Source organism: Mycobacterium helveticum, from assembly GCF_007714205.1.
Lineage (GTDB): Bacteria > Actinomycetota > Actinomycetes > Mycobacteriales > Mycobacteriaceae > Mycobacterium > Mycobacterium helveticum.
Map to the genome: position 1 here is coordinate 1 of NZ_VMQU01000042.1, position 41,226 is coordinate 41,226.

The window sequence follows — 41,226 nt, forward strand, 5'->3', positions numbered from 1 at the left end:
CCCCGAGACGCTGAACCCGCCCAGCCCCAGCCAGCGCGCCATCGACTCCAGTTCCGCGGCCAGCGCCGCGGCCACCCGCGGCTTGGACACATCCGGTTCGCCGAACGCGCCGACGACGCGCAGGGTGCCGGCCGCCCGGTCGGCCTTCAGGTCGACCCGTGCGACCAGTCGTCCGTCCAGCAGAAAAGGCCACACGTAGTAGCCGTACTTGCGCTTTTCGGGCGGCGTGTAGATCTCGACCCGGTAATGGAAATCGAACAGCCGCTCGACGCGGGGGCGGAAGAAGATCAACGGGTCGAACGGGCACAGCAACGCGGTGCCCCGGTCCGAGCGCGGCACGGTCTGCCCGGACCGCAGGTACGCCGGCGCGGACCAGCCCTGCACCTCCACCCGTTCGATCTCCCCGGCGGCCAGCAGGCCCGCGAGGGCCGGCTTGACCTGGGCGACCGACAGGCGGAAGTAGTCGCGGATGTCGGCCTCGGCGCCCACGCCCAGCGCGGTGGCGGCCCGCAGGGTGAGTTCCCGGATCGCCTCCTCGTCGTCGACCTCGCGGGAGAGCACCTCGGCCGGCAGCACCCGTTCGACCAGGTCGTAGTGGCGGGCGAAACCGACCCGGGTGGCGGTGGTGAACACGCCGGACGCGAACAGCGCCTCGGCGACCCACTTGGTGTCGCTGCGGTTCCACCAGGCACCCTTCGTGCGCCGGGGTTCGGCGGCCAGGTGCTCCTCGATCCGCCCGGCGGTGCTGGGGCCCAGTTCGGCGACGGCCGCGACGACGGCGTCGGCCAGTTGCGGGTCGTCCCTGACGATGTGGGTGCGCCAGCGGCCATGGGAGTACTGGCGCATCCGCCAGCGCAGCAGCGGCCAGTCCTCGACCGCCATGAGCGCGGCTTCGTGCGCCCAGTACTCGGCCAGCAGCCGCGACGACCGCGGGCCCCACGCCACGCGGTCCAGCAGGTCGCGGTCGTAGGACCCGAGCCGGCTGAACACCGGCGCGTAGTGGGCGCGCACCGCCACCGAGACCGAATCCAGCTGCAGCACCTGGATTCGCGACATCAGCCGCCCCAGCTGCGCGCGGGTGATCGCGCCCGCCGGCCGCCGCCCGTTAAATCCTTGAGCCGCAACGGCTGTCCGCCGGGCTTGCGCTGCTGTCAGCGTTCGGATCCGGATCGGCACGGCGCCGAGGATACCGCTCTTGCGGCGATCTCCCGCCGTTTGCGGCCGGGGCGGGCCCACCCGGCGGTGACTTTTTGATCCGACGGCACCGCCCCATTGGCTTCCGGTGCCGGCCCCGCCGGCTTCCTGCGTTCCCGGTACGCCGACTCGAGAGCGTCCGGAACCGGCTCCAGGTCGCGGTAGACCGCCATCAGCTGCCAGGACCTCGGCGCGCCGCCGACTGGCCGCGTCCACCGCGCGGCGGGCCTGTTCACGGTGGTGATCGGCCTTCTGCTTCGCGCCGGCGAGTTGACCGTGCGGACGGCGACCTCGTTGCGCCTCGATGTCGGCGTCGGCGGCCGCCGCTCACTCCCGACGGTAGCTGTGAAACCGGTACCGCAGCCCGGACCGGCTCACCCGCCACTCCCCCGTCTCGGCGCGCCAGGTGGCGTCGAGCACCGGGGCCACCGCGTCGTCGTCGGCGCGCGGCAGGTCGATGTCGACCTCGGTGACCTCGCACCGGGTGGCGCGTGGCAGCGCCAGCGGGTAGACCTGCCCGCCGCCGATGACCCAGGTCTCGGGATCGCTCGCGCAATCGGCGAAAGCCTCGTCGGGCGACGCCACCACCTCGGCCCCGTCGGCCGTGAAGCCGGCCCGGCGGGACAGGATGACGTTTCTGCGGCCCGGCAGCGGACGGACGCCGGCCGGCAGCGACTCCCAGGTGCGCCGCCCCATCACCACGGTGTGTCCCATGGTCAGCTGTTTGAACCGGGTCAGGTCTTCGGGCACCCGCCACGGGATGTCGCCGCCGCGCCCGATCACACCGGAGGTCGACTGCGCCCAGACCAGACCCACCGTCATACCGCGACGGGAGCCTTGATCGCCGGGTGCGGATCGTAGTTGCGCACGACGACGTCCTCGTAGGCGTAGTCGAAGATCGAATCACGTTGGGCTAAAACAAGTTCCGGGTAAGGACGCGGTTCGCGGGTCAGCTGGAGCCGCACCTGCTCGACGTGGTTGTCATAGATGTGGCAGTCGCCGCCCGTCCACACGAACTCACCGACCGACAGACCGGCCTGGGCCGCCATCATGTGGGTGAGCAACGCGTAGCTGGCGATGTTGAAGGGCACCCCGAGGAACAGGTCGGCGCTGCGCTGGTAGAGCTGGCAGCTCAGCCGTCCGTCGGCCACGTAGAACTGGAAGAAGGCGTGACACGGCGGTAGTGCCATCCGCGGGATGTCGCCGACGTTCCAGGCCGAAACGATGATCCGCCGGGAGTCCGGGTCGGTGCGCAGCAGGTTCAGCGCGGCGCTGATCTGATCGACGTGCTCGCCGGAAGGGGTCGGCCAGGATCGCCATTGCACGCCGTAGATCGGTCCGAGATCGCCCGTGCCGTCGGCCCATTCGTCCCAGATGGTCACCCCGCGGTCCTGCAGCCAGCCGACGTTGGAGTCGCCGCGCAGGAACCACAGCAGCTCGTAGACCACCGATTTGAAGTGCACCTTCTTGGTGGTCAGCAGCGGGAAACCGGCCGCCAGGTCGTAGCGCAGCTGCTGGCCGAACAGGCTGCGGGTGCCGGTGCCGGTGCGATCGGATTTGGCCGCGCCCCGCTCGAGCACCAGGCGCAGCAGGTCCTCGTAGGGCGTCGGTATCGGCACGCGGTCAGCTTAGCCGGTGGACGCCGAAAACCCCCGCGGCGACCGCGGGGAGTACAACAAAGACCATGCCGAAAATCACCGACACCATCACCACCGGCGACGGCGCCTGCACCGTCAGGCTGTTCACCCCCGAGGGGGGCGGCCCGTGGCCGGGCGTGATCATGTACACCGACGCCGGCGGGGTGCGTGACACCTTCGACCGGATGGCCGCCAAGCTGGCCGGATACGGCTATGCCGTGCTGCTCCCCGACGTGTACTACCGCAGCGGCGGCTGGGCCCCGTTCGACATGGCCACCGTGTTCGGCGACGCGGGGGAACGCCAACGGCTGTTTTCGATGATCGGCAGCGTCACCCCGGACAGGACGGCCGACGACGCCGACGCCTTCTTCGCGTACCTGGCGGGCCGCCCCGAGGTGTCCGGCGACCGATTCGGCGTGTGCGGCTACTGCATGGGTGGGCGTACGTCGATGATCGTGGCCGGCCGCCTTCCGCAGCGCGTCGCGGCCGCGGCGTCGTTCCACGGCGGGGGGCTGGTCACCGACGCGGCGGACAGCCCGCACCTGTTGGCCGACCGGATGACCGCCGCGGTGTATGTCGGCGGCGCCGAGAACGACGCGTCGTTCACCCCCGCTCACGCCGACCAGCTCGACAGGGCGCTGACGGCGGCGGGCGTCTCGCACACCATCGAGTTCTACCCGGCGGCCCATGGGTTCGCGGTCCCGGACAACCCCCCGTACGACGCCGCCGCCGACGAGCGGCACTGGGCTGCGATGACGAGCCTGTTCGACTCGGCATTACGGCGAAAATGACGACACCGCACGGCGGACCCCACACCCGCAACGCGCCAAATTTCGTCCGGTTCCCGACGATCAAGGCAGCGCCCCGTGGGTACCACTGCGCCGTGGCCGGGGGTGACGATGCCGGGTTGAGCGAGCGGGTCTGGTCGATGATCGCGGATTCAAAATTTGCTGTAAAGCATGACCTTTTTCGCGAACCATCGACTGGCTCAACGCTTGGCACCTGATCGCTTTCGTCACGCCCTTGCGCTCTGCCATCGTCAATCCCATCCTCCGGCGGTAGCGCAACCCCCGCTCTGACGTTCGGATGACACTCCGCACGCGGGCATTCTCAGACGAGTCAACGAACGGGGCTACGCGCGCATTTTTGTGAGTCAACGCGACGGATTGACAAGGCCCGGATCAGCCGTGTTACATAAAGAGCGCTGAGCACACAGCCGGTCTGGGACTGATGCCACCGCCTTATCGGCCGTGGCATCACCAAGGCGAAGCCAACCGCCCGTATCTTGATCTGAATTCGTGTGACCCTGGAAATCCGCGGGCAACGCGCTCATTTGCTCACTCATCCTGAGTCTGCAAATCGTGCTATATCCGTCGCGGACGTCGACGTCGACGTCGAGCGATCGATCCCGCGCGGACTGCTCAATGCGGTCGCGACTGACATCCGCACCGGCTCAAGGGTTGTCGACCGCTTCGACGCTGCGCCGCCATCGCCACCGGGACGCCAGTAACTGGTGGCGCTGAACCGGAGCTCCGAGTCGAAAACGGACTACAGTCCGTCGTGGCATGACCGAAACGAGCGCACCAAACACCATGAAAATTCATCAAACCCGCATCCGCAGTGCCCAGACCCTTTGCGCCGGTCGCGACGACTCGATCGGCAACGGCGACCGAGTAAGAATGCGGGAACACGGCCGCCACCAGACGACGGTGGTGACGATCAGCGGCGAAGTCGACGCCGCAAACAGCGACCGCGTCCACGAATTCGCAACTCGCCTAATGCTGGTCGGCAATCCGTTGATCCTCGACCTGAGCGGCGTCAAATTCTTTGCTGCGCGGGCTATCTTGACGTTGATCGCCGTCGATGACGCCTGCCGAGTTACCGCGGTGCCCTGGGCGATAGTTCCCAGCCGCGCCGTGAACCGGGTGCTTCGGCTCACCGACTGCCACACCTCCCTGCCCACAGCGAGTTCGGTGCCCGAGGCGCTGCACCAGCTGACCGCCGGTACCTTGAGCCAGTCCGCAGCTGCCCACAGTCACGATGTCGAGCGCAGACGCCCGACGCCACCTGACCAACTGCCCATAGAGGCGCTGCACGAAATACCCGCGCTCCTCGCCCTGGAGCGACTGCCGATCCCGGCCCTGGCGGTCGACGGCGCGGGAGCCATCTTGTTCGTCAACAGCCCGTTCTGCGACATGGTCGGCTACGCGTACGAAGAACTGTCGTCGATGACATTCGACGACATCTTCTGCGGGCTGCCACCCGACGACGGCCGGGTGCCACGCAAGCGGGCCGCGACCGATCGGCTGATCGCGTTGCGGCACAAGGAAGGCCACTACGTGTGGGCGGACATGAGCGAGTCGGCCATGCGACGCTGCGACGACAGCGTCACGCTGAACATCTTCCACGACCGCACCGAGGAACTCTGGGTCAACAGCGGCGCCATGGAGCAACCGGTCAGCCGGAAGGCAGATCAACCAGTGCGGCCAGGCGCGCTCGGTGGCGGTAGGGGGTACCCAGCGCCAGTTGATCGCTCTTGGCCCGCTTGAGGTACAGGTGGGCGGGATACTCCCACGTCATCCCGATGCCGCCGTGCAACTGCACGCACTCCTCGGCGGCGTGTACGGCGATTCCGCTGCAGTAGGCCTGCGCGATCGCCGCCGCGACGTCGGCGTCGTCGTCGCCGCGGGCGCAGGTGTCGGCCGCGTAGCGGGCCGCGGCCGTGGCGGACCCGACCTCGAACCACAGGTCGGCCAGCCGGTGCTTGATGGCCTGGTAGGAGCCGATCGCGCGGCCGAACTGCTTGCGCTGCTTGACATAGGCCAGCGTGGTGTCGAAACACCACTGCGCCACCCCGAGCTGTTCGGAGGCCAACAGCGCCGCGGCTGTCCGGAGCGCCTCGGCCACGGCGGCCTCGGCCGGCCCGATCGGTGCCGAGGCCACCCCCGAAAAATGAACGTCCGCAAGGGGTCTGGTCATGTCCAGGGTGACCAGCGGCGACACCTCGACGCCGGACGCGGCGCGCGCGACGGTGTGCAGCTCGAGTCCGTCCCGGCCCGCGACCGGCACCACCAGCACGTCGGCCTGGCCGGCACCGGCGACGCTGGTGACCGATCCGTTCAGCCCCTCGGGGCCTGCGCTCACCCCCGTGACGGCAGCACCGGGCGCGGTGGACAGCGGCACCGCCAGCGCCGCGGTGAGCTCCCCCCCGGCCAGTGCCGGCACGGTCTCGGTGTCGCCGGCACGCAACAGCGCGACCGTGGCCAGGACCGCGCTGGACAGGTACGGCACCGGCGCGACGGCCCGGCCGATCTCCTCCATGACGACCGCGGCCTCGCGGGCGCTCGCGCCGGCGCCGCCGAGGGACTCGGGCACCAGCAGGCCGGCCACGCCCAGGTCGGCGGCAAGCGCCCGCCAGAGCGCCGAGAAGTCCTGCGGGTCGGGATCGTAGGCGCGGGCCACCGACTCCGGGGGGCAGCGGTCGGCGAACAGCTGGCGGACGCTGTCGCGCAAGGCTTCCTCGGTGTCGGAGTACAGCAAATCACCGATACTCATCTGGGTACGTCCTTCCAGGCGACGTCCTTGTCGACGCGGTGTTCGCCGGGCAGGCCAAGGATCCGCTCGGAGACGGTGTTGCGCAGGATCTCCGAGGTGCCGCCCTCGATGGAGTTGCCGCGCGCCCGCAGGTAGCGGTAGCCGGGCTCGCGCCCGACAAGGTCGACGACTTCGGTTCTGCGCATGGTCCAGTCGTCGTAGCGCAACCCGGACTCGGCGTGCAGCTCGATGTCGAAACCCGAGATGGCCTGGGCGAGGCGGGCGAACGCGATCTTCATGCCGGCGCCTTCGGGCCCGGGCTGACCCGCCTGGGCCTGTTGCCCCAGCCGCTCACCGGCCAGCCGGAGCACTTCGGCGTCGACCCACAACCGCATCAGTTCGTCGTGCATGGCCGGATCGCGCAGCCCCGGCTCGTCGCGCCAGGCCGCGGTGACCTTGCCGATGATCCCGCCCTCCCGCGGAACGCCGGGGCGCGAACCGATCGCGACCCGTTCGTTGTTGAGCGTCGTCGTCGCGACCTTCCAGCCCCCGCCCTCCGGGCCGAGCCGATTGGCGTCGGGCACCCGGACGTCGGTGAGGAAGACCTCGTTGAACTCCGCCTCCCCGGTGATCTGGCGCAGCGGCCGGACTTCGACACCGGGCTGGGTCATGTCGCACAAGAAGTACGTCAGGCCCGCGTGTTTGGGCACCGTCGGGTCGGTGCGGGCGACCAGGATGGCCATCTGCGCGTGCTGGGCCATCGACGTCCACACCTTCTGCCCGTTGACGATCCACTCCTCACCGTCACGGACCGCCCGGGTGGCCACCCCGGCCAGGTCCGACCCCGCGCCGGGCTCGCTGAACAGCTGGCAGTAGACCTGCTCTCCGGTGAACAACGGCCGCAGGAACTTTCGCTTCTGCTGATCGGTCCCGAACGCCGCGATGGTCGGTGCAGCCATGCCCATCCCGATGAAGTTCTTCGCGGTCCCCCCGACCGGCGCGCCGGCGGCGGCCAGCCGGGCGTCGACCAGTTGCTGGGCGCTGCGCGGCAGGCCCAGCCCGCCGAATCCCTCCGGCAGGTACACCCACGCCAGCCCCGCGTCGTACTGCGCGCCCAGGAATTCCCGCGGGGCGGTGGTCGCCGGGTCGTGGCCGTCGAGCAGGGCCTGCACGCGCGCGTCCAGGTCGGCGGTGTTCACCGCCCGCCGCCCGGGTGAGCCCGGAAGCCCGCGGCGTTGCCGAGCACCTGACCGCCGTCGATGACCATCACCTCGCCGGTGATCCAGCTCGCGGCGTCGGAGACCAGGAAGGCGACCGCGTTGGCCACGTCGACCGGTTCGCCGATGCGCCCCAGGGCCGTCGACGAGGCCAGCGGGTCCTCGTTGTCCTTCCACAGCGCCTCGGCCAACCGGGTGCGCACCACCCCGGGGCAGATCGCGTTGACCCGGACGCGCGGCGAAAGTTCCAGTGCCAGTTGCTTGGTGACGTGGATCAGCGCCGCCTTGGTGGCGTTGTACATGCCCATGCCCGGCGACTGGTGCAGCCCGCCGATCGAGGCGGTGTTGACGATCGCGCCGCCGTGCTCGCCCATCCAGGACTTCACGGCGAGCGACGTCCACAGCAGCGGGGCCCACAGGTTGACGTCGAAGATCTTGGCGAAGCGGGCATGATCCTGATCGATCATCGGGCCGAACGCCGGGTTGGTCCCCGCGTTGTTGACCAGGATGTCGACGCCGCCGAAGCGCTCCATGGTGAGGTCCACGCAGCGCCGCGCGGCGTCCTCGTCGACCGCGTGGGCGCCGACGCCCAGGGCCCGCTCCCCCACCTGCGCCGCGGCCTCCTCGGCCGCCTCCTGCTTGCGCGCGGTCAGCACGACGTTGGCGCCGGCTTCGGCCAGTTGTTGGGCGATGGCCAGCCCGATCCCCCGGGACGCCCCGGTGATGATCGCGGTGCGGCCGGTCAGATCCGGCGAGCTCATTTCGCTATGTCCTCTGTTGCGAGAGCCGCCGGGCGCTGCGGCGAGGCAGGTTTTGTCCATGTGTCGAGGTGGTACCCAATACGCATGTTAGCGAAATTAGCCCTCATGAAACCGCTCGTGGTGGCCGGGGCTGCGGCAGCGGCGATTGTCGTCGCGCCCACGGCAGCGGCCGACGAGCCGGCGGCCGCTGCGGCGACCTCCACATACCTTGCCGCCCAGGACAGTCCGGGTGGCGGCGGGTGCGACGCCAACGGCAACTGCGGTTGGGGCGGCCAGAACGGCGGCCCCGCCGGCGGGCCGGGCGGTCACGGCTGCGTCCCGGGCGTCGGTTGCGGCTCCGGCGGCCAGTTCGCCGGGCCCGGTGGCGTACCGGGCGGGGCCGGATGCCTGCCGGGCGTGGGCTGCGGCTCGGGCCACGCCTGACCCCTCCGGTCCTCAGCCCCGTATCAGCCTGCTGATCCAGACCCGGGAGTCCGCGGGGTCGATCACGTCGTCCAGTTCGAAGGTGGTGGCCGACCGCAGCGCCTTGCCGTGCTGGTAGGCTGCCTCAACCAAACGGTCGAACAGTTTCTGCCGTGCGTCGGGATCCGCCTCGGCGAGTTCCTTGCGGAACCCAAGGCGCACAGCACCTTCCAGGCCCATGCCGCCGATCTCCCCGGTGGGCCAGGCGACGGTGAACTGCGGCGCGCGAAACGAACCGCCGGCCATCGCCATGGCGCCCAGGCCGTACCCCTTGCGCAGGATGATCATGCCGACCGGCACCGTCAGCCGCGCCCCGACGACGAACATGCGGCCGAACCGCCGGACGGTGGCCTCCTTCTCCGCCTCCGGACCCACCATGAACCCCGGGGTGTCGCAGAGCGAGATCACCGGCAACCGGAACGACTCGCACAGGCCCAGGAAGTCGCCGGCCTTGTCGGCGGCCTCCGCGTCGATCGCCCCGCCCAGGTGGTGGCTGCTGTTGGCGATCAGCCCGTAGGCCGCTCCCTCGACGCGAACCAATGCGGTGACGACCCCGACACCGTAGTCGGGCCGCAGCTCCAGGATCGAGCCGATGTCGGCAATCGACTCGATCGCCCGGCGAATGTCGTAGGCGCGCAACCGGTTCTGCGGCACCACATGCCGGGCCAGCCGCGGGTCGGGCGCCTCCCAGTCCCGCAGCGCGCCCTGGAAGTAGGACAGATAGCGCTTGGCCAGCGCCACCGCGTGCGCCTCGTCGCGGGCGACCAGGCCCACCACGCCGTTGTGGCGCTGCACCTCGATCGGGCCGATCGCCTCCGGCGGGTAGACGCCCAGCCCGCCGCCCTCGATCATCGTCGGCCCGCCCATCCCGATGTTGGCATCGGGGGTTGCGATGATCACGTCGCACGCCCCGGCCAGCGCGGCGTTGCCGGCAAAACAACGTCCCGACACGATGCACACCAGCGGCACCCGGCCGCGCAGGCCGGCCAGCAGCCGGAAGGTGGGCACGTCCAGCCCCGCGGCACCGCCCACGTCGGTGTCTCCCGGCCGCCCGCCGCCGCCCTCGGCGAACAGCACCACCGGCACCTGCCTGCGCGCCGCCAGGTCGAAGACCCGGTCGGTCTTGGCGTGGTTGCGCATGCCCTGCGTTCCGGCCAGCACCGTGTAGTCGTAGGACACCACGACGGCCTCGGCGGCCGCCCGCCCGAACCGTTCGGCGCCGATGGTGGCCAGCCCGGCGACCAGTCCGTCCGCCGGGGTGTTGGCGATCAGGTCCTCCTCGGAACGCCGGCTGCGCTGCGCGGCGACGGCCAGCGCGCCGTACTCGACGAAACTGCCCGCGTCGACCAGGTCGGCGATGTTCTCCCGGGCGGTGCGGCGTCCCTGCGCGTGCCGCTTGGCGACCGTGGCCTGGCGACCCTCGTCCAGGGTGCGCAGATGCCGCTGCCGCACCTCGTCGAGGTCGGCCCGCTGCCGATCGAGATCAACTGCGGCGGAGGCTGATTCGCTTTCGGTGTCAGAGCCCGTGCGGGCGAACACGAGCAGCGGGTCGCCGGTTGTGATGACCTGCCCGGGGGTCACCAGGACCCGGACGGTGCGCAGCGTGCCGGGTGCGGTGAGCACGTGCTGCATCTTCATCGCCTCGAGGACGATCAGCTGGTCGCCGGGCCCGAACTCGGTGTCCTCGGGCGGCACTTCGACGACGGTGCCCGCCAGTTGGGCGCGCAGCGGCTCCTCACCCGGGTACAGCTCGACCTCCGCGGCATGGACGGCGCCCTCCCGGGACAGCGCCGCGGCCGCGAGCGCGGGGAGCTTCTCGTCGAGAAAGTCCGTGGTCACCCAGCCGGATTGAACCTCCGGCTGCGCCAACAGTTCTCGCAGCAGCCCAAGGTTCGTGCGGATTCCCTCGATGCCGAACTCGCCCAGGGCGGTCCGGACCTTGCGCACCGCGGCCGGAAACGACGGTCCGTGCACATGGGCGACCACCTTGGCCAGCAGCGAGTCGTAGTGGGGTGCGGCGACCAGTCCGGGCCGGCCGTAGGTGTCGACCCGCACGCCCGGCCCGCCGGGCGGGGTGAAGGTCGTCAGGGTGCCCGCCGCGGGCACCACGGAGCCGTCGGGGGCGAAGGTCTCCATGTTGACCCTGGCCTGGATCGCGATGCCCCTCCGTGCCGCCGGCTCGCCGATGACTTCGGTTCCGTCCGAGGCGATCCCGGCCGGGAGACCGAGCTCGTAGAACGGCGCGCCCCCGGCGATCGCGAGCTGGACGGCGACGAGGTCGATCCCCGTCGTCTCCTCGGTCACCGTGTGCTCGACCTGAATCCGCGGGTTGACCTCCAGGAAGACGAACTGCTCACCGGAGAGCAGGAATTCGACGGTGGCCAGTCCACGCAGGGCGACCCGGGCGCACAACCGGGCCGCGGCCTGATGCAGGTTGCGCCGCAGGGCGTCGGGCAGCCCCTGGGCGGGGGCGACCTCGATCAGCTTCTGGTGGCGCCGCTGCAGGCTGCAGTCACGGTCGCCGAGCGCGAGCGCGTGCGTCTGGTGGCCGGCCGGCGCCGCGACGACCTGCACCTCCACGTGCCGTGCCGCGCCGAGCACGGCCTCGGCGAACAGCGCCGGATCACCGAAGCCACGCTGCGCCTCGGCGGCGCACTGCCGGTAGGCGGCCTCGATCTGTTCGGCGTCGGTCACTTTCCGCATCCCGCGGCCGCCGCCGCCGGCCAGCGCCTTGATCATGACGGCGCCGCCGTGCGCCGCGAAGAAGGTCCCGATGTCGGCGACGCTGCTGGGCCCCTCGGTGGCCGGCAGCACCGGCACACCGGCGGCGACGGCGGCGGCACGGGCCGACGACTTGTTGCCCACCAGCTCGAGCACGGTGGCGTCGGGACCCACGAACGTCCGCCCGGCCGCCGCGCAGGCGCGCGCGAATTCGGCGTTCTCGCTGAGAAACCCGTACCCGGGATGGATCAGCCCGGCGCCGGACTTGTCGGCCGCCGCGAGGACGGCATGCTGGTCGAGATAGGCCGCCGGGCCGGCGCCGGGCAGGCCGATCGCTTCGTCTGCCGCATGCACGTGCGGGGAGCCGGCGTCGTCCTCGGCGTACACCGCGACCGTCGTCATACCCAGTTCCGTTGCGGTGCGGACGATCCGGAGCGCGATCTCGCCGCGGTTGGCGATCAGCAGGGGCGCGCTCACCGCCACGGCTCGCCCCACCGCACCTGCTCGCGCAACCTGCCCTTGAGCAGCTTGCCGCCGGCGTTGCGCGGCAACGCGCTGTGGACCACGGTCACGTACTGGGGGACCTCGTAGTCGGCGAGCCGGTCGCGGCAGTAGTCGAGCACGGCGGCCACGTCGACGGTGTCGGCGCCACCGAACAGCACCGCCCCCACCTTCTCCCCCATCACCTCGTCGGGAACCGCCAGCACGCAGGCTTCCGCGACGCCGGGCGCCGACAGCAGCACGGCCTCCACCTCGACGCTGGAGACATTCTCCCCGCCCCGGTTGATGATGTCCTTGAGCCGGTCCACGATGTGCACCCGGCCGGCGTCGTCGACGCGCACCACGTCGCCGGTGTGCAGCCAGCCGTCCACGATCGTCGCCGAGGTGGCCTCCGGCCGGTTCCAGTAGGAGCCGGTCACGTTGGCCCCGCGCGCCACCAACTCGCCCGTCAGCGGGTCGTCGCCCACGGCGACCACCCCGAGATCCACCGAGGGCACCGCGTACCCGACCGAGTCGGCGTGCGCGACGGCGTCGGTGTCGGGCAGCACGGTCAGCAGCGAGGCCGTCTCGGTCATGCCGTAGCCGTTGAACACCGTGGCACCCGGGAACGCGTCCTGCACCGACCGCACCAGCGACGGGGCGATCGGCGCGCCGCCGTAGCCCACCCACCGGACCCCGGAAACGTCCGCGGCTCCGAAGTTGGCATGCCGCAACAGCAACGAGTAGATCGCGGGCACGGTCACCAGGAAGGAGATCCGCTCGGCGGACAGGGCGGCAAGGAACCCGTCGAGGTCGAGGGCGGGCATGATCACCGCCGCCCCGCCGACGCGGGCGGCCAGCAGAAGCTGCGAGTTGCAGCCGGTCACATGGAACAGCGGCACCGAGATGAGGGTGCGCAGCGCCTCACCCAGGTCCGCCGGCTCGCCGATACCGCGCAGCATGTTCTCGGTGTTGGTCAGGAAGGCCTCGTGTGTGGTGGGCACCCCCTTGGGGTGACCGGTGGTACCCGACGTGTAGAACAGCGCGGCGGTGTCGGTGTGCTGCAGCTGGTGTGTCACGTACGGTTCGCCGTCGGGCAGCGGCGTCTGCGGTGCCAGCTCCATCCGCGCACCCGAGTCGGACAGCACGAACGCGACTTCGGGCGGCGCCGAGCGCGTATTGACCGGCACCGCAATGCCGCCGGCCATCACGATGCCCCAGAAAGCCAGCACCCAGTCGATCCCGGCGGGGTAGCGCACCGCGACCCGGTCGCCCGGCTGCAGCCCGTCGGCGTGCAGCCCGCCGGCGACGCGCGCGGCACGGCGCCACAGCTGCCGGTAGGTCAGGCGCTCGCCGCCCAGTTCCACCACCGCCTCGCCGTTGGGCCGGTTGTCGACCTGCTCGGCGAGCATGTCGAGCAGGGTGGCGGGCAGGCGGTCGTAGTGCGGGATGCCGTCGGCGCCCCGCGAGACGCCCGTCGTCGCAAACGGGTTGTGGCGGCGGGGAATCTCGGTCACTGCAGGCATGCCCGCTCCTTAGTCTCCGCCCGGGCTGTCGTCGTCCGCCTGGACTGTCGTCATAGGCCTATCGTCATAGTCCTATCGTGATAGTCCTATCGTGATAGCGGTGACGATCGAGGATCCCGCCATCATGCCCGAGGCGTTCTTCACTGTCGACGGCGACTCCTACCTGCCTGGCGCGCTGACACGGGGGCCGTGGGGCGCCGCCATGGGCGGTCAGATCGTCGGTGGGCTGCTGGGCTGGGGCATCGAACAGTCCGGTATCGATCCGGATCTGCAGCCCGCCCGCTTCACCGTCGACCTGTTGCGCCCGGTTCTGCTGGAGCCGGTGCGGATCGAGGTCGCGGTGCAGCGGGAGGGCCGGCGCATCAGGCTCGTCGACGCCGCGCTGGTGCAGAACGGCCGGCAGGTGGCGCGCGCGAGTGCGCTGTTCCTGCGGCGGGGCGAGCATCCCGAGGGCGAGGTCTGGTCCGCCGCGGTGCGGATGCCGCCGCTTCCGGCGGGCTCCGACGGCCTTCCGCCCGACGTTCCGTTCCTCATCTGGCGCTACGGGGCCACCGCGGCGGGCAGTCCCGGCCTCGCCGCCGGCGAGTGGGAGCAGTCGCATTCGCAGAAGTTCGCGTGGGCCAGGCTGATTCGCCCGATGGTGCAGGGCCACCCGTTGACGCCGTTCACCCGCCTGGCGTTCGCCGGTGACTTCACGAGCTCGCTGACCCACTGGGGCACCGGCGGGTTGCGCTACATCAACGCCGACTACACCGTCACCGCGAGCCGGCTGCCCGACGGCGAGTACCTGGGCCTGGCAGCGCAGAGCCACTTCGGCGCGGCCGGCGTGGCGACCGGCAGCGCGACGCTGTTCGATCGGCACGGTCCGCTCGGCACGAGTTCGGCGCTGGCCCTGGCCCAACCCGCCGACGCGTTCCGGCCGGTGCATTCCTGGCCGGGTCAGTCCCAGCCGGCTCAGGCCATCAGCTGAGCGGCGACCGTCGCCCCGAGGTTCCAGCACGCTTGCAGGTCGTCCTTGCTCGGCTTACCCGAAACCACCACGCTCTCGGCCGCTTTCACCCAGCCCAGCCCGGTGGTGATCGCGTCGACACCCCGCTCGGCGCCCTCGGTGCCCTCGTTGCCGTGCAGGTACAGGCCGAACGGGCGCCCACGGGTCGAGTCGAGCAGCTGGTAGTAGGCGCAGTCGAACGCGTGCTTGAGCGCCCCGCTCATGTAGCCCAGGTTCGCCGGACTGCCCAACAGGTAGCCGTCGGCTTGCAGCATCTCGGCCGGCGACACGGTCAGCGCCGGCCGCCGGAGGACCTCGACGCCCTCGATCTCGGGGTCGGTGGCGCCCGAGACGACGGCCTCGAACATCTCCTGGCAATGCGGGGACGGTGTGTGGTGGACGATCAGCAGCGTCTTGCTCATTGGCGGCCCCGCAGTGCTCTGTGCATCTGGACGGCCGTCTTCATGGCGTCCCGCGCCCGCCGGCGATCGCCGGCGCAGTCGTAGGCCCGCGCCAGCCGGTACCACCGTCGCCAGTCGTCGGGGGCGGCTTGCACCTCGGTGCGCACGGTGGCGAACAGCGCGTCGGCCGCGTCCCGCTCGATCCGGCCCGACGCGCGTCGCGGCAGCCCGCGGGTGTCGAGCTCCATGCCGTCTTCGGCGATCAGGCGGGCCAGTCTCTGGTGGGTGAATCCGGCGCGCAGCGTGGCGACCATGGCCCACAGCCCGATGGCCGGCATGATCAGCAGCGCGACGCCCAGGCCCGCCGCGGCGGCCCGGCCGGAGCCGATCATCGCGACGGCCTCGCGGCCCAGCAGCACGCAATACACCAGCATGGCCACGCACATGAACGCGATGAGCACCTGGATGCGCAGTGCCCGCGCGTCGGGCTTCATCGCAGGTCGAGCAGGGGCTCGAGGCCCACCGTGAGACCGGCGTGTTCCGGGATGCGCCGCACCGCCAGCAACACGCCCGGCACGAACGACGACCGGTCCAGGCTGTCGTGGCGGATGGTCAGCGTCTCGCCCGTGGTGCCGAACAGCACCTCCTGGTGGGCGACCAGCCCGGCCAGCCGCACCGAGTGCACCGGGATGCCGTCGACGTCGGCGCCGCGCGCTCCGGGCAGGCCGGTACTGGTGGCATCGGGGTTGGGCGGCAGGCCTTTTCGCGCCTCGGCGATCAGCTTGGCGGTGCGGGCCGCGGTGCCCGACGGGGCGTCGGCCTTGTACGGGTGGTGCAGCTCGATGACCTCGGCCGACTCGAAGAACCGCGCCGCCTGCCTGGCGAAGTGCATCGACAACACCGCGCCGATCGCGAAGTTGGGGGCGATGAGGACGTTCGTGCCGGTCCCGGCCAGCCACGACTCGACCTGCCGCAGGCGCTCGGCGGTGAAGCCGGTGGTACCGACGACGGCGTGAATCCCGTTGCCGATGAGGAACTCCAGGTTCCCCATCACCACGTCGGGGTGGGTGAAGTCGATGACCACCTCGGTGCGAGCGTCGGTCAGCAGGCTCAGCGGGTCGCCGGCGTCCACCTCCGCGGACAGGGTCAGGTCCTGCACCGCCCGCACGGCCCCGACCATCGTCGAGCCGACTTTCCCCTTGGCCCCCAGCACGCCTACCCGCATGGTCGTCAAGACTAGACCGGCGGTTCGGGGGGATCCGTCCACAGTCCGGTGTTCATCCACAGGCCCCGCATTCGTCCCGCCGTCCGTCGCCGGGCGCCGATACCATTCGAATATGCGTTCGATCGACGTTCCGCCCGACCTGGCCGCCGCTCTCGACGGCCTCGACGCGGCACAGGCCGCGATTGGTGCGCTGAACTTCGAGGCCTACAGCTCCGCCGTCCGGTTGTGCGCGCTGGAGCGGATGGAGACCTCGCACCGGCGGCAGGTGGCACTGGGTCACGACGTGATCGCGGGACTGGCCAAGGAGGATCCCGCCGACGTCGGCGGCCCGGTGCACAAAGTGGTCGCCGACTGGCTGCGGATCAGCTGCGCCGAGGCCGGACGTCGGCTGCGGGACGCCAGACAGCTTTCCCCGCGGGTGACGCTCACCGGCCAGGAGTTGCCGCCGGAGCTGCCGGCCACCGCGCGGGCCTGGCGCGACGGCATGCTCGACGCGCAGCACCTGCGGGTGATTCAGACGTTCGTCCGCGACCTGCCGCAGGACGTCCCGGCCGACACGGTGGACCAGGCCGAGAGGTTCCTGGCCCGCCAGGCCACCCAGTTGCGGCCCGACCAGCTGGAGAAGGTAGCGCACCGGTGTGCGCTGCGGATCAATCCCGACGGGAAGTTCTCCGACGCCGACCGCGCCCGCCAGCGCGGCTTCGCGTGGTGCGGCAACCGGTCCGACGGGATGAGCATCGGCAAGCTGATCGCCTCGCCGGATTTGCGCGCCCACCTCGACGCGTGGCTGGCGAAGTTCGCGGCCCCGGGCATGTGCAACCCGGACGACCGATCTCCTTGCGTCACCGGCGAACCCAGTGAGGCCGCCGTGAGCGGAGATTCGCGGAGTCCCGCCCAGCGCCAGCACGACGCGCTCAACGCCCTGGTCCGAGGCCGGCTCGGTGACCCGAAACTCGGCGTGCACAGGGGGTTGCCGGTGGCCGTCGTCGTGTCGACCACCCTGCAGGAGCTGACCGCGGGCGCGGGCCTGGCGGTGACGGGCGGTGGGACGCTGCTGCCGATGCGCGACGTGATCCGCATGGCCAGCCACGCCTACCACTATCTGGCGGTGTTCGACGAGCACTCGAACCGCCCCCTCTATCTGGGCCGAGCGCGCCGAGTGGCCTCTCCGGATCAACGCGTGGTCCTGTACGCGAAGGATCGCGGCTGCACGCGTCCGGGCTGCGACGTGCCGGGCTACTGGTCCGAGGTGCACCATATGGACGAGTGGGCCACCGGCGGCCCGACCGATGCCGACAAGCTCACCTTCGCCTGCAAGCCGGATCACAAGCTGCTCGACAAGGGCTGGCGGACAAGGAAACTCCCGAACGGTCGCACCGAGTGGATCCCGCCGCCCCAGCTGAACCGCGTTCCGCGCACCAATGACCACCACCATCCGGAGCGCCTCTTCGATGACTTCGATGACGACGAAGCGCCGTGACGTGCGCCTACTTCTTGAACCGCCCGGCAAATCCGCGCAGCGGCAGGTCCGCGCTGGTGATCAGACCCGGCCGTGCCGCCACCACCGACTTGATGGATGCCAGCGCGGGCATGCCGGTCACGGTCATGCCGATGGAGGCGAAGTTGTCCGGGTTGGACAGGTCGACCCCGGGCTTGGGGAAGATCATGTGCTTGTTGTAGATGCAGGGATCGCCCTTGATCTGGGTGATGTAGCAGCCCTTGATGTCCCAGCCCGGGTCGGTGTGTGGGGTCATCTGCCATTCCAGGTGCGTCTCGACCCGGGGCGCGCCGTCGACCATGCCCTGGTACTTGATGTAGTTGCCGCCCAGCGATCCCTTGGGCAGGGTGTACCAGCCCAGGTCGACGTCCTTGGTGCACGCGCCCAGCTCGTAGCTGAACTTCACCTCGTCCAGCGGCAGGTCGAAGCAGTCGGCCATCATCAGCACGCTGTCGGCGAACACCCGGGTGTACTTCTCCAGCTTCGCCGGAATCTCCGGATCGTCAACCGGCAGGCCGTAACCCACCTCGATCCAGGTGTCCCTGGAGTGGTGGCACGACACGTCGACGGACTCGATCGTGGTGACGTTCTCGATCTCGGCGACGTCGGCCGAGCACACCACACCCAGGATCTGGTTCAGGCCCGGGTTCATCCCGGTGCCGTAGAATGTCGCGCCGCCCTTCTCGCAGGCCTCGGCCAGCAGCCGGGTCACCGGCTTGCCCGACGGGTGCGGATGATTCCTGTCGCGGTGCCACCCGGTGATCCAGTCGGCGGTGGTCACGACGTTGATACCGGCCTCGAGCACCCTGACGTAAAGGTCCTCGTCCGGGAACACGCCATGGAAGGTGAGCACGTCGGGCCGGGCCGCGATGATCTCCTCGACGCTGCCGGTCGCCTTCACCCCGACCGGCCCGATGCCGGCCAGCTCACCGACATCGCGACCGACCTTGTCCGGCGAATAGCAGTGCACGCCAACCAGTTCCAAGTCCGGCTGGTGTTGCAGCCGCTTGATCATCTCTGTGCCGACGTTGCCGGTGGCCACCTGGAACACGCGGACCGGTCGCGCGGGTGCATTCATTCGCGTTCAGCCTTCCTCATAGCACTGCTCGGCGTAGAACTGCTTGGCCCACGTGCGGATTGCGGTGAAGCCCTCGTACTCGGCGGTGGCCAGCGCCGGCGGGTCCGAATAGCGCTGGTGTTGCCAGATCTCGATGTCCTGGGTGAACTGGCGGATCACCTCCTGCCCGAACTCGCGCGCCTTGCGCTCGACCCGGGCCGGATCGCTGCCCGCGCCGGCCCCCGGGCGGCCGATGTAGACCATGAACCGCACATCGGAGGTGAACTCGTCGACGGGGGTGATCGCCGAAATCGTCCGGTTGTCGACCATCCCCCAGCTCTTGGTCACCGCGATTCCCAGACCGCCGTTGACGGCCTGCACGCCGCTGTTGACGTCCTCGATCCTCTGGCCGTCGTCGCCCTCGAAGGTGATGGTGAAGTCGACGTAGGACACCGCGTCGCCGAAGTCGTGGCGGGTGAAGACCGGCACGATGGGGGTGTTGTGGACAAACTTGAAATGCGCGAAGTCGACACCGTTTTCGAGCACGTACTGGGGATGCAGCTCCAGACTCCGCCGGTACAGCCGCTGCTGCGGGTAGTAGTCGGCGGCGCTGCTGCCGTCGCCGAACGCGGCGAAGACGTCGGGCGCGTCGAAGTACGGTTCACGGCGCGCCACGTCGTGCCAGAGGTAGACCGAGTCGTTGCGTTCCACCACCGGATAGGTGCGGATCCGCCGGCCGCGGTTGGGGTGCTCCTGGTACGGGATGCACACGTTGCGGCCCTGCTGGTTCCACTGCCATCCGTGGAACGGGCACTGCAGCACCTCGCCGACGACCTTGCCGCCGTAGCCCAGGTGAGCGCCGAGGTGTTCGCAGTAGGCGTTCATCACGGTGATCCGGCCGGAATCGGCCCGCCAGGCGACCAGCTCCTGGTCGAAGTACTTCATCGTGCGGACGTCCCCGACGCCGATCTCGTCGGACCAGGCGACCTGGAACCATCCCGTCGGTTTCATCGACAACGGCGGCTTAGCCATCCGATCGAGCCATCCGAGCTGCCCTCCTCGCGTACGAATGATAGGCGGCACCCACGAGAAATCAAAGCACCCTCTATGAAACTATGCGAGGGGTCAGTAGGCTCGGCCGTGTGACAGGCACCGGTGTCGCGGGCCGACGCCCCAACCGCCGCGGCCAGGCGACCCGCGAGAGCATGCTGGAGGCCGCGCTCACGTCGCTGGCCTCCGGCGATCCGGGCTCGGTGTCGGCCAACCGCATCGCCAAGGAGATCGGCGCCACCTGGGGCGCGGTGCAGTACCAGTTTGGCGACACCGACGGATTCTGGGCCGCCGTGCTGCACCGCACCGCCGAGCGACGCGCCGCGACATTCTCGACGCTGGCCACGACCACCCAGCGCGAGGTACCCCAGCGCGAGGTATCCCAGCGCGAGGTATCCCAGCGCGAGGTATCCCTGCGCGAACGCGTCGGCGCCATCGTCGAAACCCTCTACCGGGGGCTCGCATCCCCGGATTCGCGTGCGATCGAAAACCTGCGGGCGGCGCTGCCCCGAGACCCCAGGGAACTCGAACGCCTCTACCCGCGCACCGCGGCCGAGCTGTTCTCCTGGGGCAAGAGCTGGCTGGAGACCTGCCAGAACGCCTTCGCCGGGCTCGGGGTCGACCCCGAACGGGTCCGGGAGGTGGCCACCCTCATCCCCGGCGCGATGCGCGGGCTGGTGTCCGAGCGCCAGCTGGGCTCGTATGCCGACCTCGACATGGCACGGCGGGGTCTGACCAACGCGTTGGTCGCCTATCTGGAACAGTCCCGGGTGGAATGAACGTCACTGACACCACGATCCGCGAAGCGACGCCGCGCGATTTCACCCGCGTGGCCCAGATGCACTACCCGGCGTGGCGCCGGTCCTGGACCGGGATCCTCACCGCTCCCCTGCTCGACATCCTCGGCCCGGCCCGTCGTTGGGCGGCCGACATCTACCCGCAGAACCTGAGCCGGCCCGGCTGGTGCATGTGGATCGCCGAGTCCGGCGACCGGGTAGCGGGCGTGACGATCCTCGGGCCCGACCCCGCCGATCCCGGTCGCCTGCAGATCGACGCGCTCTACATAGCCGAGGACTGCCAGCGTCGCGGCGTCGGCGGCCACCTGCTCGACACGGCGTTGAGCACGCTCCCCTCGGGCGACGCGGTGTTGTGGTGCGCAGAACGGAACGACACGGCGCGCCGCTTCTACGAGAAGAAGAACTTCGCGCTCGACGGCCGCACCCTCGACTGGGAGCCGCTGCCCGGGGTGCGGGTGCCGCACGTGGGCTACACGCTGCGGCGTGGCTGACGACGCAGTGGTGCGACCCTAGCGGTGCGCCGTCCGCAGGTCGTACTGGGCGGAATCCGTCTTGGCCAGCATGGCGCGATGTTCGGCCGGGGTGAACGGCCACACCTCCGGGATACCGTCCTTGTTGAGGTACCAGCTGTCACAGTCGGTCGTCCACACCGTGCGCGGCATCGCGGCGCGCAGCGCGGCGTTGAACGTCTCGGTGGCCGACGGGGTCGGCTCCACGGTGTCGAATTCGCCACGGCGCCAACGCTGGATCCACCGCAGGATGTGATCGGCCTGCGACTCGGCCACCGACGTCAGCGCGAGGTTGCCCACCGGGCTGTGCGGCCCGAGCATCATGAAGAAGTTCGGGAAGCCGGGCATCGCGACGGTCTGGTACGCCCGCGGCCCGTCGCGCCACACCTCGTCGGCGGTGATCCCGTCCCGGCCGGTCAGGCGCATCGGCCGGAAGAACGCGTGGGTGTCGAACCCGGTGGCCAGCACGATGACGTCCGCCTCGTGCAGGACGCCGTCGGCGGTGACGATGCCCCGCCGTTCCAGGTGGTCGACGCCGGCGGTGACCAGCTCGACGTCGGCGCGCTGGATCGCCCGGTAGAAGCCGCCCGAGACCACCAGCCGCTTGCACATCGGCTGGTAGTCGGGGGTGAGCGCGGCGCGCAGGCCGGGGTCGCGCACGCTGCGCAGGCTGGCCCGGCACAGCGCCCCCATCGCCTTGCGGCGCAGGCCCGGCTTGGTCAGCGCGCCCGCGAACGTGTCGAAGGCCAGGCTGTATGCCCGGTGGGCCAACCCGCCGAGCCACGGAAGGGCCCGGTGCGCGCGCCCGGCCAGCTCGGGATACCGCGGGTTGGGCAGCCGGACCACCCATTGCGCTGTGCGCTGGAACAGGGTCAGCTTTTCCGCGACGCCCGCCAGGCCACAGACCAGCTGGATCCCGGTCGATCCGTTGCCGATCACCGCGACGCGCCGCCCCCGCAGCTCGACGGAATGATCCCAGCGCGCCGAGTGGAACAGGTGGCCGCCGAAGTCGCCGGCACCCGGCAGCGACGGGGTCCGCGGATGGTGCAGCACACCGGTCGCCGAGATCAGGAAGTCCACCGCGGATTCCGCGCCGGCGCCGGTGCGCAGGATCCAGCGGCCGCCCTCGAACCGGGCGCTGACGATCTCGGTGCCGAACCGAATCCGGTCCCGGAGCCCGAACGTGTCGGCGATGCCCTGGAAATAGGCCTGGATCTCCCCGCCCGGGGAGAACACGTGCGACCAGTCCGGCTTGCGCGCGAAGGTGTACTGGTAGACCCGCGAGGGCACGTCGCAGGTCAGGCCCGGGTAGGTGTTGTCCCGCCAGGTGCCGCCGACGTCGTCGGCCTTCTCGTAGCTGGTGACGTCATCGATGCCGTTGCGCAGCAACGCGATTGCGACGCACAACCCGGACATGCCGGCTCCGACGACGGCTACGGCGGGATCGCGTCGGGTCATCGGAGGCCGGGCCGTGTGCCGCTACCCGGCCTCGGCGCGCTGCTTGAGGCGCTGCAGGGTGAGCCGGATGTGCTCGGCGTTGGCGGCCGTTCGGTCGGGCACGCCGGTGGCCTTGCCGGCCAGCTTGCGAAACCAGCCGGGACGGCGGTCCCAGGTGCTCTCGGTGACCAGGCAGCCACCGTCGTCCGCGGCGATGTCGTACTGCCAGCGGGCGATCGGCAGCACCGTGTGGGTCACGTCGAACGCGAACTGGCGGCCCGGTTCGGCGTCGGTGACCGTGCATCGGGTGCTCCAGCGGCGGCCGGCGCTCGCGTTGTGGCCGGTGAACACGGCGCCCGGCCGGGCACCGCCGCCCCCGGGATCCCCCTTGCGCCATTCCATTGCCACCGCCTCCTCGGCCAGCGAGGCCAGCGTCGGCAGGTCGGTGAGCAACCCGTAGACCACCTCGGCCGGGGCGTCGACGCGCACGGTGGCCGTCACAGCGGGGTTTGTGGGGTCGGTCATCGCCCGATCATATCGGTGCGGCCCCGCGCAGATGCTCGAAGATCAGCGACGTCTGGGTCCCCGCGACGTCGGCGTCGGCGTTGAGATTCTCCACCACGAAGGAGCGCAGGTCCTCGGTATCGCGGGCGGCGACATGCAGCAGGAAGTCGTCGGCGCCGGCCAGGAAGTAGACGTCGCGCACCTGCGGCTTGCCGCTGATCCGATGGATGAAGCTGCGGATCTTGCCCCGCGCATGGGACTGCAGGCTGACCGAGATCATCGCCTGCAGCGGCAGCCCCACGGCCACCGGGTCGATATCTGCGTAGAAACCCCGGATCACGCCGAGCTCCACCAACCGCCGGACGCGGCCGTGGCACGTCGACGGGGCGATGCCGACCGTCTCGGCCAGTGCGGTGTTGGTGATGCGCGCGTCGGCGTGCAGCAGGATCAGGATTCTGTGGTCCACGTCGTCGAGGTCGGCGGGCCGAACATCCTTCGGCGGGCCACCAGGTCCACCGTCCAGGACAGTTGTTTCCTCAGCCATATCACGACATTACCGAATCATTGGCATCCTGTTTGCGAAGCGATCGAAGTTTCTTCACACTCGGAGGTGTCCGTCCGAAATCCCGTGCCAGGGGGCCAGTATGCGCGTCGGTGTTCCGACCGAGATCAAGAACAACGAGTTCAGGGTGGCCATCACCCCCGCCGGTGTCAGCGAATTGACCCACCGCGGCCACGAGGTGCTCGTGCAGTCCGGCGCGGGCGAGGGTTCCGCGATCGCCGACGCGAAATTCAAGGCGGCCGGCGCCCAGCTCGCGGACACCGCCGAACAGGTGTGGGCCGAGGCGGACCTGCTGCTCAAGGTCAAGGAACCGCTGCCCGCGGAGTACGGCCTGCTGCGGCGGGGCCAGGTGCTCTTCACCTATCTCCACCTGGCCGCGTCACGTTCCTGCACCGATGCGCTGCTGGCCTCCGGTACGACGTCGATCGCCTACGAGACCGTCCAGAGCGCCGACGGCGCGCTCCCGCTGCTGGCGCCGATGAGCGAGGTCGCCGGGCGCCTCTCCGCCCAGGTCGGGGCCTACCACCTGATGCGGACCCAGGGCGGGCGCGGCGTGCTGATGGGTGGGGTGCCCGGGGTCAAGGCCGCCGACGTCGTGGTGATCGGCGCCGGCACCGCCGGCTACAACGCCGCCCGCGTCGCCGGCGGGATGGGCGCCTCCGTCCGCGTCCTGGACGTCAACGTCAACAAGCTGCGACTGCTCGACGCGGAGTTCGGCGGCCACCTCAGCACCCGCCACTCCTCGAAGTACGAGCTGCACGGCGCCGTCAAGCGCGCCGATCTGGTGATCGGGGCCGTGCTGGTGCCCGGCGCCAAGGCGCCCAAGCTGATCCCGAACTCGCTTGTCGCGCAGATGAAGCCGGGCGCCGTACTCGTCGACATCTCCATCGACCAGGGCGGCTGCTTCGAAGACTCACGGCCGACCACGCACGACAGCCCGACGTTCGCGGTGCACGACACGGTGTTCTACTGCGTGGCCAACATGCCCAGCGCGGTGCCCAAGACGTCGACCTACGCGCTGACCAACGCCACGATGCCGTATGTGCTGCAGCTCGCCGACCAGGGTTGGCGGATGGCGTGCCGCTCGGATCCGGCTCTGGCCAGGGGACTTTCGACGCACGACGGCGCGCTGCTGTCCGAACGCGTCGCCGCCGACCTGGGCCTGCCGTGCACCGAACCGGCGAGCGTGCTGGCCTGACGCTAGGCCAGCAGGCCGGCGATGATGTCGGCCGCCGGGCCGGCTTGCGCGTGCTGGAACGACGTTCCGGCCCACAGCGGAAACCCGTTCGGGTCCTCGAGGGCGGCGGCCGCTTCCCGGATGGGCGAGGTCATCTGGTTGACCTCCGGGTAGCCCAGCGGCGCCACGTTGTCGAGCATGCGGGTGAAGTCGTTTTCCAGCCCGCGGGCGTAGCGGCCCGAGAATGCCCGCGTGACAACGGTAGTGGCGAACAGCGGATTCTTCATGGCCGTGCGGTGCGCGGGGTTGGTGCCCGCCTCGTCGGCCAGCAGCAACGCGGTGCCGACCTGCGCGGCGACCGCCCCCCTGTTCAGCACGTCGGTGACATCCCGCGCGGTACCCAGGCCGCCGGCCGCGATGAGCGGCACGTCGTGCGCGCCGCCGATCCGGGCGAGCAGCTGGTGCAGCGACTCGTTGGCGGGCTGCATGTCGGGGGCGAACGTGCCGCGGTGCCCGCCGGCGGCCGGTCCCTGGACGACCAGGCTGTCGGCGCCGGCGGCGACGGCCACGCCCGCCTCATAGGCCGAGGTCACCGTGACCATCACCAGCAGTCCCAGCGCCCCCAGCCGGTGGATGACGTCGGGTGGGGGCACGCCGAAGGTGAAGGACACCAGCTCGGGGCGCACATCGGCCACCACCTCGAGCTTGCGCTCCCAGTCGTCGTCGTCCCCGTACTCGGGCCGGCCGACCTCGACCTGGTAATGCTCGGCGATCTCGACGAGTTCTTCGGCGTAGTACTCCAGCTGCAGCCAGTCGGCGACGCTGGGTTGGGGCACGAACAGGTTGACACCGAGCGGGCCGGTGGTCGCCGCGCGCGCCGCGGCGATGTCAGCGGCGAACTGGTCGGCAGTGCGGTGCCCACCCGGGATGAAGCCCAGCCCGCCCGCGTTGGACACCGCCGCGGCCAGCGCCGGGGTGCCGGGACCGCCGGCCATCGGCGCACCCACGATGGGAACCGCGATGTCCCAAAAGCCCAGTACCATCTGCGCTAATTTACCATCGCCCGAAGTTGTTGGGGCAGCTGGCGTTTCGAGGTATAGGGGCCGACGACGGCAGCGCCGTGGCGCTGATTCAGCAGCCTGCGGGCCACCGCGTTGACCTCCTCGACCGTCACCCCGTCGATCCGCCGCAACGTGTGCTCGATGCTGCGGTGCCTGCCGTAGTTTAGTTCGCTGCGGCCCAGGCGGCTCATCCGGGAACTCGAATCCTCCAGCCCCAGGACGAGCCCGCCGCGCAGCGAGCCCTTCGCGATCCGGCATTCGGCTTCGGTGATGCCGTCGCGCGCCACCGCGTCGAGCACCGCACCGGTCACCCGCATGACGTCGGGAAACCGCTCCGGCAGGCACGCCGCGGACACCGACAGCGCGCCGCTGTCGGCGAACATGTCGAGCGAGGAGTAGATCGAGTAGGCCAGCCCGCGCAGCTCGCGCACCTCCTGGAAGAGCCGGGAGCTCAGGCCGCCGCCCAGCGCGGTGTGCAACACCGACAGCGCCCAGCGGTGCTCCCAGCCGCGCCCCGGCGTGCGCACACCCAGCGCCACGTGGGTCTGCTCCGACTCGCGGTGGCCCAGCGCCAGGCCGGCTACCGCCTGCACCCGTCCTGCGCCCTTGCGGGGGGTGACGGACCGGCGTCCGCGGACCAGGTGCGGGCCGAAGTGCTCGCGCGCCAAAGCGACCACCCGGTCGTGCTCGACGTTGCCGGCCACCGCGACAACCATGCGTTCCGGCCGGTAGCGGCGCAGGTGAAAGGAGTGCAGCTGGGTCCGGGTCATCGCGGACACGGACTCCGCGGTGCCGATCACCGGGCGGCCCACCGGGTGGTCGCCGAAGAGCGCCGACAGGAACATGTCGCCCAGCGCGTCCTCGGGGTCGTCGTCGCGCATGGCGATCTCCTCGAGGACGACGTCACGTTCGAGCTCGACGTCCTCGGCCGCGCAGCGGCCGTTGAGCACCACGTCGGCGACCAGGTCGACGGCGAGTTCCAGGTCGCTGTCCAGCACGTGCGCGTAGTAGCAGGTGTGCTCCTTGGCGGTGAACGCGTTCAGCTCCCCGCCGACCGCGTCCATCGCCTGCGCGATGTCCACCGCGGTGCGGGTCGGGGTCGCCTTGAACAGCAGGTGCTCGAGGAAGTGCGCCGCACCGGCCACGGTCGAACCCTCGTCCCGCGAGCCGACGCCCACCCACACCCCGACCGACGCGGAGCGCACCGCGGGCAGGTACTCGGTGACCACCCGCAGCCCGCCCGGCAGCGTGGTGCGGCGCAGTGCAGCCCGCTGTTCCGGTTCCGTCTCGGCGCCGTAAGCGCCCCGGCGCAGGGCGGCCGTCTTACGGGGCCCGGCCGGCGGGTCAGCTGCCGGTTGTCGCGGCATCGGCAGGTGCGGCCCCCGAGTCGGACGGCGTCTCGGAAGCGGCGCTGTCGTCGACCACGACCAGCGAGATCTTGCCCCGCTTGTCGATGTCGGCGATCTCGACCCGCAGCTTGTCGCCGATGCTGACCACGTCCTCGACCTTCGCAACGCGCTTGCCCTTGCCGAGCTTGGAGATGTGCACCAGACCGTCACGGCCCGGCAGCAGCGACACGAACGCGCCGAAGTCGGTGGTCTTGACCACGGTCCCCAGGAACCGCTCGCCGACCGTCGGGAGCTGCGGGTTGGCGATCGCGTTGATCCGGTCGATGGCGGCCTGCGCGGACGGGCCGTCGGTGGCGCCGACGAACACGGTGCCGTCGTCCTCGATGGAGATCTGCGCGCCGGTCTCCTCGGTGATGGCATTGATGACCTTGCCCTTGGGCCCGATGACCTCGCCGATCTTGTCGACCGGGACCTTGATCGTGGTCACCCGCGGGGCGTAGGGGCTCATCTCGTCCGGTTCGTCGATCGCCTCGGCCATGACCTCCAGGATGGTCAGCCGGGCGTCTTTGGCCTGCTCGAGCGCGCCCGCGAGCACCTGGGAGGGAATCCCGTCGAGCTTGGTGTCCAACTGCAGGGCGGTGACGATGTCCTTGGTACCGGCGCACTTGAAGTCCATGTCGCCGAACGCGTCCTCGGCGCCGAGGATGTCGGTCAGGGTCACGAAGCGACGCTCGGTGCGGCCGTCAACCTCGACGTCGTCGGAGACCAGGCCCATCGCGATGCCGGCCACCGGCGCCTTGAGCGGCACCCCGGCGTTGAGCATCGCCAGGGTGGAGGCGCAGACCGATCCCATCGACGTCGAACCGTTGGAACTCAGGGCCTCCGAGACCTGGCGGATCGCGTACGGGAAGTCCTCGACGCTGGGCAGCACCGGGATCAGCGCCCGCTCGGCCAGCGCGCCGTGCCCGATCTCGCGCCGCTTGGGCGTACCGACGCGGCCGGTCTCGCCGGTGGAGAACGGCGGGAAGTTGTAGTGGTGCATGTAGCGCTTGGTCGTCTCGGGCCCCAGCGAGTCGATCCGCTGGGCCATCTTGACCATGTCCAGCGTGGTCACGCCCAGGATCTGGGTTTCGCCGCGCTCGAACAGCGCGCTGCCGTGTGCCCGCGGCACCACGGCGACCTCGGCCGACAGCGCGCGGATGTCGGTGATGCCCCGGCCGTCGATGCGGAAGTGGTCGGTGAGGATGCGCTGGCGGACCAGCTTCTTGGTCAGCGACCGGAACGCGGCGCCGACCTCCTTCTCCCGGCCCGCGTAGGTGCCTGAGGCCCCAGCAAGCTTCTCGAGCACCTGCGCCTTGAGCTCGTCGGTGCGGTTGTTGCGCTCGGTCTTGTCGGCGAGGGTCAGCGCCGCGGCCAGCTCCTCGGTGGCCACCGAGGAGACCGAGTAGTAGACGTCCTCGCCGTATTCGGGGAACACCGGGAACTCGGTGGTGGGCTTGCCCGACCTCCCCGTCGCGCCGGCCAGCTCCCGCTGGGCCTCGCACAGCGTGGCGATGAACGGCTTGGCGGCCTCCAGGCCTTGGGCCACAACACTTTCCGTCGGCGCCTGGGCGCCGCCCTCGACGAGGGAGAGGACGTTCTCGGTGGCCTCGGCCTCGACCATCATGATGGCCACATCCGGCTTGCCCTGTGCGTCTTCGCCGACGATGCGTCCGGCCACCACCATGTCGAAGACGGCCCGTTCGAGCTGCTCGACCGTGGGGAAGGCCACCCAGGTGCCGTCGATGAGCGCGACGCGCACGCCCCCGATCGGGCCGGAGAACGGCAGTCCGCTCAGCTGCGTGGAGGCGGACGCGGCGTTGATCGCCAGCACGTCGTAGAGGTCGTTGGGATCCAGGCTCAGGATCGTGACCACGACCTGGATCTCGTTGCGCAGGCCCTCGACGAACGACGGGCGCAGCGGGCGGTCGATGAGCCGGCAGGTCAGGATCGCGTCGGTGGAGGGCCGCCCCTCACGCCGGAAGAACGACCCGGGGATGCGGCCGGCCGCATACATGCGCTCCTCGACGTCGACCGTCAGCGGGAAGAAGTCGAAGTGCTCCCTGGGGCTCTTGCTGGCGGTGGTCGCCGACAGCAGCATGTTCTCGTCGTCCAGGTAGGCGACGACCGCCCCGGCGGCCTGCTGGGCCATCCGGCCGGTTTCGAAACGAATCGTGCGGGTGCCGAAGCTGCCGTTGTCGATAACGGCGGTGGACTCGAACACACCCTGGTCAATCTCAGCTACAGACATCTGCGTCCGTACGGCCTCTCTTGGTATTCAGCTTTTTCGCGTGGTCCCCGCCGCACCGTCGCGGGCTGATCGGCCCGCGTGCCATCCGTGAAAGCGTGAAAAGCGAAGTCTGAATACGGCTGCGGCCATCGATCGAAGCGGCCGACCTGCCCCAGATCCGGAGAGCCCGGCAGCCACTACCGAAGACCGCCCGATGCAGACTGGGCTGCTCCCTCGGAGGTGCCTAGTGACACGCTGGAACGGCACCCGCGGATCTGCGTGCACCGCACCGATTGTCCGGGCCGAAGCGGCCCAGAACGTCCTCACTCTACACGGCCGCCGCGAGGCGCCCGAATCGCCGGGGTGACCTGCGCGGTCGGGGTCAGCGACGCAGGCCCAGGCGCTCGATGAGGGAGCGGTAGCGCTCCACGTCGAGCCGGGCGACGTACTTCAGCAGCCGGCGCCGCCGCCCGACCAACAGCAAAAGCCCACGGCGCGAATGGTGGTCGTGCTTGTGCACCTTGAGGTGCTCGGTCAGGTCGGCGATCCGCTTGGTCAGCATCGCGACCTGCGCCTCCGGGGACCCGGTGTCGGTCTCATGCAACCCGTAGGTGCCCAGAATCTCTTTTTTCTGCTCGGCCGTCAGCGCCACGAAAACAACTCCATCAATCGGTCCGCGATGAGTAGGTATCCCGGCGCGGCCACCGCGAACCGCAGCACGCGCCGATGTCGCCCGGCAGTCTAGCAGCCGGGCGGTCGCCCCCGAATCGTCAGTCTTTGAGCAGGGCGCGCGTACGTTCGGTGTCGGCGCCCATCTCCTCGACCAGGTCGCTCACCGCGTCGAACGTCTTCTGGCCGCGGATGCGGGCGACGAAATCCAGCGCCACATGCTGCCCGTACAGGTCGGCGTTATTGTCCAGCACGAACGCCTCGACCGTGCGGGTGCGCCCGGAGAAGGTCGGATTGGTGCCGACGGACACCGCGGCCCGGTAACGCTCCCCCGGCACGACGGTGCCCGTCACCGGTCCGTGCCCCAGCACGGTGAACCAGGCGGCGTACACCCCGTCGGCCGGGATGGCCGCGTACATCGGCGGCGCCACGTTGGCGGTCGGATAGCCCAACTCGGCGCCGCGGCCATAGCCGCGGACCACGACGCCCTCGACGCGGTGCGGGCGGCCCAGCGCCTCGGTGGCCGCCATCATGTCCCCTGCGTCGACGCAGGACCGGATGTAGGTGGAGGAGAACGTCACGTTCTCGTTGCTGTGATGCTCGGACAGCAGCGACATCGACTCCACCGCGAAACCGAACCGCTCACCGGCCTTGCGCAGGGTGTCGACGTTGCCGGCCGCCTTCTTGCCGAAGGTGAAGTTCTCCCCCACCACGACCTCCACCACATGCAGGTTCTCCACGAGTAACTCGTGGACGTAGCGCTCGGGGGTGAGCTTCATGAAGTCCGTCGTGAACGGCATCACCAGGAAGACGTCGATGCCCATCTCCTCGACCAGTTCGGCGCGGCGGGCGAGCGTCGTCAGCTGGGCCGGGTGGCTGCCGGGATAGACGACCTCCATCGGGTGGGGGTCGAAGGTCATCAGCACGGTCGGCACGTTGCGTGCGCGCGCCGCCTTGACCGCGTGGGCGATGAGTTCGGCATGCCCCCGGTGCACACCGTCGAACACCCCGATGGTGAGGACGCACCTGCCCCAGTCCGTGGGGATCTCGTCTTGGCCGCGCCAGCGCTGCACGACCGCAAGCCTACGACCCCCGGTGGTGCGCCGCGGCGCGACGTCCGGCCGGCACGACGCGGCCGGGCGCGGCGCCGGTTCGGGTGAGTTGCCTAAACTTCTGGCTTGTGAGGGCTGACGACGAGCCGGGTGGCCTGACCGCGGTCGGCCAGGACTACCTCAAGGCCATCTGGAACGCCCAGGAGTGGTCGCCGAAGGATGCCCCGCACAAGGTCAGCACCAAGATGCTGGCCGAGAAGATCGGGGTGTCGGCCAGCACGGCCTCGGAGTCCATCCGCAGACTCGCCGAGCAGGGCCTGGTCGACCACGAGAAGTACGGCGCGGTGTCGTTGACCGAGGCGGGGCGGCGGGCGGCGCTGGAGATGGTGCGCCGGCACCGGCTGCTGGAGACCTTCCTGGTCGACGAGCTGGGCTACGGCTGGGACGAGGTTCACGACGAGGCCGAGGTGCTCGAACACGCCGTGTCGGATCGCCTGGTGGCCCGCATCGACGCCAAGCTGGGATTCCCGCAGCGCGACCCGCACGGCGACCCGATCCCGGCCTCCGACGGGCAGGTGCCCACGCCGCCGGCGCGCCAGCTGTGGGCTTGCGGCGAGGGTGACCGCGGCACCGTGGCGCGCATCTCCGATGCCGACCCGGAGATGCTGCGCTATTTCACCGATGTCGGGATCAGCCTCGACTCGCGGCTGCGGGTGCTGACCCGGCGCGAGTTCGCGGGCATGATCTCGGTGGCGATCGAGGCCGCCGACGGCGCCGCGACGACCGTCGACCTGGGCAGCCCGGCGGCCCGGGCGATCTGGGTGGTGGGCTAACCGGCGCCCGTCAGTCGGCCGGCAGGCCCCCGGGGATGTGGGTGACCTGAACCTGCAAGGCGATCCGCTGTCCGGTGTGCAACGGGCCCTGGGAGAGTTCGCGCGGGAGCGCGATGCCAGGACGACAGGATTCGTCCAGGGCGATAATTTGCGCCTCCCCGATAAAACACGGGAATTATTGGCCGAATTCGCCGGCCGCGAGAAATGCTTCGGGTAATTATGCCCGACGCGAATATGCAACTCCGGACCTCATGCATCGCCCCTGCCGAGGGCACCGGCATATAAGCGCCCCTCACCCTCAACTCCCGGGCTTTGATTGATCACAGCTATCAGGCGATTCGAATCCTGTCTTGGACGGCGACGACATTATTTGAGCATAATCTTGGTGATAGCCCCCTACGCGCACAAACTTTCACTGCCCCGGAATTTTCACTGCCCCGGAATTTTCACTGCCCCGGAATTTTCACTGCCTCGGGATTTCTCGGATCGATCGGCCGGAGGAGGGCCGGAGGAGGGCCCAAGGAGGAGATTGTGACCAACCTCGTGGTCGCGGCGCGATACGGCGTCTGGGGAGCTGGGATGCTGCTCGCGGCGAGCATGTCCTGCCCCCAGGTGGCCGTGTCGCGTGCCGACCCGACCAGACCGGCCGAGCCTGACGTGGTGAGCTATGCGACCACGGCAGCGCCTGCCGTATGTCGAAGCCTGGACATCCGCCCGACGCTGCGCGGGGTCCTGTTGGCGATGCAGGACGTGATGGACCAGTCGGGTTTCGGCAGCCGCCAGGCCAGTCAAGTGGTCACACTCTCGGTCACCGACCAATGCCCCCGCCATACCCACCTGCTCGAGGAGATGGTCGCGCTGGTGGAGAACAAAGGCGAGGAACTGATGTGAATGCGGTCCGACTCATTCCGGTCCGGCCTCCAGCGTCGCCGGGCGGATGACCACCACCGACTTGGTCCGCGAGCCCTCGTCGCGCAGCAGCGCCAGCACGCGGCCGTCGGGGCCGCAGGCGGCGTAAACGCCGTCGATGCCGGCCGGCGGTAGGGGCCGGCCGTGGCCGGTGGCCTCGGCCTCCTCGGCGGTCAGGTCGCGGCGGGCGAACATCAGCAGGCAGGCCTCGTCCAGGGTGTGGGACAGCCGGGGCCGCTCGGCCAGGTCGTCGAGCGAGCCCGCCTGGTCCAGCCCGAAGCGGCCGACGCGGGTGCGCCGCAACGACGTCAGATGCCCGCCCACCCCCAGCGCGGCGCCCAGGTCGCGGGCCAGCGCCCGGACGTAGGTGCCCGACGAGCAGTCGACCTCGACATCGAGGTCGACGCGCTCGCCGTGGGATCGGCGCGCCATCACGTCGAACCGGTCGATGCGCACCGGCCTGGCGGCGAGTTCGACGGCGTGGCCCTCGCGGACCAGGCGGTAGGCGCGCCGGCCGTCCACCTTGATGGCGCTGACGGCCGAGGGCACCTGCTCGATGTCACCGCGCAGCCCGTCGACCGCGGCGGCGATCGCCTCGTCGGTCAGGTGCCCGGCCGGGGCGCTGTGCAGCAGCTCGCCCTCGGCGTCCTCGGTGGACGTGGTCTGCCCGAGCCGGACGGTGGCCGCGTACGACTTCGGGGCCGCCGTCAGCAGGCCGAGGATCTTGGTGGCCCGGTCGACGCCGATCACCAGCACGCCGGTGGCCATGGGGTCCAGCGTGCCGGCGTGTCCCACCCTGCGCGTGGAGAAGATGCGCCGACAGCGCGCCACGACGTCGTGACTGGTCATCCCGGCCGGCTTGTCGACGACGACGAGACCGGGCCCGCTCGGGCTCATAGCACGATCGCGGTGAGCACCAGTCCGCGCTCGACCGACCACCGGCCGCGCAGCGCGGTCAGGGGCGGCCCCGCCAGCGCGGCGCCGTCGATAAGGATCTTGGAGACGAACCCGCCCGCGCAACCGCCGCCACCGGGATCGAGGTCGAACACGATGTGGGCGTCCTCGAAACCGAGCCATCTGTTGGTCAACGGGAACCACGCCTTGTACGTTGCTTCCTTGGCGCAGAACAGGATCCGGTCCCAGTGCAGGCCGTGGGGCAGCGCGGCGATCTCGTGGCGTTCCTCGGCCAGGGTGATCGCGTCCAGCACCCCGTTGGGCAGCACGTCGTGCGGTTCGGCGTCGATGCCGACCGAACGGACCGCGCCGGCGCGGCCCACCACCGCCCCGCGGTAGCCCGTGCAGTGAGTGAGGCTGCCCACCACGCCGTCGGGCCAGCAGGGTTCCCCCTTGTCGCCCTTGAGGATCGGCACCGGCGGCACGCCGAGCTGACCCAGCGCGGTACGGGCGCAGTGCCGCACGGTGATGAACTCGTTGCGCCGCTTGGCGACCGACTTGGCGATCAACGGCTCCTCTTCGGGCAGCGGGGCCAAACCGGGCGGGTCGGTGTACAGCTCCGAATACGCGAGGTCCTGCGACACCGTCTCTGGCAGCACCGCCGACACCAGCATGCGCGTCGTCATCGGGACTGCCGCTGCCGCACTCGTTCCCGGAACTTGGCGGCCTGCTCGCGCATCTGGGGGGTGATGTCGAAGTGGCCGCCGAAGGCGTTGAGGTAGCCGGGCGGGTACTGGGGGTCGGGCAGCACCTGGCGCAGCCAGCTGTAGGGCGTGCGACGCCGCCACTCCCGCGGGTAGCCCACCGACACCTCCTCGAAGCGCACGTCGTCGTACCAGGTGGTGCGTGGAATGTGCAGGTGGCCGTAGACCGAGCACACGGCGTTGTAGCGGGTGTGCCAGTCGGCGGTCTTGGTGGTCCCGCACCACAGCGCGAACTCCGGGTAGAACAACGCGTCACAGGGGTCGCGCACCAGCGGGAAATGGTTGACCAACACGGTCGGCGTCATCCAGTCGAGCTGTTCGAGCCGGGCGCGGGTCTTGGCCAGCCGCTCCCGGCACCAGGCGTCGCGGGTGGCGTAGGGCTCCGGCGACAACAGGAACTCGTCGGTGGCCACCACGTTGGCCTCCCGCGCGATCGTCAGGCCCTCGGCCTTGGTCGTGGCCCCCTCCGGCAAAAAGCTGTAGTCGTAGAGCAAGAACATCGGCACGATCGTGGCCGGGCCGCCGCGTTCGGTCCACACCGGGAACGGATGCTCGGGCGTGACCACGCCCATCTGGTCGCACATGGTGACCAGGTAGTCGTAGCGGCTTCGCCCGAAGATCTGCCTGGGATCCCGGTTGGTGGTCCACAGCTCGTGGTTGCCCGGCACCCAGATCACCTTGGCGAACCGCCGTCGCAGCAGGTCGAGCGTCCAGTGGATCTCGTCGGTGCGTTCGGCGACGTCGCCCGCGACGATCAGCCAGTCGTCCGGGGACGACGGGTGCAGCGACTCGGCGATCGGTTTGTTGCCCAGGTGCCCGGTGTGCAGGTCGGACACCGCCCACAGGGTGGGTTGGGGGGCAGGTTGCCCCCCGCTCGTCGATTCCTGCCCGGCCATGACCAACCAGCCTAACGACCCGCGCCGCGCGAGCCGGGCCGCGCCCGGCCGGTACCCGGGTTCGGCCGTGACGGCGACCACGCGACTTGTACACTCCCGGGCAAGGACCGCCGAGGGCATCAGGGGGTGTCGTGTTCGCCAACGTGCGTCTGATGGGGGCGCTGGGGGCAGTGCTCACAGCGGTCATAGGCGGTGCGCTGGGCTGGCAGGGCACCGCGGACGCGCCGGGCGCGCACGGGCTCGAGGGGCCCGTGCAGCTGCGGTCGACGGGCCTGCCGCTGGAAACGACCATGAAGAGCCCGATCGTGGCGACCACCGACCCGCGGCCGTTCGACGCGTGCGAGGACATCCCGTTCGGCGCCCTGCAACGGCTGGGCCTGGCGTTCACCCCGCCCGAACACGAGGACGGCCTGCGCTGCCACTTCGACGCGGGCAATTATCAGCTGGCCGTGGAACCCATCATCTGGCGCACCTACGCGCAAACCCTGCCCCCGGATGCCGTCGAGACCACGATCGCCGGACACCGCGCCGCGCAGTACTGGGTGCTGAAGCCGACCTATCACAACGACTTCTGGTACCGGTCCTGCATGGTCGTGCTGAAGACCAGCTACGGCGTGATCCAGCAGGCGCTGTACTACTCGACCGTCTACTCCGACCCCGACGTCGACTGCATGGCGACCAACCTGCAGCGCGCCAACGACCTCGCCCCGTACTACAAGTTCTAATCGGGCCCGACCGCGCCCCCGTGGCAATAGCCTGGGCACCGTGAGCACCACAGCGGCCCGCCGCCCCCAGCCCCGCCTGCGCGCCCTGACCAGGCATGTCGGCGAGCGTGCCCTGACCCGGCTACTGGGTCTGCCGCCCGCGAGCACCGACTACACCGTGAACCGCGTCGAGATCCCGATGCGCGACGGAACGCGGCTGCTGGCCGACCACTACGCCCCGGCCACAACCGACCCGGCGGGCACGCTGCTGGTGCGCGGGCCCTATGGGCGCCAGTTCCCCTTCTCCACGGCGTTCGCCGGGCCGTACGCCGCGCGGGGCTATCACGTCGTGCTGCAGAGCGTGCGCGGCACGTTCGGGTCGGGCGGGGAGTTCGAACCGATGGTCAACGAGGCCGCCGACGGCGCCGACACGGCCGCCTGGCTGCGCGAGCAGCCGTGGTTCACCGGCCACTTCGCCACCGTCGGTGTGTCGTACCTGGGTTACACCCAGTGGGCGCTGCTGCAGGATCCGCCGCCGGAACTGGCCGCGGCCGTCATTACCGCCGGCCCCCACGATTTCAACGCCGCGGTGTGGGATACCGGCTCGTTCACCGTCAACGACTTCCTGGGCTGGAGCAACCTGGTCTCCCACCAGGAGGACGCCCAGCGCGTTCGGACCGTGCTCCGCCAGTTGCAGGCCAACCACAAGGTCGCGCAGGCGGCCGCCGTCCTGCCGATGGGGGCCGGGGCGCGGACCCTGCTGGGTGAGGGCGCGCCGTGGTTCGAGTCGTGGGTCGAACACGGCGACCCGACGGATCCGTTCTGGGACGCGCTGCGGTTCACCGAGGCGCTGGAGCGCGTGAGGGTACCCGTGCTGCTGGTGGGCGGCTGGCAGGACATCTTCCTGCGCCAGACCCTGCAGCAGTACGCGCACCTGCGCGACAGGGGGGTCGATGTCGCGCTCACGGTCGGGCCGTGGACGCACGCGCAGCTGCTCACCAGGGGGCTGGGCGCCAACATCAGGGAATCCCTGGACTGGCTCGGCACCCACCTGGGCAGCGCACCAGCGCCGCGCCGGCCAAGCCCGGTCCGCGTCTGCGTCACCGGACAGGGCTGGCGCGCCCTCGCCGACTGGCCGCCCGCCACCACCGACCGCGCGCTGTACCTGCGGCCGGGCGGCCACCTGGGCGAGACGGCACCCACCGACCTGGCGGGGGTGCCCCCGGCGACGTTCCGCTACGACCCCACCGACCCGACGCCGACCGTCGGCGGTCCGCTGCTGTCGCCGGGCGCCGGTTACCGCGACGACAGCCGGCTGGCGGCGCGCGACGACGTGCTGGCCCTCACCAGTGCCGCCCTCATCCACGACCTGTGCGTGTACGGGAACCCGGTGGTCGAGCTGGCGCACACCTCGGACAACCCGCACGTGGACCTTTTCGTGCGGGTGAGCGAGGTGGACGTCAACGGCCGGTCCCGCAACGTCAGCGAGGGCTACCGGCGGCTGGACGCGCCGGACACGTCGGCCGACACGGTCATCGTCGAACTCGACGGGATCGCCATGTGCTTCCGGGCCGGCTCACGCATCCGCCTCCTGATCGCCGGCAGCTGTTTTCCCCGCTACGCGCGCAACCTGGGCACCGGCGAACCGGCGCTGACCGGCGAGCGGTCCGAGGCGGCCACCCACGCGGTGCACTACGGGCGGTCCCGGCTGCTGCTGCCGGTAGGCAACCCGGTTAGCGCGGCGTGACCGGCGGTTGGTCCCGAACCTGCTGCGCGTCGACCCGCATTGCTTGCATTACCGGCGGTTTATCGGCAGCGCGTCGATCACCAGCCAACGCCCTTTTTCTTTGGCAAGCAGCACCTGCAGCGCGATCACGGTGTGATGGGCGTCGATGTCGGGCCTACTTTGGGTGCCCCGCATCAGCACCGCCACCCGGGCCGCCGACTGGTTGATACCCTCCACGCCGGCCGCGACGAACTCGACGTCGGCGCTGACCATGTTCTTGGCCATCGCGGCAGTGGCCTTGCTGTAGCGCTGTTTGAACGCGTTGAACCGCCCGGGCGCCATCAAAGCCGCGGCGCGGTTCAGGGATGCGTTCGGATCCAAGGGCGAAAATGACGACGTTGCCTCTGCCATGGCGGTGGCGATCCGCACCACCTCCAACGAGTCCTTGTCGACATCGCGGCTTGGCGAGATCACCCGGACGTACCCGACGGCGACCGTCGCGGCGACCGCACCGGTCATCAGCGTGGCGACGATCAGTCGGATCCAGGGATTGGCGTCATCGGTTCCCATGGTCACCGAACCACGTTTGAACCAGACGACATTTGCGACCACCGATGCGACCACCAGCAGTGTCAGCGCCGAACAGACCGCGGCCCACCACGCCGGCCAGCGGAGAATCATCCCGATCGCCACCAGCGCGGCGAGGACAACCGAGGGAGCGATCACGTCGAACGCGATCGCCCGCCAGAGGTTGCGCCGAACAAGCACGCCGGACAGCTTCCGTAGCTTCGTCATTCAACCGTCACCATTCTGGAGATCAGGAGTTTGCCGCCGACATTGCTGACGTCAAGCAACAGGTTCCAGGGCATCCTCTGCGGCTTGGGACTTCCGTCTTGGCTGACCGATGCGGCAATCACCATGACCGTGTCCGTGCGGGTGGCTTGGTTCGGCGGTGCGGGAGCCGGCGGTGCGGGAGCCGGCGATGCGGACTTCTCGGTGGCAGCGTCATGTTCTGCACGCGACTGCGGGGGTTCGATGGCCACCGCTTCGATTCGCCCGACGCTGTGAATGTGTTTGTGCAGCACTTCGCGATAGGGCTGCAACTCCGCGTCGAAATCCGCGTTGAGCGCTCCGGTGGTCCGCTCGCGCAGATGCCGGAAGTTGGCGTCGAGATCGCCGCCGGTGGTGGAGATGAACGTACGAGCCCATTCGGCGGCAGCGGTCATGACGCGCGCCTTGTAGTCGTGTTCGTTGGCGGCCCGCCGATACGCCGACCACAGGAACAGCCCCAGCACGATGAGGGCAACCGACGCCAACACCAGGATCGTGGACGCGATTCCATATCCGGAGAACACCGGAGTCGGCCTGGGTTCGCCGTCGCCGTCGAGGGATCGGCCCCCGCCCGAGGATGCATCCGCGGGGCTGTCATCGGCGCGGGGCTCCGCGCCGGCCACGTCGGCTCCATCCGAGAGTTCGGAGCCCGATCTCTCCACGGGTACATCAGCGGCTTCGCCCATCCCCACACGCTATCAGTGCGGAGAATGAGTTGGGCCGCAAAGCAAGTGGCGATCCAGGGGCAACTCGCAACGCGTGTGCCGCGGAAAGGGTTTACCCGTCGTTTTCCGGCCGCGCCCCGGTCCGGCTCGGGTGCGCAACACATTTGAGCGCGGCGGCGGCCATCGCTGCTCTGCCACCTGCGGGATTTACGCCGCCGGGGTGACGATGACGGTGATGGTGTCGACACCGGGATCGGAGGCGACGACCAGTTGGGGGGCGTCGGCCGCCGACGTGACGGCGCCTCCGGTGACGTCCACGGTGTATCCGTTGGGGAACTCCACCGGCGGGGTGGAGATGATGGTGTCCGAGCCCGCGGCGAAGTTGCCGGAACCGCCGGCTTCTGCGGTGGAGTAGGTGAATTCGAAGACGCCGTTGTTGAACGACCACGAATCCGGCGTCCCCGAGATCACCTGGGCATACGGAGCGGAAAGCAGGTCCAGATTGGCGGTGTTGACGTTACTGCCGGTCAGCGGCTCAGATAGGTTCTTGATCAGCCACTCCGTGGCCGCCGACGTGGAGGTGATGTCGTTCTGACCTGTCAGGGCCCACTCGGTCCAGCCGATCAGGTCTTTATCGGCGACCTCCATGACAGGCTGGATCTCTGCCAGGTTGTTCGTGGCGCCGAATTCGGTCATGAAGGCTGGGATGTCATGTGCCTGAGCGTAATTCACGGCGTTTTGCGCGATGACGCCGACCAGCGGCAGGCAGCCGATGCCCGGCACGCTGAATTGACAGTAGTCGTGGAACGACAGGGCGGTGTTGGAGACGTCCAGGGCGCCCAGGTGGATGGGCGACATGAAGGTGGAGGTGACGCTGGGTTCGTAGAAGATCGTGGTGCTCGGGTCGACGGCGCGGATTGCTTCACCGACCTGATCGTAGAACGGGGTCAGCTGCTGCTGCTCGAAGAACGGGTCGCCCAGGACAGCCAGCGGCCATTGCGAACCCGGGTTCGGTTCGTTCATGATCTCGATCCCGGCCACATCCGAGTTGCCGTTGAAGTTGGCGGCAACGTATTCGGCCATCTGCGCGTAGTTGTCCTCCAATCCGATGCCGTTGGAGGCGTCGGCGTTGCCCCAGAACGCATCCCAGGCATGCAGTTCCGCGGGATCGAGGAACTCGTTGGCCGGGAACGGCAGGTTGAGGTTGAGCGCCCCCGCATCCGTCGCCCACGTCGGCATGCCTTCGCCACCGAAGCTGGTGCTGTAGGCGTCCTGGTGCATGTCGATGATGGTGTAGATGTCGTGCTGGCCCAGGATATTCACGGTCTGGTCGATCGATTCCAGATACGCGGGGTTGTAGACACCGGGTTCGGGCTCCAGATCCGACCAAATGATGCCCAGCCGCACCACGTTGTAGCCGTGGTCCTCCAAGAACTGCGCATCGGCGTTGTCGAAGCCCAAAGCGGAGGGCGTACCCGGCGGCAGCTTGTCGATCAGGTTGTACCCGTGCAGTTCGACGACCTGGCCGTCGCTGTTGATGAGGTAGTTGCCGTCGGCGCTGATGGTCGGCAGGGTGCCGGCGGTTTCGTTGCCCGGCGCGGTGGTCAGGCCGAAATCGCCGACCATGCCGTGAAAGCCCAACACGCCCGCATTGCCGCCGGCGCCGCCCAGAGCGGGCAACACACCGGCCGAAGCATCCGCGCCGCTGTTGCCCGCGGCACCACCGTCACCACCGAAACCGAACAATGCCGCGGTGCTGCCGCCGTCACCGCCGGCACCCCCCGCGGCCCCGTCAACACCGTTGCCTCCCGCACCACCGTTACCGCCGTCACCGAACAGCAGGTGGGCGCCGGCCCCACCTGCTGTT

The 41,226-nt window shown here is 69.9% G+C and carries 40 protein-coding genes; 13 read left to right on the forward strand and 27 right to left on the reverse strand.

What is annotated here, in order from left to right; genetic code table 11:
• The 3 genes from FPZ47_RS11860 to FPZ47_RS11870 all read right to left on the reverse strand — a co-directional run.
• On the reverse strand, positions 1 to 1,164 hold a 1,164-nt coding region (locus FPZ47_RS11860), incomplete at its 3' end, for a winged helix-turn-helix domain-containing protein (protein WP_145039441.1).
• Between the two features lie 357 nt (positions 1,165 to 1,521).
• Positions 1,522 to 2,016, reverse strand: a complete 495-nt coding sequence (locus tag FPZ47_RS11865; protein ID WP_144949315.1) for a dihydrofolate reductase — start codon at positions 2,014 to 2,016, stop codon at positions 1,522 to 1,524.
• Positions 2,013 to 2,813: a thymidylate synthase gene (locus FPZ47_RS11870; RefSeq protein WP_144949312.1), complete on the reverse strand. Its 801-nt coding sequence runs from the start codon at positions 2,811 to 2,813 to the stop codon at positions 2,013 to 2,015. Before FPZ47_RS11870 ends, FPZ47_RS11865 begins: the two co-directional genes overlap by 4 nt.
• Positions 2,814 to 2,878: 65 nt before the next feature.
• On the opposite strand from FPZ47_RS11870, the gene FPZ47_RS11875 reads away from it, so the two are divergent.
• Positions 2,879 to 3,622, forward strand: a complete 744-nt coding sequence (locus FPZ47_RS11875) for a dienelactone hydrolase family protein (protein ID WP_144949310.1) — start codon at positions 2,879 to 2,881, stop codon at positions 3,620 to 3,622.
• Between the two features lie 774 nt (positions 3,623 to 4,396).
• Complete coding sequence (locus FPZ47_RS11880; protein WP_144949307.1) at positions 4,397 to 5,380, forward strand: STAS domain-containing protein; 984 nt, start codon at positions 4,397 to 4,399, stop codon at positions 5,378 to 5,380.
• Here the strand turns inward: FPZ47_RS11880 and FPZ47_RS11885 are convergent.
• From FPZ47_RS11885 to FPZ47_RS11895, 3 genes are read right to left on the reverse strand one after another with little or no spacing between them, the layout of a single operon-like run.
• Entirely contained in the window at positions 5,289 to 6,386 is a 1,098-nt protein-coding gene (locus FPZ47_RS11885; protein WP_144949304.1) for an acyl-CoA dehydrogenase family protein, read from the reverse strand. The genes FPZ47_RS11880 and FPZ47_RS11885 overlap by 92 nt on opposite strands.
• Positions 6,383 to 7,564, reverse strand: coding sequence for an acyl-CoA dehydrogenase family protein (locus FPZ47_RS11890; RefSeq protein ID WP_144949301.1), 1,182 nt, complete (start codon positions 7,562 to 7,564; stop codon positions 6,383 to 6,385). The genes FPZ47_RS11885 and FPZ47_RS11890 overlap by 4 nt, the downstream gene beginning before the upstream one ends.
• Complete coding sequence (locus tag FPZ47_RS11895) at positions 7,561 to 8,343, reverse strand: SDR family oxidoreductase (RefSeq protein WP_144949297.1); 783 nt, start codon at positions 8,341 to 8,343, stop codon at positions 7,561 to 7,563. The genes FPZ47_RS11890 and FPZ47_RS11895 overlap by 4 nt, the downstream gene beginning before the upstream one ends.
• Positions 8,344 to 8,448: 105 nt before the next feature.
• On the opposite strand from FPZ47_RS11895, the gene FPZ47_RS11900 reads away from it, so the two are divergent.
• Positions 8,449 to 8,766 (forward strand): PE-PGRS family protein, encoded by a 318-nt coding sequence (locus FPZ47_RS11900; RefSeq protein ID WP_144949294.1) that lies wholly within the window; start codon positions 8,449 to 8,451, stop codon positions 8,764 to 8,766.
• 12 nt (positions 8,767 to 8,778) lie between these two features.
• Here FPZ47_RS11900 and FPZ47_RS11905 read toward each other — a convergent pair whose 3' ends face one another.
• Positions 8,779 to 12,003, reverse strand: a complete 3,225-nt coding sequence (locus tag FPZ47_RS11905) for an acetyl-CoA carboxylase family protein (RefSeq protein WP_144949291.1) — start codon at positions 12,001 to 12,003, stop codon at positions 8,779 to 8,781.
• The gene (locus FPZ47_RS11910) at positions 12,000 to 13,532 is read right to left on the reverse strand and encodes a class I adenylate-forming enzyme family protein (RefSeq protein ID WP_210419884.1); all 1,533 of its coding nucleotides are present in this window, start codon (positions 13,530 to 13,532) and stop codon (positions 12,000 to 12,002) included. Before FPZ47_RS11910 ends, FPZ47_RS11905 begins: the two co-directional genes overlap by 4 nt.
• Before the next feature lie 100 nt (positions 13,533 to 13,632).
• Between FPZ47_RS11910 and FPZ47_RS11915 the strand changes: the two genes are divergently transcribed.
• Positions 13,633 to 14,502: a thioesterase family protein gene (locus FPZ47_RS11915; RefSeq protein WP_210419885.1), complete on the forward strand. Its 870-nt coding sequence runs from the start codon at positions 13,633 to 13,635 to the stop codon at positions 14,500 to 14,502.
• Here the strand turns inward: FPZ47_RS11915 and FPZ47_RS11920 are convergent.
• From FPZ47_RS11920 to dapB, 3 genes are read right to left on the reverse strand one after another with little or no spacing between them, the layout of a single operon-like run.
• Complete coding sequence (locus FPZ47_RS11920) at positions 14,487 to 14,942, reverse strand: flavodoxin family protein (RefSeq protein WP_144949288.1); 456 nt, start codon at positions 14,940 to 14,942, stop codon at positions 14,487 to 14,489. The two genes, FPZ47_RS11915 and FPZ47_RS11920, sit on opposite strands and share 16 nt — an antisense overlap.
• Positions 14,939 to 15,415, reverse strand: a complete 477-nt coding sequence (locus FPZ47_RS11925; protein ID WP_144949285.1) for a hypothetical protein — start codon at positions 15,413 to 15,415, stop codon at positions 14,939 to 14,941. Before FPZ47_RS11925 ends, FPZ47_RS11920 begins: the two co-directional genes overlap by 4 nt.
• Positions 15,412 to 16,146, reverse strand: coding sequence for a 4-hydroxy-tetrahydrodipicolinate reductase (dapB, locus tag FPZ47_RS11930; protein ID WP_144949282.1), 735 nt, complete (start codon positions 16,144 to 16,146; stop codon positions 15,412 to 15,414). Before dapB ends, FPZ47_RS11925 begins: the two co-directional genes overlap by 4 nt.
• A 112-nt stretch (positions 16,147 to 16,258) precedes the next feature.
• Between dapB and FPZ47_RS11935 the strand changes: the two genes are divergently transcribed.
• Positions 16,259 to 17,626, forward strand: coding sequence for an HNH endonuclease signature motif containing protein (locus FPZ47_RS11935; protein WP_144949280.1), 1,368 nt, complete (start codon positions 16,259 to 16,261; stop codon positions 17,624 to 17,626).
• Between the two features lie 7 nt (positions 17,627 to 17,633).
• Here FPZ47_RS11935 and FPZ47_RS11940 read toward each other — a convergent pair whose 3' ends face one another.
• On the reverse strand, positions 17,634 to 18,722 hold the full coding sequence (locus FPZ47_RS11940) for an NAD(P)H-dependent amine dehydrogenase family protein (protein WP_144949277.1): 1,089 nt from the start codon (positions 18,720 to 18,722) through the stop codon (positions 17,634 to 17,636).
• A 6-nt stretch (positions 18,723 to 18,728) separates the two neighbouring features.
• On the reverse strand, positions 18,729 to 19,733 hold the full coding sequence (locus tag FPZ47_RS11945) for an aromatic ring-hydroxylating dioxygenase subunit alpha (protein WP_144949274.1): 1,005 nt from the start codon (positions 19,731 to 19,733) through the stop codon (positions 18,729 to 18,731).
• 173 nt (positions 19,734 to 19,906) lie between these two features.
• Here FPZ47_RS11945 and FPZ47_RS11950 point away from each other — a divergent pair, with 173 nt between their 5' ends.
• Together FPZ47_RS11950 and FPZ47_RS11955 are read left to right on the forward strand one after the other, a co-directional pair.
• Entirely contained in the window at positions 19,907 to 20,530 is a 624-nt protein-coding gene (locus FPZ47_RS11950; RefSeq protein WP_144949373.1) for a TetR/AcrR family transcriptional regulator, read from the forward strand.
• A complete protein-coding gene (locus FPZ47_RS11955; protein ID WP_210419887.1) occupies positions 20,527 to 21,039 on the forward strand; it encodes a GNAT family N-acetyltransferase in 513 nt (170 codons plus the stop codon). Before FPZ47_RS11950 ends, FPZ47_RS11955 begins: the two co-directional genes overlap by 4 nt.
• An 18-nt stretch (positions 21,040 to 21,057) precedes the next feature.
• Here FPZ47_RS11955 and FPZ47_RS11960 read toward each other — a convergent pair whose 3' ends face one another.
• From FPZ47_RS11960 to aldR, 3 genes are read right to left on the reverse strand one after another with little or no spacing between them, the layout of a single operon-like run.
• Entirely contained in the window at positions 21,058 to 22,515 is a 1,458-nt protein-coding gene (locus tag FPZ47_RS11960; RefSeq protein ID WP_144949271.1) for a flavin-containing monooxygenase, read from the reverse strand.
• A 21-nt stretch (positions 22,516 to 22,536) separates the two neighbouring features.
• Entirely contained in the window at positions 22,537 to 23,019 is a 483-nt protein-coding gene (locus tag FPZ47_RS11965) for an SRPBCC family protein (RefSeq protein WP_144949267.1), read from the reverse strand.
• Between the two features lie 7 nt (positions 23,020 to 23,026).
• On the reverse strand, positions 23,027 to 23,542 hold the full coding sequence (gene aldR / locus FPZ47_RS11970) for an HTH-type transcriptional regulator AldR (RefSeq protein ID WP_144949264.1): 516 nt from the start codon (positions 23,540 to 23,542) through the stop codon (positions 23,027 to 23,029).
• Between the two features lie 100 nt (positions 23,543 to 23,642).
• Here aldR and ald point away from each other — a divergent pair, with 100 nt between their 5' ends.
• Positions 23,643 to 24,758 carry an alanine dehydrogenase gene (gene ald, locus FPZ47_RS11975; RefSeq protein ID WP_144949261.1) on the forward strand — a complete coding sequence of 372 codons (1,116 nt, stop codon included), beginning with the start codon at positions 23,643 to 23,645 and terminating at the stop codon, positions 24,756 to 24,758.
• Positions 24,759 to 24,760: 2 nt separating this feature from the next.
• Here the strand turns inward: ald and FPZ47_RS11980 are convergent, their stop codons facing one another.
• The 5 genes from FPZ47_RS11980 to FPZ47_RS12000 all read right to left on the reverse strand — a co-directional run bounded on the left by FPZ47_RS11980 (position 24,761) and on the right by FPZ47_RS12000 (position 31,158).
• The gene (locus FPZ47_RS11980; RefSeq protein WP_144949257.1) at positions 24,761 to 25,780 is read right to left on the reverse strand and encodes a nitronate monooxygenase; all 1,020 of its coding nucleotides are present in this window, start codon (positions 25,778 to 25,780) and stop codon (positions 24,761 to 24,763) included.
• A gap of 5 nt (positions 25,781 to 25,785) precedes the next feature.
• Entirely contained in the window at positions 25,786 to 27,165 is a 1,380-nt protein-coding gene (locus FPZ47_RS11985) for a M16 family metallopeptidase (RefSeq protein WP_144949254.1), read from the reverse strand.
• On the reverse strand, positions 27,143 to 29,437 hold the full coding sequence (locus FPZ47_RS11990; RefSeq protein ID WP_144949251.1) for a polyribonucleotide nucleotidyltransferase: 2,295 nt from the start codon (positions 29,435 to 29,437) through the stop codon (positions 27,143 to 27,145). Before FPZ47_RS11990 ends, FPZ47_RS11985 begins: the two co-directional genes overlap by 23 nt.
• 361 nt (positions 29,438 to 29,798) lie before the next feature.
• Complete coding sequence (rpsO, locus tag FPZ47_RS11995; RefSeq protein ID WP_144949249.1) at positions 29,799 to 30,068, reverse strand: 30S ribosomal protein S15; 270 nt, start codon at positions 30,066 to 30,068, stop codon at positions 29,799 to 29,801.
• 118 nt (positions 30,069 to 30,186) lie between these two features.
• Positions 30,187 to 31,158, reverse strand: a complete 972-nt coding sequence (locus tag FPZ47_RS12000) for a bifunctional riboflavin kinase/FAD synthetase (protein WP_144949246.1) — start codon at positions 31,156 to 31,158, stop codon at positions 30,187 to 30,189.
• 107 nt (positions 31,159 to 31,265) lie between these two features.
• On the opposite strand from FPZ47_RS12000, the gene mntR reads away from it, so the two are divergent.
• The 3 genes from mntR (at position 31,266) to FPZ47_RS12015 (ending at position 32,861) form a co-directional block, all read left to right on the forward strand.
• Positions 31,266 to 31,970 carry a manganese-binding transcriptional regulator MntR gene (gene mntR, locus FPZ47_RS12005; RefSeq protein ID WP_144949243.1) on the forward strand — a complete coding sequence of 235 codons (705 nt, stop codon included), beginning with the start codon at positions 31,266 to 31,268 and terminating at the stop codon, positions 31,968 to 31,970.
• 37 nt (positions 31,971 to 32,007) lie between these two features.
• On the forward strand, positions 32,008 to 32,187 hold the full coding sequence (locus FPZ47_RS12010; protein WP_144949240.1) for a hypothetical protein: 180 nt from the start codon (positions 32,008 to 32,010) through the stop codon (positions 32,185 to 32,187).
• Between the two features lie 314 nt (positions 32,188 to 32,501).
• A complete protein-coding gene (locus FPZ47_RS12015) occupies positions 32,502 to 32,861 on the forward strand; it encodes a hypothetical protein (protein WP_144949237.1) in 360 nt (119 codons plus the stop codon).
• A gap of 12 nt (positions 32,862 to 32,873) precedes the next feature.
• Here the strand turns inward: FPZ47_RS12015 and truB are convergent, their stop codons facing one another.
• The 3 genes from truB to FPZ47_RS12030 are packed head-to-tail and all read right to left on the reverse strand — an operon-like array spanning position 32,874 to position 35,433.
• Positions 32,874 to 33,776, reverse strand: a complete 903-nt coding sequence (gene truB / locus FPZ47_RS12020; RefSeq protein WP_144949234.1) for a tRNA pseudouridine(55) synthase TruB — start codon at positions 33,774 to 33,776, stop codon at positions 32,874 to 32,876.
• Positions 33,773 to 34,459, reverse strand: a complete 687-nt coding sequence (pptT, locus tag FPZ47_RS12025; RefSeq protein WP_144949231.1) for a 4'-phosphopantetheinyl transferase PptT — start codon at positions 34,457 to 34,459, stop codon at positions 33,773 to 33,775. Before pptT ends, truB begins: the two co-directional genes overlap by 4 nt.
• Positions 34,456 to 35,433: a metallophosphoesterase family protein gene (locus FPZ47_RS12030; protein ID WP_144949228.1), complete on the reverse strand. Its 978-nt coding sequence runs from the start codon at positions 35,431 to 35,433 to the stop codon at positions 34,456 to 34,458. The genes pptT and FPZ47_RS12030 overlap by 4 nt, the downstream gene beginning before the upstream one ends.
• 131 nt (positions 35,434 to 35,564) lie before the next feature.
• Between FPZ47_RS12030 and FPZ47_RS12035 the strand changes: the two genes are divergently transcribed.
• The gene (locus tag FPZ47_RS12035; protein WP_210419888.1) at positions 35,565 to 36,158 is read left to right on the forward strand and encodes a DUF3558 domain-containing protein; all 594 of its coding nucleotides are present in this window, start codon (positions 35,565 to 35,567) and stop codon (positions 36,156 to 36,158) included.
• A 40-nt stretch (positions 36,159 to 36,198) separates the two neighbouring features.
• Complete coding sequence (locus FPZ47_RS12040) at positions 36,199 to 37,884, forward strand: CocE/NonD family hydrolase (protein WP_144949223.1); 1,686 nt, start codon at positions 36,199 to 36,201, stop codon at positions 37,882 to 37,884.
• A gap of 48 nt (positions 37,885 to 37,932) precedes the next feature.
• Here FPZ47_RS12040 and FPZ47_RS12045 read toward each other — a convergent pair whose 3' ends face one another.
• From FPZ47_RS12045 to FPZ47_RS12055, 3 genes are all read right to left on the reverse strand, one after another.
• Positions 37,933 to 38,658, reverse strand: a complete 726-nt coding sequence (locus tag FPZ47_RS12045) for a hypothetical protein (protein WP_144949220.1) — start codon at positions 38,656 to 38,658, stop codon at positions 37,933 to 37,935.
• Positions 38,655 to 39,179 carry a hypothetical protein gene (locus FPZ47_RS12050; protein WP_144949217.1) on the reverse strand — a complete coding sequence of 175 codons (525 nt, stop codon included), beginning with the start codon at positions 39,177 to 39,179 and terminating at the stop codon, positions 38,655 to 38,657. Before FPZ47_RS12050 ends, FPZ47_RS12045 begins: the two co-directional genes overlap by 4 nt.
• 387 nt (positions 39,180 to 39,566) lie before the next feature.
• The coding region (locus FPZ47_RS12055) for a cellulase family glycosylhydrolase (protein WP_145039438.1) at positions 39,567 to 41,226 on the reverse strand (1,660 nt) is incomplete at its 5' end.

Bases quoted from the DNA above. Each gene is read 5' to 3' on its own strand.
- FPZ47_RS12030 (WP_144949228.1), bottom strand. From the start codon at position 35,433: ATGGCCGGGCAGGAATCGACGAGCGGGGGGCAACCTGCCCCCCAACCC.
- FPZ47_RS11950 (WP_144949373.1), top strand. From the start codon at position 19,907: ATGCTGGAGGCCGCGCTCACGTCGCTGGCCTCCGGCGATCCGGGCTCG.
- FPZ47_RS11875 (WP_144949310.1), top strand. From the start codon at position 2,879: ATGCCGAAAATCACCGACACCATCACCACCGGCGACGGCGCCTGCACC.
- FPZ47_RS11955 (WP_210419887.1), top strand. From the start codon at position 20,527: ATGAACGTCACTGACACCACGATCCGCGAAGCGACGCCGCGCGATTTC.
- ald (WP_144949261.1), top strand. From the start codon at position 23,643: ATGCGCGTCGGTGTTCCGACCGAGATCAAGAACAACGAGTTCAGGGTG.
- FPZ47_RS11935 (WP_144949280.1), top strand. From the start codon at position 16,259: ATGCGTTCGATCGACGTTCCGCCCGACCTGGCCGCCGCTCTCGACGGC.
- aldR (WP_144949264.1), bottom strand. From the start codon at position 23,542: ATGGCTGAGGAAACAACTGTCCTGGACGGTGGACCTGGTGGCCCGCCG.
- FPZ47_RS11980 (WP_144949257.1), bottom strand. From the start codon at position 25,780: ATGGTACTGGGCTTTTGGGACATCGCGGTTCCCATCGTGGGTGCGCCG.
- FPZ47_RS11925 (WP_144949285.1), bottom strand. From the start codon at position 15,415: ATGAAGCCCGACGCGCGGGCACTGCGCATCCAGGTGCTCATCGCGTTC.
- FPZ47_RS11865 (WP_144949315.1), bottom strand. From the start codon at position 2,016: ATGACGGTGGGTCTGGTCTGGGCGCAGTCGACCTCCGGTGTGATCGGG.
- FPZ47_RS11880 (WP_144949307.1), top strand. From the start codon at position 4,397: ATGACCGAAACGAGCGCACCAAACACCATGAAAATTCATCAAACCCGC.
- FPZ47_RS11940 (WP_144949277.1), bottom strand. From the start codon at position 18,722: ATGAATGCACCCGCGCGACCGGTCCGCGTGTTCCAGGTGGCCACCGGC.
- FPZ47_RS11945 (WP_144949274.1), bottom strand. From the start codon at position 19,733: ATGGCTAAGCCGCCGTTGTCGATGAAACCGACGGGATGGTTCCAGGTC.
- FPZ47_RS11965 (WP_144949267.1), bottom strand. From the start codon at position 23,019: ATGACCGACCCCACAAACCCCGCTGTGACGGCCACCGTGCGCGTCGAC.
- FPZ47_RS11885 (WP_144949304.1), bottom strand. From the start codon at position 6,386: ATGAGTATCGGTGATTTGCTGTACTCCGACACCGAGGAAGCCTTGCGC.
- truB (WP_144949234.1), bottom strand. From the start codon at position 33,776: ATGAGCCCGAGCGGGCCCGGTCTCGTCGTCGTCGACAAGCCGGCCGGG.
- FPZ47_RS11920 (WP_144949288.1), bottom strand. From the start codon at position 14,942: ATGAGCAAGACGCTGCTGATCGTCCACCACACACCGTCCCCGCATTGC.
- dapB (WP_144949282.1), bottom strand. From the start codon at position 16,146: ATGCGGGTAGGCGTGCTGGGGGCCAAGGGGAAAGTCGGCTCGACGATG.
- FPZ47_RS11985 (WP_144949254.1), bottom strand. From the start codon at position 27,165: ATGCCGCGACAACCGGCAGCTGACCCGCCGGCCGGGCCCCGTAAGACG.
- FPZ47_RS11960 (WP_144949271.1), bottom strand. From the start codon at position 22,515: ATGACCCGACGCGATCCCGCCGTAGCCGTCGTCGGAGCCGGCATGTCC.
- FPZ47_RS11895 (WP_144949297.1), bottom strand. From the start codon at position 8,343: ATGAGCTCGCCGGATCTGACCGGCCGCACCGCGATCATCACCGGGGCG.
- FPZ47_RS11910 (WP_210419884.1), bottom strand. From the start codon at position 13,532: ATGCCTGCAGTGACCGAGATTCCCCGCCGCCACAACCCGTTTGCGACG.
- FPZ47_RS12045 (WP_144949220.1), bottom strand. From the start codon at position 38,658: ATGACGAAGCTACGGAAGCTGTCCGGCGTGCTTGTTCGGCGCAACCTC.
- FPZ47_RS11990 (WP_144949251.1), bottom strand. From the start codon at position 29,437: ATGTCTGTAGCTGAGATTGACCAGGGTGTGTTCGAGTCCACCGCCGTT.
- pptT (WP_144949231.1), bottom strand. From the start codon at position 34,459: ATGACGACGCGCATGCTGGTGTCGGCGGTGCTGCCAGAGACGGTGTCG.
- FPZ47_RS11900 (WP_144949294.1), top strand. From the start codon at position 8,449: ATGAAACCGCTCGTGGTGGCCGGGGCTGCGGCAGCGGCGATTGTCGTC.